The organism is Pantoea sp. EKM21T, assembly GCF_011800405.1.
In the GTDB taxonomy this organism is placed as follows: Bacteria; Pseudomonadota; Gammaproteobacteria; order Enterobacterales; family Enterobacteriaceae; genus Pantoea; species Pantoea agglomerans.
The window spans coordinates 1-57,671 of sequence record NZ_JAALFV010000014.1; the positions used below are offsets into that span (position 1 = coordinate 1).

The window sequence follows — 57,671 nt, forward strand, 5'->3', positions numbered from 1 at the left end:
TTTCCGGTTTGCCGTGTCAGTGGAGGCGCATTATAGGGAACGGCTCAGATAGCGCAAGTGCAAATTGAGACTTTTTTACTGACCGTTCATTTTGCACTCAAAAGGAGTATTAAATAAGCAAAAACCCCTCAAAAGGGCAAAAAAAACGGGCCAGAGGCCCGTTTTTCATTCCACACCCTTACTGATGTGCAGTAATGATGTTGTTCTCCACATCCATTTCGATGGTTTTGCCTGGCACCAGCGAACCGGCAAGGATTTGCTGAGCCAGCGGGTTCTCGATCTGCTGCTGTATCGCACGTTTCAGCGGACGTGCACCGTAGACCGGATCATACCCGTTCTCCGCCAGCAGTTTGATCGCATCATCAGAGATGTGCAGCTGATAACCCCGTTCATCCAGACGTTTGTACAGCCGCTGCAGCTGAATCTGCGCAATGGACGCAATATGTTTCTCAGCCAGCGGATGGAACACCACCACCTCATCAATACGGTTGACGAACTCAGGTCGGAAATGCTGTCCGACCACACCCATCACGATATCTTTCATTTCCGGGTAACTGAGATTGCCGAACCGCTCCTGGATTAAATCTGATCCCAGGTTAGAGGTCATAATCACCACGCTGTTACGGAAATCGACCGTCCGGCCCTGCCCATCCGTCAGACGCCCATCATCCAGCACCTGCAGCAGAATGTTAAAGACATCAGGATGCGCTTTCTCTACTTCATCCAGCAGGATGACCGAATAAGGCCGACGGCGCACAGCTTCGGTCAGATAACCGCCCTCTTCATAGCCGACGTAGCCCGGAGGTGCACCCACCAGCCGTGATACTGAGTGTTTTTCCATAAATTCAGACATGTCGATACGAACCATCGCATCGTCACTGTCGAACAGGAAATTAGCCAGCGCTTTACACAGTTCGGTCTTACCGACCCCGGTTGGCCCCAGGAACAGGAAGGAACCGATAGGCCGGTTTGGATCAGAAAGGCCTGCGCGACTACGGCGAATAGCATTCGATACCGCCTCAACCGCTTCATCCTGTCCGATAACCCGGCCATGTAAGTCCTGCTCCATGCGCAGTAACTTATCGCGCTCACCTTCCATCATTCGTGCGACAGGGATACCGGTCCAGCGTGCCAGCACATCGGCAATCTCCACATCGGTTACCCGGTTACGCAGTAACTTCATGGTCTTGCCTTCCGCCTGAGTCGCTGCGGCTAACTGTTTTTCCAGTGCCGGAATTTTACCGTACTGCAGCTCTGACATCTGAGCGAGGTCACCCTGGCGACGTGCCTGCTCTAAATTCAGACGCGCCTGCTCAAGTTCCGCTTTAATGTTCTGCGTGCCGGACAGCGAGGCTTTCTCTGTCTTCCACTCATCTTCCAGCTCGGCGTATTCGCGCTCTTTCTGGTTGAGCTCGGTTTCCAGCATCTCAAGACGCTTGATGCTGGCATCGTCCGCCTCTTTCTTCAGCGCCTGCTGCTCCAGCTTCAGCTGAATGATACGGCGCTCCAGGCGATCCAGTGACTCCGGCTTCGAGTCCATCTGCATACGAATGCTGGAAGCTGCTTCATCGATCAGGTCAATCGCTTTATCCGGCAGCTGCCGGTCAGCAATATAACGATGAGACAGGGTCGCCGCCGCGACAATCGCCGGGTCAGTGATTTGCACATGGTGATGCAGTTCATAACGCTCTTTCAGACCACGCAGAATGGCGATGGTATCTTCCACACTGGGCTCAGCCACAAAGACCTTCTGGAAACGACGCTCCAGCGCGGCATCTTTTTCAATGTACTGGCGATACTCATCAAGCGTAGTGGCACCCACACAGTGCAGTTCACCACGCGCCAGCGCAGGTTTAAGCATATTGCCGGCGTCCATCGCACCGTCCGCTTTACCGGCTCCCACCATGGTGTGCAGCTCGTCGATAAACAGAATGACGTTGCCTTCCTGTTTCGACAGGTCACTCAGTACGCCTTTCAGACGCTCTTCGAATTCACCGCGATATTTCGCCCCGGCCACCAGCGCACCCATATCCAGTGCCAGTACCCGACGTCCTTTCAGACCCTCAGGCACTTCACCATTGATGATGCGCTGCGCCAGCCCTTCGACAATCGCGGTTTTACCCACGCCAGGTTCACCAATCAGTACCGGGTTGTTTTTGGTACGGCGCTGCAGAACCTGGATGGTGCGGCGAATCTCTTCGTCACGACCGATGACCGGATCGAGTTTGCCCTTCTCTGCCCGCTCGGTCAGGTCGATAGTGTATTTTTTTAAAGCCTGGCGCTGATCTTCAGCCCCCTGATCGTTCACGTTGTCTCCTCCCCGCATCTGTTCAATCGCACTGGTGATTTTTTCACGCGTTGCGCCCGCTGCTTTGAGCAGATCGGCCATTGAGCCCCGCGATTCCAGCGCGGCCAGAACAAATAATTCGGATGAAATAAAGTTATCGTTGCGCTTCTGTGCCAGCTTGTCGCACAGGTTTAATACCCGGACGAGGTCAGATGAGGGTTGTACATCGCCTTCGCTGCCTTCAACTTGTGGCAGGCGATCAATAGCCTGCTCAACCTGAGCGCGAAATGGCGTAACGTCGACACCGGCCGAAGTCAGTAAAGGTGAAACCGATCCGCCTTCCTGTTTGAGCAATGCGCTCATCAGATGCAGAGGTTCGATGAATTGATTGTCGTGTCCCAGAGCGAGGGACTGCGCGTCGGCGAGAGCCAGCTGAAATTTATTAGTAAGACGATCCAGACGCATAATTCCTCCCATTACAGGTCAAAATGCTACTGGAGATTAAATGAGGTCATCCCTCAAAATTTCAAGGTTAATGACCTGAGATTTGAGTAAAAAATACGCTAACTGGACCGTCTTATGGCGTAAGGTTATAACAGCCAGATCAAAGTTGCCATACGCCCGGTGATCCCATCGCGGCGGAAAGAGAAGAAATCGTCGCGCTGCGTAAAGGTACAAAGGCTGCTGGCGCTGACTGAATTCACGCCCGCTGCCTGTAGTCGCATCTGCGCCAGCAGGCCGATGTCGGCGTAAAAGCGGTCACCTGATGGACGGAAAGCCTGCACAGCCCGGGGTTCCTGAGCCATAAAGGCCTGACGTACTTCGGCGCCGACCTCAAACGCATCGGGTCCGATTGCCGGTCCAAGCCAGGCATGAATCTGATCAGGCGGCGAACGAAACTGCGCCAGCGTATTTTCCAGTACACCCGCACAAAGTCCGCGCCAGCCTGCATGTGCCGCCGCCACTTCCGTCCCATCCTGTGAACAGAACAGGACCGGCAGACAGTCAGCGGTCATAATGGCACAGACGACGCCGGGCTGATCGGTAATACAGGCATCAGCACGTAATGGCGTACTTCCCCCTGCAGTCAGACGCACAACCTCAGTGCCATGAACCTGATCCAGCCACTGCGGCATGGCAGGTAAACCCGCCTCTTCCAACAGCAACTGCCGGTTACGCGCCACCGCATCCGGATTATCTCCCACATGCCCGCCGAGATTCAGTGCATCCCAGGGCGATGTGCTGATGCCGCCCTGTCGCTGCGTCGAGCAGGCCCGAACGCGTGACGGAGCGGGCCATTGAGGAGTCATCAGATTCATTACCAATTCAACTGGTCTTTAAATTCTTCAGTGTCTGCTTTTAACGCCGCGATGAGATCAACCATGTCCTGCGGAAGCGCAGCATGGAATTCCATTTCAATACCGCTGATGGGGTGATAGAGGCGCAACATCGTGGCGTGCAGTGCCTGACGATCGAAACCGCGCAGCGTAGTAATAAATGCTTCAGACGCGCCTTTTGGCGGACGCGGACGGCCACCGTAAAGCGGATCGCCCACCAGCGGATGGCTGATGTGAGACATATGCACACGGATCTGGTGAGTACGACCGGTTTCCAGACGCAGGCGCAGACGGGTATGGGCCCGGAAGTGCTCCATGATGCGGTAATGAGTGACCGCCGGTTTACCCATTGGGTGTACCGCCATGTGGGTGCGTTTGGTTGAGTGACGGCTGATAGGCTGCTCAACGGTGCCGCCCGCAGTCATATTGCCAATCGCAACCGCTTCATATTCACGGGTGATTTCGCGACGCTGCAGCGAGTCCACCAGATGCGTCTGAGCCGGAACGGTTTTCGCGACCACCATTAAACCGGTGGTGTCTTTATCCAGCCGGTGTACGATGCCCGCGCGCGGCACATCCATAATCGCCGGATAGTGATGAAGTAAGGCGTTTAACACCGTGCCATCCGGATTACCAGCGCCAGGGTGAACCACGAAGTCGCGTGGTTTGTTGATGACAATAATGTCTTCATCTTCATAAACGATGTCGAGTGGCAGATTCTGCGGTTCCCAGCGCTGCGCCTCCTCGATCTCAGCGTCAATCGCGACCAGCTCGCCGCCCAGCACTTTTTCTTTGGGTGTATCGACCATGACGCCGTTTACAGTAACGCGACGATCGAGGATCCACTCTTTTATGCGAGAACGTGAATAATCAGGGAACAATTCCGCCAAAGTCTGATCTAAGCGTTGTCCGAGTTGTGATTCGGATACCGTTGCGGTGAGTTGAACTTGTTGTGCCATATACAGCTTCTTCGTTAACGTTGGGTTTTCACGGCGATGCCGTTTAATATAATGTGCTATCGTACCTGGTCATTACCGGGAGCTATACGGACAGCTTCCGCCATAACATTTGAGGATAATCACTTCGTCATGACGCGTATGAAACATCTGGTGGCTGCTGCCACACTGAGCCTGGCACTTGTTGGTTGTTCCGGCTCAAATGACGCGGTACCGGACAGCCCGCCTTCTGAAATCTATGCTACAGCGCAGCAAAAGCTGCAGGACGGTAACTTTAAAGCTGCGATTAAGCAACTGGAAGCGCTGGATAATCGTTATCCGTTCGGTCCTTATTCGCAGCAGGTGCAGCTGGATTTAATCTACGCGTACTATAAAAATGCCGATCTGCCCCTGGCGCAGGCTGCCATTGCTCGCTTTATGCGTCTGAACCCCACGCATCCGAACATTGACTATGTCATCTATATGAAAGGTCTGACGGACATGGCGCTGGATGACTCCGCGCTGCAGGGCTTCTTTGGTATTGATCGTTCTGACCGCGATCCGACGCACGCTCGTGATGCTTTCCGCGACTTCTCTCAGCTGCTGCGGAGTTACCCGAACAGCCAGTATGCGGCTGATGCTCAGAAACGCCTGGTCTATCTGAAAGACCGTCTGGCTAAATATGAGCTGTCAGTGGCGCAATTCTATACTAAGCGTGAGGCTTATGTCGCGGTTGTTAACCGTGTCGAAGGTATGATGCGCGATTATCCGGATACGCAGGCAACACACGATGCCCTGCCGCTGATGGAGAATGCTTACCGCAATCTGCAGCTGAACGCTGAAGCCGATAAAGTGGCGAAAATCATTGCAGCTAACAAAAGCTGATCGTTCGAAGGATTTTCAGCCATAAAAAAAGCAGCCTCTCAGGGCTGCTTTTTTTTGCTCACAGAACAGTCAGATTTGGATCTGTTCTCAGCGAGCTAACTCATCAAGCATGCCGTGTTAATCGTTTCGCTTCAAGCCATTTCGGCCAGTTTCTCTGCCTTTCTCACAGAATGTTGTGACTGACAAAAAGTGACATTTTTTCGTGATCGAAATCCCACATTGAACGCTTTTTCGCGCTATGCTGAGAAGACCAAGACGGAAATGACAGAGAGGTAAGAACGATGATTCTGAACATTACCAGTAAACAAATGGACATCACTCCGGCAATCCGAAGCCATGTTGAAGACCGTCTCGCCAAGCTCGAAAAATGGCAAACCGACCTGATTAATCCACATATTGTCCTTTCCAAAGAGCCCAAAGAATTCGTGGCTGACGCCACTATTAACACACCTAACGGGACTCTGGTGGCCAGCGCCAAGCACGATGATATGTATACCGCTATCAACGATTTGATTGCCAAGCTCGAGCGTCAGCTGAATAAAGTTCAGCACAAGTCTGAAGCACGCCGCGCCAGTGCCAGCGTGAAAGACATCATTCCCGCCGACGAAGAGTCCTGATTTTCTTAACGCTGTTTCTTAACGCGCCTGCGGGCGCGTTTTTTATTGACAGCTTTTAAGCAGTACGGTTACTCTCAGGTCACTCTCTTTTCGGACATTACCATGAAACTTGATCTGTTTTTCTTCGCTTTCTTTTTTACCTTCCCCTGAACGGGAGGCCATTCGTCGTGTGAAAATGAAAGCGAAGACGAACACCGAAGCCTCCCAACCGGGAGGCTTTTTTTTGGATAGCATACAGGTGAGCCCTATGAATCCCGATAATCCATTGCTGGCGCTACGCGACAAAATCAGCGCCGTGGATAAAAAACTTCTGACGCTGCTGGCCGAGCGTCGTTTGCTGGCAGTGGAAGTTGCACAAGCGAAACTGGCGACGCATCGCCCGATTCGGGATGTGGAGCGCGAACGCGCGCTACTGGAGAATCTCATCGTGCTGGGAAAGGCACACAACCTGGATGCGCACTACATCACCCGTCTGTTCCAGCTGGTAATTGAAGATTCCGTGCTGACTCAGCAAGCGCTGCTGCAAAAAAACCTCAACCATCCCCATGCGCATGCCGCCCGTATCGCCTTCCTGGGCCCGAAAGGCTCTTATTCGCATCTTGCAGCACGCAACTACGCGTCGCGCCATTTCGATAGCATGGTGGAGTGTGGCTGCCTGAAGTTTCACGACATCATCAAACAGGTCGAAAATGGCGTAGCTGATTACGCCGTGATGCCGATTGAGAATACCAGTTCAGGCTCGATTAACGATGTCTACGATCTGCTGCAACAGACCAGCCTCTCAATCGTGGGCGAGCTGACATTGCCTATCGACCACTGCGTGCTGGTGAATGGCCCCACCGATCTTCAGCAGATTGAGACGGTTTACAGCCATCCTCAACCGTTCCAGCAGTGCAGCCAGTTTATTAATCGTTTCCCGCACTGGAAAATCGAATACACCGAGAGTACCGCGGCAGCGATGGAGAAAGTGGCTGCGCTCAACTCACCTAAGGTGGCGGCGCTGGGCAGTGAAGCCGGCGGCGAACTCTATCAGCTGCAGGTGCTGGAACGTAATCTGGCGAATCAGCAGCAGAATCACACCCGCTTTATCGTGCTGGCCCGCAAAGCAATCGAGGTTTCCGACCAGGTGCCAGCGAAAACCACGCTGATTATGGCAACCGGCCAGCAGGCGGGTGCGCTGGTCGACGCGCTGCTGGTGCTGCGTCAGCACAACCTGATTATGAGCAAGCTGGAGTCCCGCCCGATTAATGGTAATCCGTGGGAAGAGATGTTTTACATAGATGTGCAGGGCAACCTGCAATCAGAGCGGATGCAGCAGGCGCTGCAGGAATTACAGACCATGACCCGCTCTCTGAAGGTACTGGGCTGTTACCCCAGCGAAAATGTGGTTCCCGCTGAACCTGGCGAATAAAAAGAAGAAAAAAGGCATCCAACTGGATGCCTTTTTCATTGATGGATGGCTGTCATTTATGGGCGGCTGTCATTGGCCGATCGCAACAGGCTTCGGCTTTCGACCAGGAAGCGTTTTGCGTGATCGCCAAACCACTGTTCAACCCGGTTAAAGCTGGCGATAAACGCCTGCTTGTCGCCCTGCTCCAGCAGCGCAATCGCTTCACCAAACCGCTGGTAATAGCGTTTTATCAGCGCCAGATTACTCTCTGAAGACATGATGATATCCGCATAGAGTTGCGGATCCTGAGCGAACAACCGCCCCACCATCGCCAGTTCAAGCCGGTAAATGGGCGACGAGAGCGCCAGCAGCTGATCCAGATTGACGTTCTCTTCGGCTAAATGCAGACCATAAGCGAAGGTAGCAAAGTGACGCAGCGCCTGAATGAATGCCATGTTCTGGTCATGCTCAACAGCGCTGATACGATGCAGACGCGCACCCCAGACCTGAATCTGCTCCAGGAACCACTGATACGCTTCCGGTTGTCTTCCATCACACCAGACCACCACCTGTTTTGCCAGGCTGCCGCTGTCCGGGCCAAACATCGGATGCAGACCCAGCACAGGCCCGTTATGGGCAGCCAGCATTGCCTGCAGAGGCCGGTTTTTGACCGACGCCAGATCGACCAGAATACAATCTTCCGGCAGTGGTGGCAGTTGGGCAATAACCTGCTCGGTCAGGTGAATCGGCACGCTAATGATCACCATTCCGGCATCGCTGAGCAGAGTCTCAGCCTGAGGCCAGTCCTCTTTATCCAGCGTTTTAACCGTGTAGCCTGATAGCCCGAGCATTTTTTCAAACAGCCGGCCCATCTGGCCCTTACCACCGACAATCACCACCGGGCGCAGTTCAGGACAGAGGGTTTTAAAGCCTTTATCATTCTCGCTGGTATAGGATTCCCGCATCACGCGACGCAGCACATCCTCAATCAGATCCGGTGGTACGCCGAGCGCTTCGGCCTCTTTACGACGGGAAGCCAGCATCGTCGCTTCACGCTCAGGCACATAGATAGGCAGGCCGTTACGGCTCTTCACTTCACCTACTTCGGCCACCAGTTCCAGTCGCTTAGCCAGCAGATCCAGCAGCGCTTTATCAACACTGTCAATTTGATCGCGTAACGCGGTCAGTTCAGCCACCATTGCTCTTACACCTCTTGTGACAGACGCGCCGACAGCACTCCCTGCAGATCCTGATGCATTTCACGCAGCAACGTTTCGGTCACTTCCCAGTTGATGCATGCATCGGTTACGGAAACGCCATACTTCATTTCGCTGCGTGGCTGCTCAGAAGACTGGTTACCTTCATTGATATGGCTTTCCAGCATCAAACCAATGATTGAACGGTTCCCGTCTTTGATCTGCGCAATAGCGGATTCCGCTACGCCAGGCTGACGGCTGTAGTCTTTGTTCGAATTACCATGGCTGCAATCTATCATTAAGGCTGGACGCAGTCCCGCCTTGAGCATCTCTTTTTCACACTGCGCGACATCTTCAGGACCGTAGTTCGGCGCTTTGCCGCCACGCAGGATCACGTGACCATCCGGATTGCCCTGAGTCTGCAGCAGGCAGACCTGACCGGCCTGATTAATCCCGACAAAACGGTGTGGCATTGCGGCTGCACGCATGGCGTTGATTGCCGTTCCCAGACTGCCATCGGTGCCATTTTTAAAGCCTACCGGCATCGACAGGCCCGAGGCCATTTCACGGTGCGTCTGCGATTCAGTGGTACGGGCGCCAATGGCAGACCAGCTGAACAGGTCGCCCAGATATTGCGGACTATTGGGATCCAGCGCTTCAGTGGCCAGAGGCAAACCCATTTCAACCAGGTTCACCAGCAGCTGGCGCGCAATGTGCAGACCCGCTTCCATATCAAACGAGTTATCCATGAAAGGATCGTTGATTAGCCCTTTCCAGCCGACGGTGGTACGAGGTTTTTCAAAATAAACGCGCATCACGATAAAGAGCTGATCTTTCAGCTCTTCGGAAAGGGTTTGCAGACGACGAGCATAGTCCAGTGCCACTTCGGTATCGTGAATTGAGCAGGGTCCGCACACTACCAGCAGACGCGGATCGCGGCCGGCAATAATGTCAGAGATGGTCTGGCGCGACGCCGCGACCTGATCCTGCTGTTCAGTGGTCAGTGGAAACTTCGCTTTCAGCTCTTCAGGCGTGATTAATACCTGTTCACCGGCGATATGCACATTGTTCAGCGCGTCTTTTTGCATGATGGCGATCCTTTGGCTCGTATTGGCAGTCATGGACTCCTCACTGAGGAATGCAAATACTGTATCACAGGCAATACATAGCGCAATATTATATGTACACTTTTATTACCACGGATGAAGAAGGGTGCGAAATATACTTAAAATAAACAATAAAATCATGCATATAATAAAAACCTCAACCACAAAAAACCAAAGACAATTGTACAAATAAGTTTACAGTTAAGGTTATTGCCTTTCTTCTACCCACAGGCAGAATAAAAGAATCATTCTGTTCGCGCTGAGAGAGTTATGTACCCATCACCACAAAATATTTATCTGCGACCTTTTGAGCTCAGCGACGTATCTGCGTTTACCACTGCGGTTAATGCCTCGCTGGATAGCCTTATCCCATGGATGGTCTGGGCGCATCACGATTATCAGCCTCATGAAGCAGAAAGCTGGATCCGCTTTACCCACTGGCAACGGATGAAAGAGGAAGCGGAAGAGTTTGCCATCGTTGATCAGCATGACCAGCTGCTGGGGGGCGCAGGAATACGCTTTGCCCGTCATCCGGGTGACACCAGCGCAATTGGCTACTGGGTTCGCAGTGATGCACAGCGTCAGGGCATCGCCAGCCGCGCGGTGGCCGCGTTGCTGCCGCTGGGGTTTTCACGCCCAGAGACCCGGGTGATTGAGATTCTGGCAGCAGAGGATAACCTGGCCAGTCGGGGCGTGGCTGAGAAGTGCGGTGGTCAGTTCATTGGCTGTCGCTATGGCCTGATCGTATTAGAGGAAGGGCCGGTTAATACCGCGATTTATCATTTTCAGCGGCCGGACGACGGTTAACTGCAGGCAGTAAGGTTGACTGTGACATAAAAAAGGGGCTGGCAGATGCCAACCCCTTGTTTGCTATTAACTTTTAGATGTCGCGTTAGCGATACCTTAGTTAAGACGCTCTTTAATACGAGCAGACTTACCAGTACGCTCACGCAGGTAGTACAGTTTGGCTTTACGCACAGCGCCACGACGTTTAACAGCGATGCTGTCAATTACAGGTGAATGAGTCTGGAATACACGCTCAACGCCTTCGCCGTTAGAAATTTTGCGAACAGTGAATGCAGAGTGCAGACCGCGGTTACGGATAGCGATAACCACGCCCTCGAATGCCTGCAGACGTTTTTTAGAACCTTCAACGACCCATACTTTCACTTCCACGGAATCACCCGGGCGGAAGGAAGGTACGTCCTGTTTCATCTGCTCTTGTTCAATTTGCTTGATAATGTTGCTCATAATTAAATCTCATATCCTGGGTAAACTGATAGTCGGGGAAGAACTTACTCTTCCACATCATCGTTTTGTTGCTGCTGAGATTCCCGCTGGAACTCATTCAGCAACCTTGCTTGCTCTTCAGTCAGAGCCAGGTTTTCCAGAAGTTCAGGTCTTCTCAGCCAGGTACGGCCTAGCGACTGCTTCAGACGCCAGCGGCGGATATCAGCATGGTTGCCTGACAGTAATACTGCCGGGACCTCCACGCCGTCTAACACTTCAGGTCGGGTATAGTGCGGACAATCCAGCAAACCTTCCGAGAACGAATCCTCATCGGCTGACGCCTGCTTGCCGAGCACGCCAGGAATAAACCGGGCGACTGCGTCAATCATCGTCATCGCTGGCAGTTCCCCGCCGCTGAGAACGTAATCACCGATTGACCATTCTTCATCAATTTCGGTCTGGATTACGCGCTCATCAATCCCTTCATAACGGCCACAGACCAGAATTAACTTGTCCCGTGCCGCCAGTTCGCAAACGCCCTGTTGGTCCAGTTTGCGACCCTGAGGTGAAAGATATATCACCCTGGCCCCATCACCTGCCGCTGCTTTCGCTGCGGAGATGGCATCCCGTAAGGGTTGTACCATCATCAGCATTCCCGGTCCGCCGCCGTAAGGACGATCATCCACGGTACGGTGCCGGTCGTGCGTGAAGTCACGAGGACTCCAGCTCTGAATGCTGAGCAGACCGTTTTTTACAGCCCGGCCAGTTACCCCGTAATCGGTAATAGCGCGAAACATTTCTGGAAACAGGCTAATAACACCAATCCACATTGTATTCGCCGTTACGTTACCGTTCGATTCGGAGATCAAAAACCAGGATCCCAATCTACCTCAATGATGCCAGTAGAGAGATCGACTTTCCTGATAACCTGTTCATCAAGAAACGGAATTAACCGCTCCTGAGCACCGAATGCATCCTTCAGGTTTGCCTTAACGACGAGAACGTCGTTCGAGCCGGTTTCCATCATATCGATGACTTTACCCATCTCGTAGCCTTCAAGGTTAACTACCTGGCAGCCCATAAGGTCTTTCCAGTAGTAGTCGCCCTCTTCCAGCGATGGCAACTGCGTCGAGTCAACCTGAATTTCGCAATTGGTTAACTGAGCCGCCGCATCCCGATCTTCAATGCCTTTGACTTTGATGATCAGGTCCTGATTGTGGTGCTTCCAACCGTCCAGTTCGACCTGCTGCCATTTACCGGCGCGCTGGATGAACCAGGGTTGGTAGTTGAAGATGCTTTCAGCGTCTTCAGTGGAGGAAAACACTTTGAGCCAGCCGCGAATACCGTAGGCGGCTCCCATCTTACCCAATACAATCGGGTTAACAGGAGGCTGTGCGGCAATTTGTCTGCTCATGCTCACCACCGTGACAGATTAAGCTGCTTTCTTAGCTTCTTTGACCAGCGCGTTAACGCGATCAGAAAGCGTTGCGCCCTGGCCAACCCAGTGCTCGATACGATCCAGATCAAGACGCAGACCTTCAGCCTGACCAGATGCGATCGGGTTGAAGAAACCAACGCGCTCGATAAAACGACCGTTGCGTGCATTGCGGCTGTCAGTGACGACGACCTGATAGAACGGACGCTTTTTAGCGCCGTGACGTGCCAAACGAATTGTTACCATAACATCCTCTTCAGTTAATAAAACACCCGGCCCCCATCGAGGAACGGGGTCCGGGTGCTGTATAAAAAGCCCGAAAATTTTACTCATTTTGGCGAAAAAAGCAACCTAAACCGTGCCATTTCGGGCTTTTTTGTGGAACGCTTTAGCGGCCAGGAAAACCTGGCGGCATCATACCCTTCATGCCGCGCATCATTTTCGCCATACCGCCCTTCTTCATTTTCTTCATCATACGCTGCATATCGTCAAACTGCTTCAATAAGCGGTTAACGTCCTGCACCTGCATACCGGAGCCGGTCGCAATGCGGCGCTTGCGTGAGCCTTTGATGATCTCTGGTTTTTCACGCTCTTTGCGTGTCATCGAGTTGATGATCGCTTCCATGCGCACCAGCACTTTGTCATCCATCTGTGACTTCACATTGTCAGGCAACTGTCCCATACCGGGCAGTTTGCCCATCAGGCTGGCCATGCCGCCCATGTTGCGCATCTGCTTCAGCTGCTCAAGGAAGTCGTTGAGATCAAAACCGTCGCCGGTTTTCAGCTTCTTAGCCAGTTTCTCAGCCTGATCGCGGTCAACCTTGCTTTCGATATCTTCGATCAGTGACAGCACGTCACCCATGCCGAGGATACGCGAAGCAATACGCTCCGGATAGAACGGCTCAAGTGCATCGGTTTTTTCACCGACACCCATAAATTTAATCGGCTTACCGGTGATATGACGAATCGACAGCGCCGCACCGCCTCGTGCATCACCATCGACTTTGGTCAGGATAACACCGGTCAGCGGTAGTGCTTCATTAAAAGCTTTAGCCGTGTTTGCCGCATCCTGACCGGTCATGGCATCGACCACAAACAGCGTTTCTACCGGATTGATCGCGGCATGAACCTGTTTGATTTCGTCCATCATCGCTTCGTCAACGTGCAGACGACCGGCGGTATCCACCAGCAGTACATCGTAGAACTTCAGGCGAGCTTCACGCAGCGCATTGTTAACGATATCGACCGGCTTCTGGCTGAGATCGGATGGGCAGAAATCCACGCCCACCTGCTGTGCCAGCGTTTCCAGCTGTTTGATTGCCGCCGGACGATAGACGTCGGCAGAAACCACTAAGACTTTCTTTTTGTGCTTCTCGCGCAGGAATTTACCCAGCTTAGCGACGCTGGTTGTTTTACCGGCACCCTGCAGACCCGCCATCAGCACCACGGCTGGCGGCTGAGCAGCCAGGTCGAGTGCATTGTTCTCTGCACCCATCGCCGTAACCAGCTCGTTACGAACGATTTTGATAAACTCCTGACCTGGAGTCAGACTTTTATTCACATCATGGCCGACCGCGCTCTCTTTCACACGGTTGATGAAGTCACGCACTACCGGCAGCGCAACGTCAGCCTCAAGCAGTGCCATGCGCACTTCACGCAGGGTCTCTTTGATGTTCTCTTCAGTCAGCCTTCCGCGGCCGCTGATGTTTCGCAGGGTTTGCGACAAACGATCGGTTAAATTATCAAACATGGTCTCTCACTAAAAAAAAGATCGCGAGGCGCCTGATCGGCAGAATGCGGCGGATTATAACACGAAGCCTCAGCGATCTCTGCAATTGCCCCTCAGATCGTTTGGAGCCTGCTTCGGCTGGCGCTATACTGCCTTTTTCCTTATCTGACTGAACCTGAAAGGATCTATGTTCGTTTTCGCGATAGTGGCGCTATTCGCCTACTCCTTAAGTCTTGCCCTGATCATTCCCAGCCTGTTGAAACGTAACGGCGGCTGGCGGCGAATGGCGATGCTCTCTGCCTGTGTGGCGCTGGTGACACACGCGGTGGCCTTGCAGCAACGCATATTTGCTGTTGATAGCGGACAGAATTTAAGCCTGCTCAACATAGGCTCGCTGGTCAGCCTGTTGATTTGCGCCATCATGACCATTGTGGCGTCACGCAACCGTGGCTGGCTGCTGCTGCCGATTGTTTACAGCTTCGCGCTGATCAATCTGGCCTTCGCCACTTTTGTGCCCAATGCGTTCATCACCCATCTGGAAACCACGCCAGGCATGATGATTCATATCGGCCTGTCGCTGTTCGCCTACGCGACGCTGATTATTGCCGCGCTCTATGCACTGCAGCTGGCGTGGATCGATTACCAGTTAAAAAACAAGCGCCTGGCGTTCACACAGGATATGCCGCCGCTGCTGACCATTGAACGTAAAATGTTTCACATCACCCAGGTGGGCGTCGTCCTGTTGACGCTGGTGCTCTGCACCGGTCTGTTTTATATGCAGGATCTCTTCAGCGCAGAAAACGTCGATAAAGCCGTGCTCTCTATCATCGCGTGGTTTGTTTATATCGTTTTGCTCTGGGGGCACTATCATGAAGGCTGGCGTGGTCGCCGCGTCGTCTGGTTTAACTGCAGCGGTGCGGTGCTGTTAACCATGGCTTACTTCGGCAGTCGCATCCTGCAGCATCTGCTTGTCCCCACCTCTCGTTAAAAAGGAAGTTCTGCGTTGGAGAATGTTTCAACCACCACGCTGATTATTATTCTCTGCGTCATGGTACTGGTTTCCGCCTGGTTTGCCGGGTCGGAAACCGGAATGATGACGCTTAACCGCTATAAGCTGCGCCATCAGGCCAAAAACGGCAGCCGCCCCGCTCGCCGGGTGGAGAAGTTACTGCGTCGCCCCGACCGGTTGCTCAGCCTGGTATTAATCGGCAATAACCTGGTGAATATTCTGGCTTCCGCACTTGCCACCATTGTTGGCATGCGTATTCACGGTGACGAAGGGGTTGCGATCGCAACCGGTATCCTGACCTTTGTGGTGCTGGTATTTGCTGAAGTGCTGCCGAAAACAGTGGCGGCCCTCTATCCCGAACGCGTCGCCTTTCCCAGCAGCCTGCTGCTGGTCCCGCTGCAATACATCATGCTGCCGCTGGTCTGGCTACTCAACACCATTACCCGTCTGCTGATGAGGATGGCGGGTATCCGCGCTGACGGTGCCATTAACTCCGCGCTGAGCAAAGAGGAGTTGCGTACCATCGTCTATGAGTCACGTAGCCTGATGTCACGCCGTAATCAGGACATGCTGCTCTCCGTGCTCGACCTGGAGAAAGTCAGCGTTGATGACATCATGGTTCCGCGTAACGAGATCGTCGGCATTAATATCAACGATGACTGGAAGTCGGTGGTGCGCCAGTTGAGCCACTCGCCACACGGCCGCATTGTGCTGTTCCGGGACTCGCTGGATGACTGCGTCGGCATGCTGCGGGTGCGCGAAGCCTGGCGCATGATGACGGAGAAAAAAGAGTTCACCAAAGAGACGCTGCTGCGCGCCGCCGATGAGATCTACTACATCCCGGAAGGGACACCGCTGAACACCCAACTGGTGAAGTTCCAGCGCAACAAAGAGAAAGCGGGCGTGGTGGTGGATGAGTATGGCGACATCAAAGGGCTGGTGACGATAGAGGACATTCTGGAGGAGATCGTGGGTGACTTCACCACCTCCATGTCACCATCACTGGCAGAAGAAGTGATGCCGCAGAATGATGGGTCCGTGCTGATTGAAGGCAGCGCCAGTGTGCGTGAAATTAACAAGGCGTTTAACTGGCAGCTGCCAGAGCAGGAAGCGCGCACCATCAACGGCATGCTGCTGGAAGCGCTGGAAGAGATCCCTGCCATCGCCACCCGTGTTCAGATCGGCCACTATAACGTCGATATTCTGGACGTGCAGGACAACATGATTAAACAGGTGCGCATCACGCCGAAGACGCCATTGAAAAAATCGGTAGGTTCCTGAAGCGATAAAAAAACGCCGCAATCGACATGATGCGGCGTTTTTTTTAGCAGCAAAGCCCTGACTAGATGTGCAGTTCTTTCAGCTTTTCAGCAGGCAGTTTCAGATCTTCGTTGCGGTTAACGCCGATCTCATGCGCCAGCACATTGCGGGCGATCTGCTGCGCTTCATCCAGTGAGTGCAGCTTGTAGCTGCCGCACTGGTATTCATTCAGCTCAGGGATCTGGTTCTGATCTTTCACTTTCAGAACATCTTCCATCGCCCCTTTCCACGCTTTGGCAACGCGCTGCTCGTCTGGTGTACCAATCAGGCTCATGTAGAAGCCGGTGCGGCAACCCATTGGCGAGATATCGACGATTTCCACACCATCACCATTCAGGTGATCACGCATGAATCCGGCAAAGAGATGCTCCAGCGTATGAATGCCACGCTCAGTGAGAATATCAATGTTCGGGCGGCAAAAACGCAGGTCAAAAACGGTAATCGTATCGCCATGCGGAGTCTTCATGGTTTTCGCCACGCGAACTGCCGGTGCGCCCATGATGGTGTGATCAACGGTAAAACTGTCCAGTAGTGGCATACGTCACCTCCTGTTCTGAGAATTTTTTTTAAAACGATGAAACTTTTCTGTTCGCCCAACGTCTGAATATATGAAAGACGCGCATTTGTTATCATCATCCCTGACAACAGAGATGTTAATTTGGCCACATTGATGTGGCCTTTTTCTTTTCTACCCTTCCCGGCTCGCCAGATACGCTTCAAAATCCAGCTTATCATTCGCTTCCAGCTGCTGCTGTGCAGCTACAGACGCCTGCGCCTGACGCGTGAAATCTTCTTCTGTCAGCACTTCCAGCGGCTCTTCGCAGAGCAGATGGCGATACTGTTCAGCCAGCGCCACGCCGGTTCCGGTTACACCGTTGTCCTTCATTGCCTGAAGGATGCGCGCCGAGTAGGTTAGCTCAGGATCGTCGAACGATGCTACCAGTTGATCGCAAACCTGCTGATATTCCGTGCTGTCCTGATTATGACTGTCTAACACTTCAGCAACCCGACGCAGATCGGCAAACAGGGTTTTGCCCACTTCAACCAGCGAATGTTCCTCTTCTCCGCAGCCTACGGCAATTTTCTGGTCCGGTTTACGCCCTTCCAGCACAACCCGGTTCCAGTTTATACGGGTGCATTGCAACTCATCTGCACTCATTTCCGGCGCATCGGCCAGGGTACACCAGATCAGGAACAGGTCGAGGAAGCGAACCTGATTCTCATCTACGCCGATTGCAGAGAACGGATTGATATCCAGCGAACGCACTTCAATGTACTCAATACCACCACGCAGCAGCGCATCAGAGGGCGCTTCACCCGAGCGTGTCACACGCTTAGGCCGGATTGGCGCATAGAGCTCGTTTTCAATCTGCAGCACGTTGGTGTTGAGCTGCAGCCATTTACCGTCGGCATCTTTAGTGCCCATCGCTGCATACTCTTCTGACGGTGTCTTGATCGCTTTCTTCAGCGCAGTGACATAGCCTTCCAGCGAGTTAAACGTGATGCCCAGAGAGCTCTGTGATTTATTGGTGTAGCCTAAATCACTCAGACGCAGTGAGGTGGCATACGGCAGCCACATCGTGTCTTTGTCGTTGGTTTCGAACGGCAGCGCGCTCTCACGGCCCTGCAGGAAGCTGGAGCTGATAGCTGGCGATGCGCCAAACAGATAGGGGATCACCCAGCCGAAGCGATAATAGTTGCGGATCAGCCGCAGATAGCCCGCCGAGATGGTCTCTTTTCCGCTTTCCTTATCTTTCACGTCAGCCCACTCCTGCCAGAATGAGAGTGGCAGTGAGAAGTTATAGTGAATGCCGGAGATGGTCTGCATCAACGCGCCGTAGCGGTTTTTCAGCCCTTCGCGGTAGAGCGTCTTCATCTGACCAATATTGGATGTGCCATATTGCGCCAGCTCAATATTGTCCGCATCGTCAATCACGCACGGCATACTAAATGGCCACATGCGTTCATCACCCAGTTCACGGGCAACGTGACGATGAATATCGCGCAGGAATGCCAGCATATGATCAATGCTGTGATCCACTGGCGTAATAAATTCCAGCAACGTTTCGGCAAAGTCAGTGGTGATCCAGTCATGTTTCAGCGCCGACCCCAGAGATTCCGGGTGACCGCTTTTTGCCAGCTCGCCATTTGCCTGTACACGCAGCGTTTCACGCTCGATGCCACGGCCAATACCTTTAAGGGCATTGGGATGCGCTTCCAGCCAGGAGAGCGCTTTAGATACGTCCGGGATCACATTACCCCCCCGCTGTGATAATAATTTATTTTTGTTCAGCATAATGTTAACCGTAGCCTCGAGTCTGTGCGAATCAATGCCACCATTGCATACCCTGTAATGTGGCAGTCGCGATAACGATATAACGCAGTGTTTTGCCGACAGCGAGAAACAGCATCGCGGGTAGCCAGGCGAAACGTAACCAGCCTGCCAGAACGCAGAGCAGATCACCTATCACTGGCAGCCAGCTGAATAACAGTGCTGCAGGTCCCAGTCGGTGCAACCACGTCATTGCTGTGTCATGCCATCGCCCCTGACGTTTTAACGGCAGCAAGCGACCAATAAGAATGTTGGTTAAGCCGCCCAAGGTGTTTCCCAGTGATGCGGCCAAAAGCAACCCGTAAACTGATGTCTTTTTTGCTATCAATAGTGCTATCAGCAGTGCTTCAGAACTTCCCGGCAGGAGCGTTGCACTTAAAAAGCTGCTGCCGAACATCGAGGCATAGGTAAGAACGTCACTCACAGTAAACGGACATCCACCACAGCCATACCTGCCGCCTTCGCTGCCTGAATACCAAAGTCCGCATCCTCAAACACCACACAACGTGTCGGCGTCACACCCATCAGCTCAGCGCAGCGTAAGAAGGTTTCAGGCTCAGGTTTATGACGCTGTACGTCGTCAGCACCGACGACGGCCGAAAAGAGCTCACGTACGCCCAGCTGCGTCAGTAACGCCTCTGCCATGCTGTGTTCGCTTCCGGTACCGACCGCCATCGGACGACGCCCGTGATACGCTTTCACCACCTCCATTAAAGGCAGTGGCTTCACGTTTTCCAGCAGCATCGCTTTCACGGCAGCGGTTTTTTCTGCGGCAAGAAGATGAGGGTCGAGTGACGACTGATTGGATTCAATGATGAACTGCGACAGCCGCCAGGTTGGTGCGCCATTGAAGTCGATAATACGTGCTTCATCCAGCGTTAATCCATAACGCTGGAGCACCTGACGCCACGCTTTTCGATGTGTCGGCTCAGTATCAAGAATCGTGCCGTCCATATCGAAAATCAGGGCGTCATATTGATCGTACATTGTCACTCCGGACATTCATCAAATGAGACATTACTTTAGCCTAATGTGGACAGGTTGTCGCCAGGGGGGATGAACAGCAAATGCTTTGAAAGCATTAACAATTTTTGTTTTCAGATAAAGGTGATCGTGCACGACCAGCGATAAACGTACGAAATTCCAGCGTTTTTTTAACATTCTTCTGGCAGACAAGCGGCGGCGGACGGGCATGGGCAGCAAAACAGAAGGCGTTGATGCGGGAAACAGGCGTTTCGGATCGCTTAAGTCAGGATGATGAATCAATGGGGCAGATTAAACAGGAAAAGAGTGCGTGTGAAGCCAGAGGGAAACTGCAGAGGTTTTTCAGGATACTCACTCAGCGTTTGCTGTACGGGCGGTTACGGAAGTAACGCTATCGTGTTTAGTGAGGTCTTAGCGATCATCGCGCCATGATACTTTGAGGGATTTTGAGGCTAAAGAAGAAGATGGTGCATCCAGGAGGATGACTCAGCTTGCGCTTCGCCCTGCGGGCCGTTGCTGATGCAACGTTATCCCCCTTCGTGCGGCCGGAACGCTTATTGCGTCATGTCACACTGAGGAACTGCCAACATTCGAGAAGATGGTGCATCCAGGAGGATTCGAACCTCCGACCGCTCGGTTCGTAGCCGAGTACTCTATCCAGCTGAGCTATGGATGCATTGGGGTCTATCTTTTGAGGTACAACTTTTTATGGACTTACAGAAACCAAACTAAGGATGTTACAAAGAATGGTGCATCCAGGAGGATTACTCAGCTTGCGCTTCGCCCTATGGGCCGTTGCTGATGCAACGTTATCCTCCTTAGTGCGGCCTGAACGATAATCACGTCATGACACACTGAGGCACTGTCCATATTCGGGAAGAATATGGTGCATCCAGGAGGATTCGAACCTCCGACCGCTCGGTTCGTAGCCGAGTACTCTATCCAGCTGAGCTATGGATGCATAAAACAAATTCTTGTACAACGCAGGGTGCTAACTACTCACCATGAAAGGAATTGCTAATTCGCTTTGTTTCGATGGTGCATCCAGGAGGATTCGAACCTCCGACCGCTCGGTTCGTAGCCGAGTACTCTATCCAGCTGAGCTATGGATGCATCGAAAATGGCGGTGAGGGAGGGATTCGAACCCTCGATACAGCTTTTGACCGTATACTCCCTTAGCAGGGGAGCGCCTTCAGCCTCTCGGCCACCTCACCTTACGCTTTCTTTCGAACTGTGCGTCTGAACGTTGTTTCTGCTCATCGGCACTGCGTGGCGCACATATTACTTTCCCGGACTTTTAAGTCAAACAATTTTTCCGAAACTTTGTTTGATTGAGCAAATCACACACAATTGGGACAAAATGGCGACAAAAAGAGTGAATTATCAACAATCAAAGATGATGGCGTTAACAAAACAGAGGAGGAACAGGTAGAAAGAAAAGGCAGGATTTTTACAGAAAGCGGTAGCGCCTCGCACAGGTGCGAGACGCTGAATCCGTTAAACGCTGGTTTGTTGCGTTTTTTCAGCCTGGATGCGTTGATAGATCTCTTCGCGATGCACAGACACTTCTTTCGGCGCGTTAACACCGATACGAACCTGGTTACCCTTAACACCCAGCACCGTTACAGTTACCTCATCACCGATCATGAGGGTTTCACCAACTCGACGAGTTAGAATAAGCATTCTTTGCTCCTTGAAAGATTAAAAGAGTCGGGCTTGTACAGGCTCCCGGCATTATCCATCATTTAACGCTGCACAATGTGTATGAGAAATACACCAATGCACATCGATGCGCCAATACATTCTGCTGATAGTTAGTTTAGCCGAAATACACTACATCAACCTGACTTTGTCACTTGCTGCTTTAGCATCGTATTAAAAAGCGCCGGAACAACCGTTCTGACGCTTTTTACGATGCCTTGTTTTAATTCACTTACAGACGGCTGCTGACCCAGTCCTCAACCCCTGCTAATGCGCCTTTCAGAGCACCCGCATCGTTACCACCAGCTTGTGCCATATCAGGACGGCCACCGCCCTTCCCGCCAACCTGCTGAGCCAGACCGGCAATCAACTCACCCGCTTTAACACGGTCAGTCAGATCTTTGGTCACACCCGCAATCAGCGACACCTTACCTTCAGTAACCGTTGCCAGCACAATAATCGCCGAACCCAGCTGATTCTTAAGATCATCAACCATGGTACGCAACATTTTAGGTTCAACATTGTTGAGCTCACTGACCAGCAGTTTCACTCCCTTAATGTCGATAGCATTGCTGCTCAGTGAAGCGCTCTCCTGCGCGGCTTGCTGATCGCGCAGTTGCTGCAACTCTTTCTCCAGAGCCCGTACATGATCGACCAGACCACGTACTTTCTCATTCAGGTTGCTGCTGTTCGCTTTTACCAGCTGCGCAAGATCCTGCAGCTGGCTGCTCTGCGCATTGACCTGCGCCAGCGCGCCTTCACCCGTAATCGCTTCGATACGACGAATACCGGCTGCGGTACCTGACTCCGCCTGAATACGGAACAGCCCGATGTCACCCGTGCGCGCAGCATGGGTACCACCACACAGCTCAACAGAGAAATCACCCATGGTCAGAACGCGCACGCGCTGATCATATTTCTCGCCAAACAGTGCCATTGCCCCTTTAGACTTCGCCGCATCCAGATCCATCACTTCGGTTTCAACCGGCAGGTTGCGACGAATTTGCGCATTGACGATATCTTCGACCTGACGAATCTCCTGAGGTTTCATCGCTTCGAAATGCGAGAAATCGAAACGCAGGTACTTGTCGTTAACCAGCGAGCCTTTCTGCGCCACATGCTCACCTAAAACCTGACGCAAGGCGGCATGCAGTAAGTGAGTAGCAGAGTGGTTAAGACGGATGCGCGCACGGCGTGCCGCATCAACCTGTGCCTCAAGGCGATCACCGATACGCAACTGCCCTGCGGTCAGCTTACCGACATGACCGATTGCCTGACCATATTTTTGTGTATCCTGGACGCTAAATTCAGCATTCTTCCCTTTCAGCAGACCAGTATCGCCTACCTGGCCACCCGATTCGCCATAGAATGGCGTTTCATCCAGCACGACCACAGCATCCTGACCCGCGGTCACTTCATCAACCGCCTCGCCTGCAACATAGAGCGCTTTCACCGTGGCAGCTAAATCGAGCTGGTCGTAGCCTTTGAAGGATGAGGCGGCATCAATACGAATAACGTTGCTGTAGTCAGCGCCGAAGCCACTCGCTTCACGTGCGCGCTGACGCTGCTGCTCCATCGCCCGCTCAAAGCCGGCTTCGTCGATCTTCAGATTGCGTTCGCGACAGACGTCAGCCGTTAAATCAGCCGGGAAACCAAAGGTATCGTAGAGACGGAAGACGATTTCGCCATCCAGCGTGTCGCCCTGCAGTTTTTCCAGCTCTTCGTCCAGCAGCGCCAGTCCGCGCTCCAGGGTTCTGGCAAACTGATCTTCTTCGCTTTTCAGCACCTGCTCAACCTGAGCCTGCTGGCGCTGTAACTCTTCGCCTGCGGCACCCATGACCTCAACCAGTGGCGCAACCAGCTTATAGAAGAAGGCCTCTTTAGCGCCCAGCATGTTGCCATGACGCACGGCACGACGAATGATACGACGCAGCACGTAGCCACGGTTCTCATTAGACGGGATGACGCCATCGGCAATCAGGAAAGCACAGGAGCGAATGTGGTCGGCAATGACACGCAGCGATTTGTTACTGAGGTCAGTGGCACCGGTAACCTGCGCCACGGCCTGAATCAGTTTCTGGAACAGGTCGATTTCATAGTTGGAGTTGACGTGTTGCAGAACGGCAGAAATACGCTCAAGGCCCATTCCGGTATCAACCGACGGTTTTGGCAGCGGCAACATGGTGCCATCAGCCTGACGGTTGAACTGCATAAAGACGATGTTCCAGATCTCAATGTAACGGTCACCATCTTCTTCCGGGCTGCCCGGCGGGCCACCCCAGATGTGATCGCCATGATCGTAGAAAATCTCGCTGCACGGACCACAAGGACCGGTATCGCCCATCTGCCAGAAGTTATCTGACGCATACGCGCTGCCCTTGTTGTCGCCAATGCGAATAATGCGTTCACGTGGCACACCGATTTCGTTCGCCCAGATATCAAAGGCTTCATCGTCGGTTTCATAGATCGTCACCCACAGACGCTCTTTTGGCAGGCTGAACCACTGCTCGCTCGTCAGCAGTTCCCAGGCAAAACCAATCGCCTCTCTCTTGAAATAGTCACCAAAGCTGAAGTTACCCAGCATTTCAAAGAAGGTGTGGTGACGTGCGGTGTAACCGACGTTTTCAAGATCGTTGTGTTTGCCGCCTGCGCGTACGCAGCGCTGTGACGTGGTCGCACGTGTGTAGTCACGTTTGTCCTGACCGAGGAACACATCTTTAAACTGGTTCATCCCGGCGTTAGTAAACAACAACGTTGGATCGTTATTCGGTACGAGGGAGCTGCTGGTTACAACCTCATGTCCCTTGCTATGAAAAAAGTCGAGAAACGCTTGACGGATCTCAGCAGTGCTCTTGCTCATATATATCCTGGAATCACGCTAACGAACGTTCCCTCTGATCGGCGCGACCACATTCTGGTGGTGCCTGATTAGCGGAACAAAAAGTGGGAATAAGATAAATTTTCTTCAGTGGGAAGTAAAATTACATCGGCTTTTAGTCATCAAAATTTCTGAAAATGGACTGGATATCTTCGCTCATAAAACCCTTTGACTGCAGATAGCGTAGTACTTTCGCTTTCTCTTTCCACTCTGTGGGCAGCGGGTGTCCGAATTTTCGTTCAGCCAGCTGAGCCGCACACGCCGCCCAGTCTACCTCTGTCTCTTCCATTGCAAGATCAATGGCTTCACGGTCAATGCCTTTCTGGGCCAGTTCAAGGCGTACGCGCTGCGATCCAAAGCCCTTACGGCTCCGGCTCTGAATAAATCGTTCGGTGAAACGCTCGTCGTTTAACCAGCCGCTTTCCTGACACCAGTTAAGAACCTGTTCCAGCAACGCTTCGGTAACAATTTCGGGCTCTTTTTTCTGCGCCCACGCAGCACGCTGCGCTGATTGTTGCAGTTTACGCGCTAACTCTGCACGGCTGTGATCGCGCTGACCCAGAATACGCATCGCACGGTCAAGCAGACGAGAGTAAGAGACGACATTAGGTTGGGGCTGAGAGGGTTCAGTCATACTGCGCACCTTGTACAAACAGAGGGAGATTATGGCGACAGAACAGGACAGAGGGAAGGCAAGAAAGGCAATAGAGGGGGATAAAACTACGGGAGAGGCTTTCGCCCCTCCCGCATCAGAGATTAGAAGTCTTCGTTCGCTTCAGCCGCGTCTTCTTTCTCAGCAGCCTTGTCGGCTGCTGCGAGTTTTTCATCCGCGCCGTTGAGCAACATCTCACGTAACTTCAGATCAATCTCGTTTGCCACAGCAGCATTCTCTTTCAGGAAGTTGCCGGCATTCGATTTACCCTGACCAATCTTGTCGCCATTGTAGCTGTACCATGCACCCGCTTTTTCAATCAGCTTGTGCTTCACGCCCAGGTCGACCAGCTCACCAAAGGTATTGATACCTTCGCCGTACATGATCTGGAATTCAGCCTGTTTGAATGGCGCGGCGATTTTGTTTTTCACCACTTTAACGCGGGTCTCACTGCCGACCACGTTATCGCCCTCTTTGATTGCACCGATACGGCGGATATCAAGACGGACAGAGGCGTAGAACTTCAGCGCGTTACCACCAGTGGTGGTTTCCGGGTTACCAAACATCACACCAATTTTCATACGGATCTGGTTGATGAAAATCAGCAGGGTATTGGACTGCTTCAGGTTACCGGCCAGTTTACGCATCGCCTGGCTCATCATACGTGCCGCGAGGCCCATGTGTGAGTCACCGATTTCACCTTCGATTTCCGCTTTAGGCGTCAGCGCCGCGACGGAGTCGACGATGATCACGTCAACGGCACCAGAGCGCGCCAGCGCATCACAGATTTCCAGCGCCTGCTCACCAGTGTCTGGCTGAGAGCAGAGCAGGTTATCAATGTCTACGCCGAGTTTCTTGGCGTAAACCGGATCAAGCGCATGTTCTGCATCGATAAAGGCACAGGTTTTACCTTTACGCTGTGCAGATGCGATAACCTGCAAAGTCAGCGTGGTTTTACCTGAAGACTCAGGTCCATAGATCTCAACGATACGGCCCATTGGCAGACCGCCTGCGCCTAATGCGATATCCAGCGACAGCGAGCCGGTAGAGATAGTTTCCACATCCATTGAGCGGTCTTCACCCAAGCGCATGATGGAGCCTTTACCAAATTGCTTCTCAATCTGGCCAAGCGCGGCAGCTAAAGCCTTCTGTTTGTTTTCATCAATCGCCATTTCAACTCCTAATCAAGCCGGGTAAACACGCACTCAGGGTGCCTGTACTCTTTCTGTTGCCGACAATTATACTGTATAGTCATACAGTATCAAGTTTAATTTGTCAGAAATTCGCCATACAGTTTCTGCAGGGCCCATGCCACCGACTGGCGGCGTACGGCATCACGATCGCCGCTAAAATGCTGCTGAAAAGTCAATACGTTACCCTGCGGCCCGGCAAAGCCAAACCACACCGTGCCCACCGGTTTTTCTTCACTGCCGCCATCCGGACCGGCAATACCGCTGACGGAGATCGCGTAGTCAGCATGGGCCGCCCTGCGGGCACCCAGCGCCATCTCCCGCACCACCACATCACTTACCGCACCATACTGCAACAGCGAAGCAGCCTGAACACTGACCATCTGCTGTTTGGCCTGGTTACTGTAGGTCACAAAACCCCGCTCGAACCAGGCGGAGCTGCCGCTGATATCGGTAAAGACTTTGGCAATCCATCCCCCCGTGCAGGATTCCGCACAGGTTACGGTGGCATTGCGCTGCTTCAGCTTCTCACCTATCTGCGCACTAAGCGCCTGCAATTGCTGATCATCCATTGCGACTCTCCCTTTGGCTGTGGGTTGAAGGTGGTGCAGAAAAACCGCTTTTTCAAGGTCACTCACCATTATTACGCTGTTTTTGCGGCCAGCTTTCCACTGCGCTTACCGGTTTTTCACCGCAACCATAAAAAGACGCGGGAAGGCGAGCAACACCTGACCATCGGCCTGAGCCGGATAAGCCGCGAGCAAACGCTGATGATAATCGGTCAGAAACGCCGTCTGTTCGGTCTCATCCAGCGTTGCCAGGAAAGGCCGTAAACCGGTCGCCTGCAGCCAGCTGATAATCGCCTGCGCATCGGCCATCACGTGATAATAGGTGGTACGCCAGATATCCACCTCACAGCCGGCCTGCGTCAGCAGATCGTAATACTCGCCCGTGGAAAGCAGCTGTGTACGTTCAGCGGCATCGGCATTGATGCGTGAACGCCAGCGATCCGTTGCCGCCACCTCGCGCATCAGCCGGTGCGACGGCTCATTGAGGTTATCAGGCATCTGGATCGCCAGCACGCCACCGGGCGCCAGCTGGCTGACCAGATGGGGAAACAGCGTTGCGTGATTATCCAGCCATTGCAGAGACGCGTTGGCGTAGACCACCTGCTGCGGCACATCGGCCTGCCAGTTGCGGATGTCCGCCTGGATAAAACGACAGTGCGGCAGGCGTTCAGCGGCCTGAGTTAACATCGTGGCGGAACTGTCCAGCCCGGTAATCTGCGCCAGTGGCCAGGCATCAGCGAGCAGCTCGGTGCTGTTACCGGGCCCGCATCCCAGATCGGTCACCTGCTCAACCTGTTCCAGGCTGAGGCGCGCCAGAAGTTCGCGGGCTGGACGGGTTCGTTCTGCTTCAAACTTACGGTACAGCACAGGATCCCACTCTTTCATCATGACCTCTCGCTCAGTTATCAGATGCATCCGCTTACTGAGACGGATGAAAGAGGAAAAAGTGCGACCCGTTGCTCATTTTTGAATCATGCGCTGGCAGAGACCGGCCGGAGTCATTAAGTTAAAACACTGTTTCATTTTTTTAACATCCGATTCAGGAGTCATTTATGAGTGAAAAATCGCCCTTTGCCGGTGTCTGGTGCCCTTCAGTCACCCCGTTCAATGCGCAGGGTGCGGTCGATATTGATGCGCTCGGGCGACATTTCTCCCGCCTCAATGACTCCGGTATCGATACCTTACTGGTGATGGGCAGCATTGGCGAGTTCGCCTCACTGACGCAGCAGGAACGCTTACAACTGATTCAGGAAACCAGACCCTTGTCATCGCTGAAGATGGTCGCGAACGTCTCGGCAACCTGCATTCCTGACATGCTGGAGCTGGCTGAAGCCGCCTGGAAAAATGACTTTGACGCGGTGATGGTGCTGCCGCCCTACTATTATGGCCAGACGCAAAACCAGCTGATGCACTACTTCGAAGCACTGGACGCGCAGCTCGGTGGTAAATGGTTTGCCTACAACTTTCCGGCACGCACCGGCTGCGACCTGACGCCCGCGCTGATTGCTGCCCTGGCGGCAAAGCTGCCCAACTTCGCCGGCATTAAAGATACGGTGGATTGCCTGTCGCATAACCGGATGATGATTGAAGAGGCCCGCAAGGTGCGTAGCGATTTCGCCGTACTGTCGGGGTATGACGAGTACCTGCTCCCGAACCTGCTGGCGGGCGGTGCCGGCGTAATTTCAGGACTGAATAATATTGTGCCGGAGTACTTTGCGCAGATGATGACGGCATGGCGAAGTGGCAATCTGCCGGAGCTGACGCGCCTGCAGCAGCAGATCGGCCGTCTGATGGCGATTTACAGTATCGGAGATGATTTCGTAACGACAATTAAAACGGCCGTGGCACGGCGCTATGACTCGATGAGCAGCGGCTCACGAAACTACGGTGGCACGCTGAATGCGGAGCAGTGTGCCGCAATTGATAAGCTGTTCAGCTAAGCAGGAAAGCGGGCGCATCTCTGCGCCCCCGATCTCAGTTCTTTTTCACAAACTCAGATTTTAATTTCATCGGGCCAAAACCGTCGATTTTACAATCGATGTTGTGGTCCCCTTCAACCAGACGAATGCTTTTCACTTTAGTGCCGATCTTCAGCGATGAAGAACTGCCCTTCACCTTGAGATCTTTGATCACCGTGACGCTGTCGCCATCTGCCAGCAGATTGCCGTTGGCATCACGCACTTCCAGTGATGCGTTGCTGCTGTCACCTTCTCCCTCGGTCCAGATGTGACCGCAGGAGGGGCAGTTAAGGTTATCGCCATCTTGCCAGGTGTAATCGGCGTGACAAGCCGGGCAGGCAGGTAAAGACATAATGACTCCAGAAATATCAGTGGCTGTGTGGCCTGAAAAAGGGCGTCATCATATAACCTTACAGTTAACAAGGATAGCCTTTATAACAGGCCGCCCTGGCGCGCCTTGCTCACCGCCTCACCCAGCTGCCACACCGCCATCGCATAATGGGTACTGTGGTTGTAGCGGGTAATGACATAGAAATTGGGTAAGCCGTACCAGTACTGGTAGCTGGTGCCCAAATCCAGGCGTAGCAGACTGACCTGATCGTTACCGTCCAGCGAGCCCTGTGGTGACAATCCTGACGCCGCCAGCATGCTCACGCTGTAACGGGTTTTGAAGCCATCTTCCAGCATCGGTGCCTGACCGCTGGCCGGTACCGCCACGTTTTCGCCGCTACGCCAGCCATGCTTCTGAAAATAGTGCGCCACGCTGCCGATAGCATCCTCCGGATCCCACAGGTTTGCATGACCGTCGCCGTTGAAATCAACCGCATAATCATTGTAAGAGGAGGGCATAAACTGACCATAGCCCATCGCCCCGGCAAAGGAGCCTTTCAGCGCCAGCGGGTCATCCTGCTCTTTGCGCGACATCAACAGAAAGGTTTCCAGCTCGCTGCTGAAGTACTCTGCGCGGCGCGGATAGTTAAAGGATAAGGTCGCAAGCGCATCCAGAATCCGCGTTTTCCCCATCACACGACCCCAGCGGGTTTCCACGCCAATGATGCCCACGATAATTTCCGGTGGCACGCCATAAACCTGCTGTGCGCGTTGCAGGGCATCCTGATACTGATTCCAGAACGCCACCCCATTTTGCACGTTATCGGGCGTAATGAACTTGTTGCGATAGCGGATCCAGGCGCCATTAGGCCCTGGCGCTGGCGTATAGCTTGGTGCCTGACGGTCCATCAGTCGCAGCACATAATCCAGTCGTTTGGCCTGACCGATGATGTTGTGCAGTTGCTGACGGTCAAAGTCATGCTTCTCTACCATCTTATCGATAAATTGCTCTGCTGCCGGGTTACCGGCAAAGTCGCCAAACATCGCCTGTCCGCTGTGCGACGGCTGCAGTAAAAAACCGCCCTGTGGCGCAGCCAGCATCTTCTGCTGGGACGGGACTTCAGGTTTGCTGCTGCAGGAGGCCAGAAGCGGGATGAACGCAAGGAAGGCTAACTTGAGGCGCATCGGTTATCCATAAACGAGGGGTAATTTCAGATGCGGTAATAGTAGACGTTCAGCGCAATGACATACAGGGCAAAATCTTAAAAAAACGTCAAGGCAGCCGTGGGCTAAAATGGCTGCGGGACTCTCTCTGCCCCGCAGCCATCATGCGCTTAGCGGCGGTTTCTCACCAGCTGATAGCGACGGGTCAGATACTCAACCGGCGCGCTCCAGATATGCACCAGCCGGCAGAACGGGAACAGCAGGAACAGCGTCATTCCCAGCACCATGTGCACGCGGTAGATAAACGCCACGCCGTCGAGATGCTGCGAAGCGCCACCGTGGAAGGTCACCACCGCCTGCGCCCAGCCCACCAGCTTCATCATTTCACTGCCGTCCATATGCTGGGCGGAGAAGGGAATGGTCAGCAGGCCCAGCGTCGCCTGAGCCACCAGCAGGGTCATGATCAGAATATCACCGACGCTACTGGTCGCCCGCACCCGTGGATTGGTCAGACGGCGCTTCAGCAGCAGTCCACCGCCCACCAGTGTCATCGCCCCGAACAGGCCACCGGCAATCATCGCCAGTTTCTGCTTTACGTCGATCGGCAGGAAGGATTCATACATCCAGTGCGGCGTCAGCATCCCGACGATATGACCGAAGAAAATACCGATGATGCCGATGTGAAACAGGTTGGAGGCGAGACGCATCCCTTTTTTGTCCAGCATCTGACTGGAACCGGCACGCCAGCTGTATTGCCCGTAGTCATAGCGCAGCCAGCTTCCCACCAGGAAGACCGTTCCGGCGAGGTAGGGGTAAATATCGAAGAAGAAAGTGTTAATAAAATTCATGCTGATTCTCCTGTGGTACGCGCCGTCGCCGCGGCGATGTCCAGATACTGCGGCGCGACCGCATCGGCGAAGCGACGCTGATGCATCGCCTGCTGCGCCGAGGCGCAGCCCTGTTCGCCGAGAAATTTAATCTGCTCCTCTTCCCAGACAGCATCCAGTGCTGCCGGCGTATCGTCGCGCGCTTCCTGCGCCACCTGTGGCTTGAGGGCCGCAGGATCAACTGCGCTACCGGACAGCGTCAGTAACACTGTGAAGAGATCGGCGTAGGGGCTCTGACGCTCTTCAAGCCGCGCCGCCAGCAAGGCCAGGATAGGCACGATGTCGTCCAGTCCCTGACGCGCGGCCTCATCGCTTTTACAGGCGAGATACTCCAGGTAGAGCGGCAGGAAATCGGGCAGCTCTTTGCTGTCCAGCTCCAGACCATCGGCACGATACTGTTCCAGCAGATCAACCATCGCCTGACCGCGATCGCGTGACTCACCGTGCACGTGTTCAAACAGCAGCAGCGAGGTGGCGCGGCCACGATCAAACAGTTCGCAGTAGTCAGCCTGTACGTCGAGCAGTGGCCGGGCACAGAGCTGATTGATAAACCGCACCAGCCGTGCGCTCTGCTGCAGGTTGAGTTCAGAGGCGTCATCCAGCGCCGCGATCAGGTCGGAAGAGTGGGTAAACAGCGCCTCGTCCGGGTAGTCCAGCAGCCGCGAAAGAATCCGTAACGTCATCATGAGGCATCCTCCGGACGGATGGTTTTCTTACTGATGTCGATGGCATCAATACGGCGGCTGTTGAACAGGTTGAATTTGCTGTCGCTGCCGTGACAGCCATCGCCAAAGCTAAAGCCGCAGCCTTTGCTTTCCGGGAAGGCTTCACGCGCCAGTTCGCGATGGCTGGAGGGCACCACAAAGCGATCTTCATAGTTCGCGATCGCCAGATAGCGGTACATCTCCTGCGCCTGCGCTTCGGTCAGGCCGACCTGCTCCAGCGCCCGGATATCATGCTCACCGTCCACGCTTTCTGCGCGTTTGTAATGACGCATAGCCAGCATCCGCTTCAGTGCCAGCAGCACCGGTGCGGTGTCGCCTGCGGTCAGCAGGTTCGCCAGATACTCAACCGGAATGCGCAGGCTTTCCACATCCGGCAGCACGCCGGTGTGCGCCAGCGCCCCGCCATCCACCGCCGACTGAATCGGTGACAGTGGTGGCACATACCAGACCATCGGCAGCGTGCGGTATTCAGGGTGAAGTGGCAGCGCCAGCTTCCACTCCATCGCCATTTTATAGACCGGTGAACGCTGTGCTGCGTCGATTACACTCTGCGCAACGCCATCTTTCAGCGCCTGCGCAATCACCGCCGGATCGTTGGGATCAAGGAAGATATCCAGCTGGCTCTGATAGAGATCTTTCTCGTTTTCCGCTGCGGCCGCCTGTTCAATGCGGTCAGCGTCATAGAGCAACACGCCGAGATAGCGGATACGGCCGACACAGGTTTCTGAACAGACGGTGGGCTGGCCCGCTTCAATGCGCGGATAACAGAAAATGCATTTTTCTGATTTGCCGCTTTTCCAGTTGAAGTAGATCTTCTTGTACGGACAGCCGGTGAGGCACATCCGCCAGCCGCGACATTTATCCTGGTCGATCAGTACGATGCCATCTTCGCCGCGTTTGTAGATCGCGCCGCTTGGGCAGGTCGCCACACACGCCGGGTTGAGGCAGTGCTCACACAGGCGCGGCAGGTACATCATGAAGGTGTGCTCAAACTGACCGTAAATCTCCTTCTGGATGTTATCGAAGTTCTTATCCTGCGAACGTTTGGCAAACTCGCCGCCGAGGATCTCTTCCCAGTTCGGGCCGTTTTCGATCTTTTTCATCCGCTGACCGGTGATCAGCGAGCGCGGACGCGCAATCGGCTGATGCTTACCGGCGGGCGCATTGTGCAGATGCTGATAATCAAAATCGAACGGTTCGTAGTAATCATCCAGCGCCGGCACATCCGGGTTGGCGAAGATCTTCGACAGCAGACCGATGCGACTCCCCATGCGCGGCTCCAGCTTACCGTTGATCTTACGGATCCAGCCGCCCTTCCACTTCTGCTGATCTTCCCAGGCGTGCGGATAGCCGACACCAGGCTTGCTTTCGACGTTGTTAAACCAGGCGTACTCCATGCCCTCGCGGCTGGTCCAGACGTTTTTACAGGTCACCGAGCAGGTGTGGCAGCCGATACATTTGTCGAGGTTCAGCACCATGCCGACCTGTGAACGAATTTTCATGGTTTTACCTCCTGCTGGCTGCCCTGGCAGGCATCGTTGCCTTCCCCATCTAACCAGTTAACGTTGTTCATTTTTCTCACTACCACGAACTCATCGCGGTTCGAGCCGACGGTGCCGTAGTAGTTAAAGCCCCAGGAGAGCTGCGCATAACCGCCGATCATATGGGTCGGTTTCGGGCAGGTCCGCGTCACCGAGTTATGGATCCCGCCGCGCTGGCTGGTGATCTCCGAGCCAGGGATATTCACGATACGTTCCTGCGCGTGGTACATCATGGTCATACCCGCCGGGATGCGCTGACTCACTACTGCACGTGCGGTCAGCGCACCGTTGGCATTGAACGCCTCGATCCAGTCGTTATCCACGATACCCAGCTCACGAGCGTCATCTTCACTCATCCAGACAATCGGTCCGCCGCGCGACAGTGTCAGCATCAGCAGGTTATCGCTGTAGGTGGAGTGAATGCCCCACTTCTGGTGTGGCGTCAGGAAGTTCAACGCCTTCTCCGGGTTACCGTTGGGTTTGCTGTTCAGCAACGGCTTCGCCGCGCGGGTATCGATTGGCGGACGATAGACCATCAGGCTCTCGCCAAAGGCGCGCATCCACTCATGATCCTGATAGAGCTGCTGACGGCCGCTCAGGGTTCGCCACGGGATCAGCTCATGAACGTTGGTGTAGCAGGCGTTGTAAGAGACATGTTCATCTTCCAGCCCTGACCAGGTCGGGCTGGAGATAATTTTGCGCGGCTGCGCCTGGATATCGCGGAAGCGAATCTTCTCATCTTCTTTATTGAGCGCCAGGTGGGTGTGGTCACGACCGGTAATCACGCCAAGTGCCTGCCAGGCTTTCACCGCCACCTGACCATTGGTTTCCGGTGCCAGCGCCAGGATCACTTCTGCCGCATCGATCGCCGTGTCGATATTCGGCCGCCCCGCTGCCGGGCCATCCGCTTTGACGTAGTTCAGCTGCTTGAGGAAATCGACCTCTTTGCTGGTGTTCCAGCTGATACCTTTGCCGCCGTTACCCAGGGTCTCCAGCAACGGTCCCAGCGAGGTAAAGCGCTCCCAGGTCGCCGGATAGTCGCGCTCCACCACCATAATGTGTGGCGCGGTTTTACCCGGAATCAGATCGCATTCGCCTTTTTTCCAGTCTTTCGCCTCAAAAGGCTGCGCCAGTTCCGCGGGTGAGTCATGCAACACCGGCAGAGTAACGACGTCCGTTTCAACGCCTAAATGACCCGGGCAGAGATCGGAGAAGGCTTTGGCGATACCTTTGTAGATCTCCCAGTCACTTTTTGAGTCCCAGGCAGGATCGACGGCCGCCGAAAGCGGATGAATAAACGGATGCATATCCGAGGTATTCATATCGTCTTTTTCATACCAGGTCGCCGTTGGCAGCACGACATCGGAGTAGAGACAGGTGCTCGACATGCGGAAGTCGAGTGTGACCACCAGATCCAGTTTGCCTTCGGCGCCCTGATCCAGCCACTCCACCTCTTCCGGCTTAACGCGGCCCTGCTGGCCTAAATCTTTGCCCTGAATGCCGTTTTCCGTGCCCAGCAGATACTTCAGCATGTACTCATGCCCTTTACCGGATGAGCCGAGCAGGTTGGAGCGCCAGACAAACAGGTTACGTGGGAAGTTCTGCGGATCGTCCGGCTGTTCAGCGGCAAACCGCATGGTGCCCTGCTTCAGGCTTTCCACGGTGTAATCCAGCGGCGACTGACCGGCGGCTTTCGCCTGCGCCGCGATGTGCAGCGGGTTGACGTTAAGCTGCGGCGCTGAAGGCAGCCAGCCCATACGTTCGGAACGGACGTTAAGGTCAATCAGGCTGCCGCTGTAGCGACTTTTATCCGCCAGCGGGGAGAGCAATTCGCTGGTGGCCAGGGTTTCATAGCGCCACTGACTGGAGTGGTTGTAGAAGAAGGAGGTGCTGTTCATCTGGCGTGGCGGACGCTGCCAGTCCAGGCCAAAGGCCAGCGGGGTCCAGCCGGTCTGCGGACGGAGTTTCTCCTGGCCGACATAGTGCGCCCAGCCACCGCCGCTCTGACCAACGCAGCCGCAGAAAATCAGCATGTTCATCAGGCCACGATAGTTCATGTCCATGTGATACCAGTGGTTCATACCGGCACCGACGATGATCATCGAACGACCGCGGGTTTTCTCGGCGTTTTCGGCAAATTCACGGGCAATGCGAATGATGTTCTGACGGGAGACACCCGTAATCTGCTCCGCCCAGGCCGGGCTGTACGCTTTGATGTCGTCGTAGGTTTGCGCGCAGTTGGCATCATCCAGACCGCGATCCAGACCATAATTCGCCAGCGTCAGATCGTAGACGCTGGTGACCAGCGCTTCACTGCCATCCGCCAGTTGCAGGCGTTTCACCGGCAGCTTATGCAGCAGGATTTCGTCCAGCGCAACGCTGTTGAAATGCTCGCTGGTAATGCCACCGAAGTAAGGGAAACCGACCTCGACCACCTCATCGTGGCTGCCGAGCAGGCTGAGCTGCAGTTCAACTTCCTGATGTGACGCCCCATCACGCTGCTCGAGGTTCCATTTGCCTTTTTCGCCCCAGCGGAAGCCGATAGATCCCTGCGGCGCGGTCAGTTCCCCGGTCGCCTCGTTGATCGCGACGGTTTTCCACTCCGGGTTATTCTCCTGACCGAGCCCATCCACCAGATCGCTGGCGCGCAGCTGACGGCCGGCGGCGTAAAAACCGCCCTCACGGGGTTCCAGCAGTACCAGCATCGGCATATCGGTGTAACGGCGCACATAGTCGCGGAAATAGCCAACTTCGCGATCAAGATGAAACTCTTTCAGCATCACGTGGCCCATCGCCAGCGCCATCGCGCTGTCGGTGCCCTGCTTCGGACTCAGCCACTGGTCACACAGCTTCGCGACCTCAGCATAGTCCGGCGTGATCGCCACGGTTTTCGTCCCTTTATAGCGGACTTCCGTAAAGAAGTGCGCATCCGGGGTACGGGTCTGCGGCACGTTAGAGCCCCAGGCAATAATGTAGGAGGAGTTGTACCAGTCAGCCGATTCCGGCACGTCGGTCTGCTCGCCCCAGGTCATCGGTGAGGCCGGCGGCAGATCGCAGTACCAGTCGTAGAAGCTCAGACAGGTTCCGCCAATCAGTGACAGGTAACGTGCGCCCGCAGCGTAAGAGACCATCGACATCGCCGGAATCGGTGAGAATCCCATAATGCGGTCAGGGCCGTAGGTCTTCGCGGTGCAGATGTTCGCGGCGGCGATCATCTCGTTGACTTCCTGCCAGCTGGAGCGGACAAAGCCGCCGCGTCCACGCGCCTGTTTGTAGCTTCTGGCCTTTTCAGGATTACTGATGATGGATGCCCAGGCGTCCACCGGGTCGCTGTGCTGCGCTTTCGCGTCGCGCCAGAGCTGAATCAGCTTCTTGCGCATTAACGGATATTTCAGGCGGTTAGCGCTGTAGAGATACCACGAGTAGCTGGCACCGCGTGGGCAGCCACGCGGCTCATGGTTTGGCAGATCGGGACGGGTACGCGGATAGTCAGTCTGCTGGGTCTCCCAGGTGACCAGTCCATTTTTGACGTAGATTTTCCAGCTGCATGAGCCGGTACAGTTAACGCCGTGCGTGGAGCGCACGATTTTATCGTGCTGCCAGCGACTGCGATAGCCATCTTCCCAGTCGCGGTTGCTGTTTAACGTCTGGCCATGCTGGCCAGAAAAGGGTTCGGCCAGCTGTTTGAAATAGCGAAACCGATCAAGAAACTTGCTCATCCGGAATACTCCTGAAGGCTTAATGTGACATTGCTGACTCTGCATCTGTCCCGACACAGAAAGTGAAATTGTGCCGGTGCGCCACACCGGCTTTGTCGTTATCAGGCGCGTGATTTTCGGCCGTAAACCAGCCAGGTCACCGCGATGCAGCAGAGATAAAAGACCAGGAAGATTTTCATCGCGCCGGCGGGTGAACCGGTCATGGCGAGCGACAGGCCAAAAGTCTGCGGAATAAAGAAACCGCCCAGCGCGCCAATGGCGGAGATAAAGCCGAGCGCAGCAGAGGTTTCTGTTGCCGCTTCGCGCTGTGCCAGCGCATCGTCGCCGCCCTCAGCTTTGATACGTTCCAGCGTCAGCTTACGGAAGATCACCGCAATCATCTGGTAGGTGGAGCCGCTGCCCAGCCCGGACGTCAGGAACAGGCCCATAAACACGGCGAAGAAGGCCACGAACGAGCCATCATGTCCGGCACCCGGCAGGGTAAGGAACAGCAGCGCAGCAAACAGCGCCATCAGCACGTAGTTGATCAGCGTGACGCGGGTACCGCCGAAGCGGTCAGAAATGATGCCGCCTGCTGAACGGGCCAGCGCGCCAATAAAGGGGCCGAAAAAGGCGTAATGCATGATCACGACATCAGGAAATTGCGTCTTCGTCAGCATGGCAAAACCGGCAGAGAAACCGATAAATGAGCCAAAGGTGGCCAGATAGAGCAGCGCCATAACCCACAGGTGGGGACGTTTCAGCACCGGTAACTGCTCACGCAGCGAGGATTTCGCCGCCGCCAGGTCGTTCATGCCGAACCAGGCCGCCAGCGTGCCTATCGCCAGGAACGGCACCCAGATCCAGGCGGCATTTTCCAGCCAGATGCTGTCGCCGGTGACGGTGGTCTGACCCACATCGGCAAAACCAAAAATGGCACAGGAGATCGCCAGCGGGGCGACAAACTGCATTACGCTGACGCCAAGGTTACCGAGGCCGCCGTTGATACCCAGCGCGCCGCCCTGACGGGCTTTGGGAAAGAAGAAGCTGATATTGCCCATGCTCGACGCGAAGTTAGCGCCACCAAAACCGCACAGCAGGGAAATCACCATAAAAGTGGTGAATGAGGTCTGGCTGTCCTGTACGGCAAAGCCGAGCCAAAGGCAGGGAATGATCAGGATGCCGGTGCTGAAGGCGGTCCAGCGACGTCCTCCAAAGATGGGAATAACAAAAGAGTAAGGCACACGCAGCAACGCGCCAGAAACCGACGGCAGTGCGGTCAGTAAAAAGAGCTGCTCAGTGCTGAAGGTAAAGCCAACTTTATTCAGGTTAACCGCAACGGTGCTGAACAGCATCCAGACGCAGAAGCCCAGCAGCAGACAGAAGACAGAAATCCACAGGTTACGGCTGGCGATACGTTTACCACGCGCCTGCCAGAACGCGTCGTTTTCCGGTTGCCAGTCCTGAATTAACGCGCCGCGCGTCGGGGTTTGCAAAGAGGTGGATTGGGTCATAAATCTCTCATCAGCAGAATAATAATTGTGCGTATCCTGCGCATCCGGCGTGGTGTCGGGCTTGATACAAATCAACGGCAATGCAGGTTACAGAGGCACGCCGCCCTCTCTTCACCCCGGTTAAGTAGTTGACTGAATTCAGATAAACCTTATAAATCATAGGGTTTAAACACGGCCGCCCATGCCTTCTGTAAAAGGGTGTCCGACTGGAAATAAAGGAGTAGTCCATTGGGGGTATATAGCGACCCCGCTTCACCGGTAAGATAGGCTCTCCGCCCGCTCAGGGCTGGCGTATGTGACAGGAACAGGAGTCATTGTGACGGCAGAGAAATTTACGCTTTTATTGATCGACGACCATCCCATGCTGCGCAATGGCCTGAAGCAGCTGATTGCGCTGGATGAAAGACTGCAGGTGGTTGCCGAAGCGGGTAATGGCATTGATGGCCTGGCGCTGGCACAGCAGCATGATCCCGACCTGATCCTGCTTGATCTTAATATGCCAGGTCTGAACGGACTGGATACCCTGACCCAGCTGCGTGAGATAGCCCTTTCCGGCCGGGTGGTGGTGTTCAGCGTTTCAGATAATGAAGAGGATGTGGTCAGCGCGCTGAAGCGCGGCGCTGATGGTTATCTGCTGAAAGATATGGAACCAGAAGCCTTACTGAAAGCGCTGCATCAGGCTGCTGCCGGTCAGATCGTGCTGAGCGAGGCGTTAACCCCGATTCTGGTCGCCCGGTTGCGTGAAGCGCAGCCTGCTCAGACGCGCGATATCAATCAGCTGACCCGGCGCGAACGCGATATTCTGCAACTGATCAGCGACGGGATGACCAATAAAGCGATTGCCCGCAAGCTGGTCATCAGTGAAAGCACGGTCAAGGTTCACGTTAAATATCTGCTGAAGAAGATGAACCTTAAATCCCGACTTGAAGCCGCCGTCTGGGCGCTGCAGAACGGGCTGCACTGACTTTTCCCCCTTCCCGATGCGGCGCAGTGCCGTCCTGCCGGCCATAAACTGCCGCAGAAATCGCGAGCCGCCTCGCAGCCCCGCATCAGCGTCATGAGAACAGGCACTTTTTTGTCGCCAGCCGCCGCCACATTTGCCAGGATGCCTGTCAGGTTACACCCGGTCAGGATCGCGGCTGTGCATCACGCTGGCATATGCCCTGCCCTATTCGTTATCATCTGATTATCCTGCGCGCCTGGAATCCCTTTCGGTTTCATGGGCGTTGACCGCCAGAAATTTACCGCATTAAAAATGAGCTAAAACCTTATGCAAGAGCCAACCGAAAAGGACTTTCCTTCCCACACGCCGATGATGCAGCAGTACCTGCGTCTCAAGGCGGAGCATCCTGACATTCTGCTGTTTTACCGTATGGGTGACTTCTACGAGCTGTTTTATGACGACGCAAAACGTGCCTCGCAGCTGCTGGAGATTTCACTCACCAAGCGCGGTGCGTCAGCGGGCGAACCGATCCCGATGGCGGGTGTGCCCTATCATGCGGTTGAAGGTTACCTGGCTAAACTGGTGCAGCTGGGCGAATCCGTTGCCATCTGCGAGCAGATAGGCGATCCGGCGCTGAGCAAAGGCCCGGTCGAACGCAAAGTGGTGCGCATCGTTACCCCGGGCACCATCAGTGATGAGGCGCTGTTGCAGGAGCGGCACGACAATCTGCTGGCGGCGATCGTGCAAAGCCCGCGCGGTTTTGGCTACGCCACGCTGGATATCAGCTCAGGCCGTTTTCGCCTCAGCGAACCTGCCGATGCTGAAACCATGGCGGCAGAACTGCAGCGCACCAATCCGGCGGAGCTGCTCTACCCCGAAGATTTCCAGGCGATGTCGCTGATCGATCAGCGACGCGGCCTGCGACGCCGTCCGCTGTGGGAGTTTGAGATCGACACCGCACGCCAGCAGCTGAACCTGCAGTTCGGCACCCGCGATCTCAATGGCTTCGGCGTGGAGAATGCGCACCTCGGACTGAGCGCGGCGGGCTGCCTGCTGCAGTATGTTAAAGATACCCAGCGCACCACGCTGCCCCACATCCGCTCGCTGAGCATGGAGCGGCAGCAGGACAGCATCATCATGGATGCGGCCACCCGCCGTAATCTGGAGATCACCCAGAACCTGGCAGGCGGCACTGACAACACCTTAGCGGCGGTGCTGGATAAAACGGTCACCCCGATGGGTAGCCGGATGCTGAAACGCTGGCTGCATATGCCGCTGCGCGATGTGCGCATCATTAACCAGCGTCAGGAGTCGATTGCTGAGCTGCAAAATCTCAGCGACGTGCTGCAACCGGTGCTGCGTCAGGTCGGCGATCTGGAGCGAATCCTGGCTCGCCTGGCCCTGCGCACCGCACGTCCGCGCGATCTGGCTCGCATGCGTCATGCGTTTCAGCAACTGCCGGAACTTAACCAGTTGCTGGCCGATGTTGAGGCACCGCAGTTGCAAAAGCTGCGCACGCAGATGGGCGAGTTCACTGCGTTACGTGAGCTGCTGGAACAGGCGGTGATTGAGTCCCCGCCTGTGCTGATCCGCGATGGCGGAGTGATTGCGCCCGGCTACAACGCGGAGCTGGATGAGTGGCGTGCACTGGCAGATGGCGCAACCGACTATCTTGACCGGCTGGAGATCCGCGAACGCGAGAAGCTGGGACTGGATACCCTGAAGGTCGGCTTTAACGGCGTGCATGGTTATTACATTCAGGTGAGCCGCGGACAGAGCCATCAGGTACCGATGCACTATGTCCGTCGTCAGACCCTGAAAAATGCTGAACGCTATATCATTCCGGAGCTGAAAGAGTACGAAGACAAAGTACTCACCTCCAAGGGTAAAGCGCTTTCGCTGGAAAAAAGCCTGTATGAGGCGCTGTTCGATCAGTTGCTGCCGCATCTTGAAGCGCTGCAGCTGAGTGCCGCCGCGCTGGCAGAGCTGGATGTGTTAAGCAACCTGGCAGAACGTGCCTGGTCCCTGAACTATTGCCGCCCGGTATTGCAGGATAAAGCCGGGATTAAAATCAGCGGCGGACGCCATCCGGTGGTGGAACAGGTTCTGAAAGAGCCGTTTATTGCCAACCCACTGTCACTGGCACCCCAGCGCAGAATGCTGATTATTACCGGCCCCAACATGGGCGGTAAAAGTACCTATATGCGCCAGGCAGCACTGATTGCGCTGATGGCATGGATTGGCAGTTTTGTTCCTGCCGATGAGACGCTGATTGGCCCGCTGGATCGCATCTTTACCCGTGTCGGTGCCGCTGACGATCTCGCCTCCGGGCGCTCGACCTTTATGGTTGAGATGACCGAAACCGCTAACATCCTGCACAATGCCACCGAAAATAGCCTGGTGCTGATGGATGAGATTGGACGCGGAACATCCACCTACGACGGTTTATCGCTCGCCTGGGCCTGCGCCGAAAACCTGGCGAACCGTATCAAGGCGATGACGCTGTTTGCCACCCATTACTTCGAGCTGACAACCCTGCCGGAAAAAATGGAAGGCGTGGTTAACGTTCATCTGGATGCCGTTGAGCATGGCGACACAATCGCCTTTATGCACAGCGTCCAGGAGGGTGCGGCAAGTAAGAGCTATGGTCTGGCGGTGGCGGCGCTGGCCGGCGTACCCAAAGAGGTAATTAAGCGGGCACGCAATAAGCTGAAGGAACTTGAGACCGTTTCAAACCACTCCGCGTCATCGACGGTCGATGGCTCTCAGCTGCCGCTGCTGGTTGAAGAGACCTCGCCTGCCATGGAGGCGCTTGAGGCGCTGGATCCGGATACGCTGACACCGCGTCAGGCACTCGACTGGATTTATCGCCTTAAATCGCTGGTCTGATATTACATCCCGTACATCGCACCGCGTTAATGCGCGGTGCGATGCTTGCTTGCCCGCAAATCACTTTTCTGCAGACATAAAAAAAGCGATGGTTTTCACCATCGCTTTTCGCATTCAAACTCAGATTTACTGTTAACAATTATTCACGAAACAGTGCTTCAATGCTGAGGCCCTGCGCCTGCAGGATTTCACGCAGACGGCGTAAACCTTCAACCTGAATCTGGCGTACACGCTCGCGGGTTAAGCCGATTTCACGACCCACATCCTCAAGTGTTGCCGCTTCATAGCCCAACAGGCCGAAACGACGTGCCAGCACTTCACGCTGCTTGGCGTTCAGTTCGAACAGCCATTTAACGATGCTTTGTTTCATATCATCGTCCTGCGTGGTGTCTTCCGGGCCGTTGTCTTTCTCATCGGCCAGAATATCCAGCAGCGCTTTTTCAGAATCACCGCCTAATGGCGTATCAACCGAGGTAATGCGTTCGTTGAGACGTAACATGCGGCTTACGTCATCAACCGGTTTATCAAGCTGCTCTGCGATCTCTTCCGCACTCGGCTCATGGTCGAGCTTGTGGGAAAGTTCACGCGCAGTACGCAGATAAACATTCAGTTCTTTCACAATGTGAATCGGCAGACGGATGGTACGGGTTTGATTCATGATCGCCCGTTCAATAGTCTGACGAATCCACCAGGTGGCGTACGTTGAGAAACGGAACCCGCGCTCCGGGTCAAATTTCTCTACGGCGCGAATCAGGCCGAGGTTACCTTCTTCAATCAGGTCCAGCAGAGCTAAACCACGATTGCTGTAACGACGAGCGATTTTCACCACCAGGCGTAAGTTACTTTCGATCATACGGCGACGGGAAGGGATATCACCCCGCAATGCACGGCGAGCGAAGAAGACTTCTTCCTCTGCCGTTAACAACGGAGAATAGCCAATCTCCCCGAGATAGAGCTGCGTCGCATCTAACACACGTTGCGTCGCACCCTGTGATAGCAACTCTTCTTCCGCTACGTCGCTATCACTGGCTTCATTTTCAACGAGTGCCTTCTCGTCAAAAATTTCAGCTCCGTTCTCATCGAATTCCGCGTTCTCATGTAACTCGTTTACTTTCAGCGTATTCTGGCTCATAAGCGGCTCCTACCCGTGATTCCAGGGCAGAACATAAACCTGTTTTGTTCTGCCGGATTATCGCTGCGGTAAATAACGCAACGGGTTTACGGATTTCCCCTTGTAACGAATTTCAAAGTGTAATCTGACTGAACTGGTTCCGGTGCTACCCATGGTAGCGATCTTTTGCCCCGCCTTAACTTCCTGTTGTTCCCGGACCAGCATTGTATCGTTGTGGGCGTAGGCGCTCAGGTAATCATCGTTGTGTTTAATGATGATTAAATTACCGTAACCCCGGAGTGCGTTACCTGCGTAAACCACTCGTCCTGAAGCAGTGGCGACCACAGATTGTCCGCGCGTCCCGGCGATATCAATACCTTTATTGCCACCTTCGGCGGCAGAGAAGTTATCGATGATCTTCCCGTCAGTCGGCCAGCGCCAGCTTCCGACCGGCGTTGAACTGTTGGTTGTACTGCTAACCGTTGGGGGTGCGGTAACGACTGGAGCTGTTGTCGTTGCAACATTTGCTCCATTCGAAGGCAACATTTTGCTGCCACCCGAATTACCTGAATCATCAGAATACGTAATAACAGGTTGCTGTGCAACAGCAGGCGATTTAATTTGTGGCGCCGCCGGAACGCCGCCCTGCGTTGCATCAGCAACGGTAATGGGATTGCCGCCAGTAATCGGCTGACCCGACCCATTGCCAATCTGCAAAGTTTGTCCGACATTCAGGCCATATGGCGCCGGAACATTGTTGCGCTGGGCTAAATCACGGAAATCGTTGCCGGTAATCCAGGCGATGTAAAACAATGTGTCGCCACGCTTAACGGTATAAGTTTCACCGGAGTAGCTACCCTTAGGAATGTTCTGATAACTGCGATTGTAAACAATCCGGCCATTCTGCGTCTCAACATTGCTGTTGGTACTAATCATTCCACCACTAGCGGGGGCAGATGCTGAATTTTTGCTTAACATTTGTCCCTGGGCTGGCGTGGCAGGAACGCCGCCTGAACTCATGTCTGCTCCAGACTGGTTAGTGTTCATGCCACCATTGTCGCCAACGCGACTGATGGGTGCCTGTGAGTTGTCGCTGGAGCTACAGCCTGCCAGCCAAAAACCTACCAGTGAAAGCGCCGCCAGACGGCGTAACTGAAAAAGTGTGCTTCCCGTGCTCATTAATCCCCCGTGATGGCAACTCTGATCTATCTGTTTCACTGTATCTGCCAGCAGGATACTCTGCGCGGCGCGATAAAATCTGCGTTTTCGATGAATAAACTGGATAGTAACAACATCAGGTACGTGGTGCTATGAAACAGTTGTGAAGAAATACGAAGAGGGTCAGGCCAGATCGCCCTGCACCAGCGGGACAAAACGCACTGGTTCGATGGTCTCTTCCATCACCTCTTCGCCCTGACGACGCAGGCGCTTCAGTACCTGCTGATCTTCACCAACCGGCAGCACCATGATGCCGCCTTCTGCCAGTTGTGCTATCAGCGCAATCGGAATTTCAGGCGGTGCAGCCGTGACGATGATGGCATCGAAGGGGCCACGTGAAGGCCAGCCCTGCCAGCCATCACCATGACGGGTTGAGACATTATGCAGATCCAGCTGTTTCAGACGGCGCTTGGCCTGCCACTGCAGCCCTTTAATGCGTTCCACTGAATAAACATGGTCCACCAGATGGGCAAGAATCGCCGTCTGATAACCTGAACCCGTACCAATCTCCAGCACACGCGAATGCGGATTAAGTCCGAGCAGCGCGGTCATCCGCGCGACCATGTAGGGCTGTGATATCGTCTGACCGGAGCCGATGGGCAAGGCAACATTGTCCCAGGCTTTATGCTCGAACGCTTCGTCGATAAAACGTTCGCGCGGCACCTCACTGATGGCTTTCAGCAGGTTTTCATCATCGATGCCCTGCTGACGCAGTTGTGACAGCAACGTCTCAATACGCCGATTCACCATGCCAGGTTCACCTCAGCTTTAGCCAGCCAGTCACTGAGCACGTTCTGCGCGCTGTGCGCCGTTAAATCGACATGCAGTGCCGTGACAGAGACGTAGCCCTGATCCACGGCGGCGAAGTCCGTATCCGGGCCCGCATCCAGTTTTTCGCCTGGCGGACCAATCCAGTAGAGTGTATTGCCACGCGGATCCTGCTGCGCAATCACCTGATCCGCCGGATGGCGACTGCCACAGCGCGTCACGCGGATGCCTTTGAGTTCTGACAACGGCAGATCGGGAACGTTGATGTTGAGAATGCGGCCGGTGCGCAGCGGTTCATGCGTCAGCGCCCTGAGCAGAGCGCAGGTCACGGCCGCTGCGGTGGCGTAGTGCTGATGGCCGTTGAGCGAAACCGCGATAGCCGGCAAGCCAAGATGTCGCCCTTCCATCGCTGCCGCCACCGTGCCGGAGTAGATCACATCATCGCCCAGATTGGGGCCGGCATTGATGCCCGACACCACAATGTCGGGACGCGGCTGCATCAGCGCATTCACCCCCAGATAGACGCAGTCGGTCGGCGTCCCCATCTGGACGGCGATATCACCGTTTTCATGGGTGAAGGTGCGCAGAGGCGTTTCCAGCGTTAATGAGTTCGAGGCACCGCTTCGGTTACGATCGGGGGCAACAACCTGCACGTCAGCAATCTGCCGCAGGGCTTTCGCCAGAGTCTGAATGCCTGGCGCATGAATGCCGTCATCGTTACTGAGCAATATCCGCATTTCGTTCTGACCTTTTTTTATTCGACTGGTCGCCGTGACGGAACCTGTTTTAACGGCATGGCAACAGGTGAGGAATGGACGGCGATTTTTGCATTCTAGCGAGGCGCGCAAGGAAGTGGTAGGCGTAAATCACACGACGGTGGGGGTTTGCCGCAACATTACCCACACTGCGGGTCAGGTTGCGGCGAAGATTACTCATCAATCTGATCGGGCGAGTCCGCGTGGGTCAGCAGCTCCCGGACCACGCTGGTGGCAAAGCTGCCCGCTGGCAGCCAGAATGCCAGTTCCAGCGTGACATCATCCCACCAGCTCCACTGCATATCGCGCGGCACCATCAACATAGCACGGCGTGCAGCATCGACCTTTTCACGTTCAATCAGTCCCAGCAGCAGCGTCTCATCAGCCAGCGCCTGCTGTTCAAAGGCCAGCGCGTCAGCCTGCGGGCCAGGCTCGCCCCGTCCCGGCAGCGGCGCGGTGATGCGCAGCTCATGCTGCTCAACCCGGCGCTGTGACTCTGCCAGTTCATCAGGCTGGGCGACAAACCAGCTGCCTCGTCCGGTCAGCTGCAACGCATCGCCGTTGAGCACCTGAGTCAGCCCACCCTGCTGTTGCAGACGCGCACTGGTCACCTGATTAAACAGCGCACTGCGCGCGGCAGAGAGCATCAGGCTGCGCTTGTTGCGGTCGCGAATAATGATCTCATTGCGCGCCCACTTTTCTGCCATCACGAGGTTATTGCCGCCGCGACCAAAACGCTGTTCACCAAAATAGTTCGGCACGCCCGCATCGCGAATCTGCGCCAGACGCATTTCAACCGCATCACGGTCACTGATCTGGCGGATGATCAGCCGGAACGCGTTCCCCGCCAGTGCGCCGATGCGCAGCTTACGTTTGTGGCGCACCGCCTGCAGAATCTCGACCCCTTCCAGCTCAAAACCGCGCAGATCGGGCATCGCATTACCCGGCAGGCGAAAACAGAGAGTCTGTTCCGTCACCGCATGGCGATCTTTCATTCCGGCATAACTCATGTCGCGCTGATGAATACCGAGATACTTCGCCAGTGCCTCAGCCACAAAGCGGGTATTGGCCCCCACTTTACGGATACGCACCAGCAGGTGCTCACCTTCACCATCCGCGCCATAACCGAGATCCTCAACCACCACGAAATCTTCCGGATTGGCTTTGATCACGCCGGAGGCCACGGGTGTGCCGTGCAGGTAATTCAGCATCATTGGCTGTCAGCTTTCAGGACTAACGCCACCGCTTCACAGGCGATGCCTTCGCCGCGCCCGGTAAAGCCCAGCTTTTCGGTGGTGGTCGCTTTGACGTTGACCGCATCCATATGGCAGCCCAGATCTTCTGCAATATTGATCCGCATCTGTGGCACGTGCGGCAGCATTTTCGGTGCCTGAGCAATAATCGTGACGTCGACATTACCGATGCGATAGCCTTTGGCTTCGATACGGCGCCAGGCCTCACGCAGCAGGCCGCGGCTGTCCGCCCCTTTAAAGGCCGGATCGGTGTCAGGAAACAGCTTGCCGATATCGCCCATCGCCACTGCGCCCAGCAGCGCGTCAGTCAGCGCATGCAGTGCCACATCGCCATCCGAATGGGCGATAAAACCCTGCTCAAACGGGATCCGCACACCGCCAATCACTAACGGACCCTCTCCGCCAAAGGCGTGAACGTCAAAACCGTGACCGATACGCATCATGCGCTCTCCTTTAATTGAATCTGACTCAGATAAAAAGCCGCCAGCGCCAGATCTTCTGGCCGGGTGACTTTGATGTTATCACTGCGTCCGCTGACTAACAGCGGGTGGTAGCCGCAATACTCCAGCGCCGAGGCTTCATCGGTGATGGTCGCGCCTTCTGCCAGCGCCCGCGTCAGGCAGGCGGTGAGCAGCGCATGAGGGAAAAATTGCGGCGTTAAGGCGTGCCAGAGATCGTCGCGCTCTACGGTATGGGCCACCGCGGCTTTGCCCGGCTCGCCCCGTTTCATGGTGTCACGCACTGGCGCGGCCAGAATCCCGCCAACGTGGCTCTGTTCACGCACGTTGAGCAGTTGCTGGAGATCGTCGGGATGCAGACAGGGACGCGCGGCATCATGGACCAGCACCCAGGCGGAACCCTGTGCGGCCTGCAATCCGGCCAGCACCGATTCGGCGCGGGTCTCTCCGCCTGTCACCCTGAGCACGCGCGGATCGCGTGCCAGCGGCAGTGAAGCGAAGTGCTGGTCATCAGGACTGAGGGCGACAATCACCTGTTTGATAGCGGGATGGGAAAACAGACGCGCAATGCTGTGTTCCAGAAGGGTGTGCTGACCAATCGTCAGATACTGCTTCGGACAGGTTGCCTGCATGCGGCTGCCGATCCCGGCAGCGGGCACCACGGCAATCACATCCGCAAGGGAGGCCAGAGTGTTCATGTTTTATCGTTGTTGGTTAAGCGCTGCTTGTTGCGCGTTGCGTTTGTTCTGGTCAGGCACCAGACGATAGAAAGTCTCACCGGGCTTAATCATGCCCAGTTCATTGCGTGCACGCTCCTCGATCGCTTCCGAGCCGCCATTGAGATCGTCAATTTCGGCAAACAGCTGATCGTTTCGCGATTTCAGTTTGGCATTGTTTGCCTGTTGCACCGCGACATCATCATTGACGCGCGTATAGTCATGGATGCCATTTTTCCCCAGCCACAACGAATATTGCAGCCAGCCAAGCAGCACCAATAACAGTAACGTCAGTTTTCCCATCCCGCCCCCTAAAAACGGCCCAATCATCCCATAACTTTGCACAGGACTCCACACCAGCGGAGAAAATGGCGCGCTTTGCTGCGCGTCTGCGCAAAATATGAATCAGTACCGATTCAGACGGGAAAAGATTTGTAACCTGCCGATGCGTTTGCACATCAGCGCGGGCGCACTGAGGGCTTACCAGCCAGAGAGAAAAGAGAACATTAACCAGAAGAGCGTGACCACCATGATCACCGTGGCGAGCGCGGCCCACAGCCACTGTCCACTCAGCAGCGTATTCAGCGCGATACCCGTGACCACCGCAACCGGCAGCAGCGCCAGAAAGAATGGCCAGGTATAAAGAAAGAAGAACAGCGTGTTAGAGCCGAACAGCAGGAAAGGAATCGCCAGCGCGCACCAGTAAGCGAGAAAGCCGATAACGCCGCCCGGCAGCAATGAGCGCGGCTCATCCGGGGAGGAGTCATCTTTTCGGGCGAGCATTGGGGTAATGTTCTGCATAGGCATCCTGTTGGCGCGAGGGCGGCAAATCAGAAACGATTTGCCGCTGTCTCTTCAGGATTTGATGATATCGCGGTCACGCAGCAGGTCTAACAATTGGGCGGCCAGTTTTGTAACCAATTGTTCGCCATCCAGCTGGATTTCCGGGCTATCGGGCGCCTCATAGACGCTGTCGATGCCGGTAAAATTACGCAGTTCACCGGCGCGCGCTTTGCGATACAACCCTTTCGGATCACGCGCTTCACACACGGCTAACGGCGTATCGACAAATACCTCGATAAACTGTCCCGGCTCCAGCAGATCGCGCACCATCTGACGCTCGGCACGATGCGGCGAAATAAAGGCAGTGAGCACCACGAGTCCGGCATCCACCATCAGTTTCGCCACTTCACCGACGCGACGGATATTCTCTTTACGGTCATCATCGCTGAAACCGAGGTCACGACAGAGGCCGTGACGCACATTGTCACCATCCAGCAGATAGGTGCTGACGCCGATGCGGTGCAGCGCCTGCTCCAGCGCACCGGCAACGGTGGATTTCCCCGAGCCCGAAAGGCCGGTGAACCACAGCACCACGCCCTGATGGCCATGCTGCTGTTCGCGTGAGGCGCGTGTCACCGGATGATCATGCCACACCACGTTATCGTCGTGCTGCGCCATTACTGACCGCCCAGCAGGTCGCGCGCATTCCAGTGTGGGAAGTGGCGGCGCACCAGCGCATTCAGTTCCAGCTCAAACGCGCTGAACTCACCGGTATTAACCGGGGCATCATGGTTTGGCTGATGGATCATGCCGGCACCCACGGTGACGTTGCTCAGGCGATCGATAAAGATCATGCCGCCGGTTACCGGGTTCTGCTGATAGCTGTCGAGCACCATCGGTTCGTCAAAGGTGATCTCAATGCGACCGATACCGTTCAGCGGCAGCGTATCGACCTGACGCGTCTCCAGCGAGTTGATCTCGACCTGATGCAGCACCTTCTCTACCCGGCCACGGGTTTTCTTACCGGCGATTTTCAGGTCATAACTCTGACCGGCCTGCAGCGGCTGTTCTGCCATCCAGACCACGTCAACGCTGGCAGACTGAACCGCTGCCAGCTCTTCACTGGCATCCACCAGCAGATCGCCACGGCTGATATCAATCTCATCCTGCAGCACCAGGGTAATCGCTTCGCCTGCACCCGCTTCCTGCAGATCGCCATCGAAGGTCACAATGCGGGCAATGGTCGACTCCACGCCAGAAGGCAGCACTTTAACGCGCTGGCCTACCTGCACGCTGCCCGACGCCAGGGTGCCGGCATAGCCACGAAAATCGAGGTTCGGACGGTTGACATACTGCACCGGGAAACGCATCGGCTGATGATCGACGACGCGCTTCAGCTCCACGGTCTCCAGCACATCCAGCAGCGTCGGGCCGCTATACCACGGCATGGTCTGACTGGCAGAGGCGACGTTATCCCCTTCCAGCGCCGACATCGGCACAAAGCGGATATCGAGGTCTTCCGGCAGCTGCGCAGCAAAGTCGAGGTAATCCTGTTTGATCTGCTCGAAGCGCTCCTGGTTGTACTCCACCAGATCCATCTTATTGATTGCCACCACCAGGTGTTTGATCCCCAGCAGCGTCGAGATAAAGCTGTGGCGGCGGGTCTGATCCAGTACGCCTTTACGCGCATCGATCAGCAGGATCGCCAGATCGCAGGTTGACGCGCCGGTCGCCATGTTACGGGTGTACTGCTCATGTCCCGGCGTGTCGGCGATAATAAATTTACGCTTTTCGGTCGAGAAGTAGCGGTAGGCCACATCAATGGTAATGCCCTGCTCACGCTCAGCCTGCAGACCATCCACCAGCAGCGCCAGATCGAGCTTCTCGCCCTGGGTGCCGTGACGTTTACTGTCGTTGTGCAGCGATGAGAGCTGATCTTCATAGATCTGACGGGTGTCGTGTAGCAGACGCCCAATCAGGGTACTTTTTCCGTCGTCAACGCTGCCGCAGGTCAGAAAACGCAGCAGGCTCTTGTGTTGTTGCGTGGTCAGCCAGGCTTCAACGCCGCCCTGGTCGGCAATCTGTTGTGCAATTACGGTATTCATCTGGCGTCTCCTTAGAAATAACCCTGACGTTTTTTCAGTTCCATCGAACCGGACTGATCGCGATCGATCATGCGGCCCTGACGCTCGCTGGTGGTGGAAACCAGCATCTCTTCGATGATCTCCGGCAGCGTCTGCGCTTCAGACTCTACCGCGCCGGTCAGCGGCCAGCAGCCGAGCGTACGGAAACGGACCATCCGTTCGGTGATCTCTTCACCCGGCTGCAGGTTGATGCGATCGTCATCGATCATCATCAGCATGCCATCACGCTCCAGCACCGGACGCGGTGCGGCGAGATAGAGCGGCACGATCTCGATGTTTTCCAGGAAGATGTACTGCCAGATATCCAGTTCGGTCCAGTTCGACAGCGGGAAGACGCGGATGCTTTCACCCTTGTTGATCTGACCGTTGTAGTTGTGCCACAGCTCAGGGCGCTGGTTTTTCGGATCCCAGCGATGGAAGCGGTCACGGAATGAGTAGATACGCTCTTTGGCGCGTGACTTCTCTTCATCACGACGTGCGCCGCCAAAGGCTGCATCAAAACCATATTTGTTCAGCGCCTGCTTCAGCCCTTCGGTTTTCATGATGTCAGTGTGTTTGGCACTGCCGTGAACAAAGGGGTTGATGCCCATCGCCACGCCTTCCGGGTTGCGGTGAACCAGCAACTCTGCGCCCATCGCTTTCACGGTGCGGTCGCGAAATTCGTACATTTCACGGAATTTCCAGCCGGTATCCACATGCAGCAACGGGAACGGCAACGTGCCTGGGTAGAAGGCTTTACGCGCCAGATGGAGCATGACCGAGGAGTCTTTGCCGATGGAGTACATCATCACCGGATTGCTAAACTCCGCCGCCACTTCGCGAATGATGTGGATACTCTCCGCCTCCAGCTGACGCAGATGAGTGAGTCGTTTTTGGTCCATGATTTTCCCTCAAGCCAGATTGACAACGGCGGACTCGCGAGCCCCCTGCTGTGCTGAATGTTTAAACCAGGCGAGTTGCCCGTGCAGATTAACCACCTCTCCGATCACCAGCAGCGCCGGAGTGGGTGCCGAGGCGGCCAGCGCCTCAAGTTGTTCTAAGGTGCCGGTCAGCACCTGTTGATCCTGACGGGTGCCGCGACTGATCACCGCCACCGGCGTTGATGGCGCGCGACCGTGCTGAATCAGCGCCTCGCTGATGGCAGCGGCTTTAACGGTTCCCATGTAGATCGCCAGCGTCTGACGCGCACGCGCCAGCGAAGGCCAGTCAATGTCATCCCCATCGGGACGGCAGTGACCGGTAATAAACATCACGCTCTGCGCGTAGTCGCGGTGGGTCAGCGGAATACCGGCATAGGCCGTCGCACCGGCTGCCGCGGTGACGCCCGGCACCACCTGGAACGGCACACCCGCCTGCTGAGCCGCCTGCAGCTCTTCGCCGCCGCGGCCAAAGATAAAGGGATCGCCGCCCTTGAGGCGCACGACGCGCTTGCCTTTCAGCGCCAGTGAAACCAGCATCTGATTGATCTCTTCCTGCGGCAACGTGTGGGCGCTGGCCCGTTTGCCGACGCAGATGCGATCGGCATCGCGGCGCACCAGATCCAGCACCTCTTCGCTGACCAGATGGTCGTAAAGCACCACATCGGCTAACTGCATCACCTGCAGGCCACGCAGCGTCAGCAGACCGCTGTCGCCCGGCCCGGCACCCACCAGAAAGATCTCACCCTGACGGGTCGGCTCTTCCAGCAGTTCGCGGTCCAGCGTGCGTTTCGCCTCTTCGACGTTACCGGCAGACATCTCACTGGCGAACCGGCCGTCGAAAGCGCGTTCCCAGAAGCGCCGACGGTCAGACATGCGGCTGAAGCGCTGTTTGACTTTATCGCGCCAGAGTCCGGCCACTTCAGCCATCTGACCCAGACTGGCAGGCAGCAGCGTTTCGATTTTTTCGCGCAGCATGCGTGCCAGCACCGGTGCGGTGCCGCTGGAGGAGATCGCCACCACCAGCGGTGAGCGGTCAACAATCGAGGGGAAGATAAAGGTGCATTTTGGCTGGTCATCCACCACGTTAACCAGCTTATGCCGCGCATTGGCGGCTTCAAACACCTGACTGTTGAGATGGTTGTCGTCGGTGGCGGCAATCACCAGGAAAACGCCATCCAGCTGGGCCGGGTCAAATTCGGTCGCCAGCCACTCCAGCTCCTGCTTATCCAGCAGTGCCTGCAGTTCAGGGCAGAGTTCACGAGATGCGATCAGAACGCGCGCGCGTGCACGGCGCAGCAGTTCAATTTTTCGCGCCGCAATATCTCCCCCGCCGACAACCAGAACCGGGCGGCCAGAAAGATCGGCAAAAAGAGGCAAATAGTCCACGTTAACCCTGATGTTTTAACTTTGTATTAACGCGACTATACGTCGCTGGGTTTATCCAGATGAAATTACGAATTGGAATGAGTAGTTACCGAATGGAATAACGACGCCGCAAAGCACAGAACAATTTGGTCTTAACAGATGAAATTTAATGGCTTTTTCGTGAACAGGCTCACATATTGAAAGCCACACCTGCGGCAGCAAAAGCAGATAAGTTCCAGCGATAATGGTCCGTTACGCCTTTCGGTAGTGACAGCGCCCGATTCCACTAACAAAGTCACGGGACAAAAAGGATATAATGCGCGCGGCATGGCTGGCCCTGGCCCCCATGCGGAACGGCTCCCGAATAATGAAAAAGGATGCACTATGTTTTATTCCCTCCGCTTGAGGGTAGCGACAATTTTATTTGGCGCACTCATTTCTCCGCTGGCTCTGGCCACTCCGCCTGGCCAGTTTGCCGAACAGCAGGTCCGGCACATCGCCACCTTGTTTCCTGGCCGGATGAGCGGCAGCCCGGCTGAGCTGATGGCAGCCGACTACCTGCAACAGCAATTTACCGCGCTGGGGTATAAGACCAATACCCGCCAGTTCAGGACCGGCTATAAGTGGCAGGAAGAGGACGGCACGCAGCGCTGGCATAAGCTCACGGCAACCTCGGTGATTGCCGCGCGTGCAGGCAGCGTGCCGCAGGAGATTCTGATCGTGGCACATCTGGATACCTGGACGCCGCAAAATAGCAGCCAGGCCCAGCACAACCTGGGCGGCTTACGCCTGCAGGGCGTCGATGATAATGCATCGGGTCTTGGCGTGATGCTGGAGCTGGCGCAGCAGCTGAGCCGCAAACCGCTGCACTACGGCATACGCTTTGTGGCGCTGAGCGCCGGAGAGGCAGATCTGCACGGCATGGATGATTATGTTGAGCGGATGAGCACGCGTGAGAAGAAGAATACCCTGCTGGTCATCGATCTGAATAGCCTGATCACCGGCGATCATCTCTATTTTAACAGCGGCATGAATACACCCCGGGCGGTGCGCAAGCAGACCAGCGAACGAGCCCTGTTACTGGCACGCCAGCAGGGCATTCCCGCCGCCAGTCATCAGCTGAACCGTAAAGACTTTGACGCTCTTAATGCCTTCGACAAGGCGGGCTTTCCGCTGCTGGATGTGACCGCCAGCAACTGGACGCTGGGTAATAAAGATGGTGCGCTGCAGCGTCATCGTAGTCCCCACTTTCCTGATGGCGTTACCCGCCATCAGACTGACCTGGATAATCTGAGCTATCTCGACCGCTGGCTGCCGGGGCAGATAACCTTGCGAACCCGCGACAGCGTTCGCGTGCTGCTGCCGCTGCTCAGTGAACTGACCAATCCCAAAGTGTAAGGATCTGACATGTACGTGGTCTTTCTGAATTACGTTCGTCCGGTAGAAGAAGTTGAAGCGCTGCTGGCAGCCCATATCGAATGGCTGGATCGCTATTTTGACGCGGGCTTTTTTATTGCAGCGGGACGTAAAGATCCGCGCACGGGCGGCATGTTACTGGTCAGGGAGATGGAACGAGAAGAGCTGGATGCAATTTTAGCGGAAGATCCGTTTGTCACGGTGGCAGAGTATGAGGTGACGAAAGTGAATGTGACCCGTGCAGCAGAGGCGTTTGCCGCATTAAAAGGCGCTTAGCTTTCCGCCTGACTGCAGCCAAAAACTTCTCTCCCTGTGTGCGGGGAGAGAAGTCCTGCGTCAGCCTTCGTGCAGACCACACTCGCGCTTGAGGCCGAAGAAGCGCGTCTCTTCTTCTGCCATACCCGGCTCCCACTTGCGGGTGGTATGGGTATCGCCCACCGAGAGATAGCCTTCATCCCACAGCGGATGGTACTTCAGCTTATGCTGCTCCAGATACTGATGAATCTGGCGGTTATCCCAGTCGATAATCGGCAGCAGCTTAAAGACGCCACGCTGGACGCCTAGCACCGGCAGATTCGCCCGGCTGCCCGACTGGTCGCGGCGCAATCCGGCAAACCAGGTCTGTGCGCCCAGGGTTTCAATGGCGCGATTCATCGGCTCAACTTTGTTGATCTCGTTATATTTCTCAATCCCCTCGACGCCCTGCTCCCACAGTTTGCCGTAGCGCGCTTCCTGCCAGGCCGGAGAGGTTTCGGCGCGGAACACTTTAAGGTTGAGATTGAGCTGGTCCGCCAGCTCATCAATAAAACGATAGGTCTCCGGGAACAGATAGCCGGTGTCGGTCAGGATCACCGGAATATCGGGCTGCTGACGCGTCACCAGATGCAGCGACACCGCGGCCTGAATACCGAAACTGGAGGAGAGCACGTAGGCACCCGGCAGATTCTCCAGTGCCCAGCTGACCCGCTCTTCCGCAGATGACTTCTCCAGCTGCGCATTGGTCGCGGCCAGCGCCATAGCACGCTGGACTTTGGACATCTCATTCAGTGCTGCGAGGTCGGGGTGACTCATTTTGCTTCCTCCCAAAAGTCGCGTGCCGGGTCCAGCACCGGCGCAACAATGCCCGCGCGGATGGTGAAGTCACCAAAGCCTTCCGCGGCCTGGCGCTCAGTGGCCCAGCGTCCCACCAGCTCATCAATGGTGGCGAGAATTTCGCTTTCGTTAATGTTTTCACGGTACATGCGGGGAATACGCGTTCCGCTGCGGTTTCCACCCAGATGCAGGTTGTAGCGACCTGGCGCTTTACCCACCAGACCCAGCTCAGCCAGCATGGCACGGCCACAGCCGTTGGGACAACCGGTAACGCGTAACACTATGTGCTCATCACCAACGCCATGCGCATGCATGATCCCTTCCACTTTGGTCACAAAGGCAGGCAGGAAGCGCTCGGCTTCTGCCATCGCCAGCGGACAGGTCGGGAACGCCACGCAGGCCATCGAGTTTTCGCGCTGTGCCGTAACGTGATCCATCAGACCATGTTCGCGCGCGATTGCTTCGATCTGCGCTTTTTCGCTTTCCGGCACGCCCGCCACAATCAGGTTCTGGTTAGCGGTCAGGCGGAAATCGCCCTGATGGATTTTCGCAATTTCAGCGATGCCGCTTTTCAGCGGTCGGCCCGGATAGTCGAGCAGGCGACCATTTTCGATAAACAGCGTCAGGTGCCATTTGTTGTCGATGCCTTTAATCCAGCCAATGCGATCGCCACGGGTGGTGAACTCATAAGGACGGATCGGCTCAAACGTCACGCCTGCCCGTTTTTCAACTTCGGCTTTAAAGGTCTCGACGCCAACGCGTTCCAGCGTGTACTTGGTTTTGGCGTTTTTACGGTCGGTACGGTTACCCCAGTCGCGCTGCGTCGTGACCACCGCCTCGGCAACGTCGAGGATCTTCTCCACCGGGAAATAGCCAAACTCGCTGGCGGTGCGCGCATAGGTCGCTTTGTTACCGTGCTCAATCGACAGCCCGCCACCCACCAGCAGGTTAAAGCCCACCAGCTTGCCGTGCTCGGCGACAGCGACAAAGTTCAGATCGTTGGCGTGCAGATCCACGTCGTTATGCGGCGGGATCACCACGGTGGTTTTGAATTTACGCGGCAGATACGTTTCACCGAGGATCGGCTCTTCGTCGGTGGTGGCGACTTTTTCTTTATCCCACCAGATCTCCGCATAGGCACGGGTACGTGGCAGCAGATGCTCAGAGAGTTTCTTCGCCCACTCATACGCTTCCTGATGCAGTTCCGACTCAACCGGGTTCGACGTACAGAGCACGTTACG

General features: G+C 55.2%; 54 protein-coding genes, 4 tRNA genes and 1 other annotated feature (1 of these 59 running past the window's edge). Of the genes, 12 read left to right on the forward strand and 46 right to left on the reverse strand.

What is annotated here, in order from left to right:
* Positions 1-178: 178 nt before the first annotated feature.
* From clpB to rluD, 3 genes are all read right to left on the reverse strand, one after another.
* The gene (clpB, locus tag HFD87_RS21000) at positions 179-2,764 is read right to left on the reverse strand and encodes an ATP-dependent chaperone ClpB (protein ID WP_181955693.1); all 2,586 of its coding nucleotides are present in this window, start codon (positions 2,762-2,764) and stop codon (positions 179-181) included.
* 113 nt (positions 2,765-2,877) lie between these two features.
* Positions 2,878-3,606 (reverse strand): purine nucleoside phosphorylase YfiH, encoded by a 729-nt coding sequence (gene yfiH / locus HFD87_RS21005; RefSeq protein ID WP_167423907.1) that lies wholly within the window; start codon positions 3,604-3,606, stop codon positions 2,878-2,880.
* On the reverse strand, positions 3,606-4,583 hold the full coding sequence (gene rluD / locus HFD87_RS21010; RefSeq protein WP_010248442.1) for a 23S rRNA pseudouridine(1911/1915/1917) synthase RluD: 978 nt from the start codon (positions 4,581-4,583) through the stop codon (positions 3,606-3,608). The genes yfiH and rluD overlap by 1 nt, the downstream gene beginning before the upstream one ends.
* Before the next feature lie 129 nt (positions 4,584-4,712).
* Between rluD and bamD the strand changes: the two genes are divergently transcribed.
* From bamD to pheA, 4 genes are all read left to right on the forward strand, one after another.
* Positions 4,713-5,444: an outer membrane protein assembly factor BamD gene (bamD, locus tag HFD87_RS21015; RefSeq protein ID WP_010248444.1), complete on the forward strand. Its 732-nt coding sequence runs from the start codon at positions 4,713-4,715 to the stop codon at positions 5,442-5,444.
* 281 nt (positions 5,445-5,725) lie between these two features.
* The gene (raiA, locus tag HFD87_RS21020; RefSeq protein ID WP_003849030.1) at positions 5,726-6,061 is read left to right on the forward strand and encodes a ribosome-associated translation inhibitor RaiA; all 336 of its coding nucleotides are present in this window, start codon (positions 5,726-5,728) and stop codon (positions 6,059-6,061) included.
* A gap of 101 nt (positions 6,062-6,162) precedes the next feature.
* Positions 6,163-6,287, forward strand: a sequence feature (Phe leader region).
* Positions 6,164-6,211, forward strand: coding sequence for a pheA operon leader peptide PheL (pheL, locus tag HFD87_RS22845; protein ID WP_187507180.1), 48 nt, complete (start codon positions 6,164-6,166; stop codon positions 6,209-6,211). Its footprint overlaps the feature before it by 48 nt.
* 21 nt (positions 6,288-6,308) lie before the next feature.
* Positions 6,309-7,472, forward strand: a complete 1,164-nt coding sequence (pheA, locus tag HFD87_RS21025; RefSeq protein WP_010248448.1) for a bifunctional chorismate mutase/prephenate dehydratase — start codon at positions 6,309-6,311, stop codon at positions 7,470-7,472.
* Positions 7,473-7,528: 56 nt separating this feature from the next.
* Here pheA and tyrA read toward each other — a convergent pair whose 3' ends face one another.
* The gene (gene tyrA / locus HFD87_RS21030; RefSeq protein ID WP_167423908.1) at positions 7,529-8,650 is read right to left on the reverse strand and encodes a bifunctional chorismate mutase/prephenate dehydrogenase; all 1,122 of its coding nucleotides are present in this window, start codon (positions 8,648-8,650) and stop codon (positions 7,529-7,531) included.
* A gap of 5 nt (positions 8,651-8,655) precedes the next feature.
* A complete protein-coding gene (locus tag HFD87_RS21035) occupies positions 8,656-9,735 on the reverse strand; it encodes a 3-deoxy-7-phosphoheptulonate synthase (protein WP_010248468.1) in 1,080 nt (359 codons plus the stop codon).
* Between the two features lie 288 nt (positions 9,736-10,023).
* Here HFD87_RS21035 and HFD87_RS21040 point away from each other — a divergent pair, with 288 nt between their 5' ends.
* Positions 10,024-10,560 carry a GNAT family N-acetyltransferase gene (locus HFD87_RS21040; protein ID WP_010248470.1) on the forward strand — a complete coding sequence of 179 codons (537 nt, stop codon included), beginning with the start codon at positions 10,024-10,026 and terminating at the stop codon, positions 10,558-10,560.
* Positions 10,561-10,656: 96 nt separating this feature from the next.
* On the opposite strand, the gene rplS is transcribed toward HFD87_RS21040, so the two are convergent.
* The 5 genes from rplS to ffh form a co-directional block, all read right to left on the reverse strand.
* Complete coding sequence (gene rplS, locus HFD87_RS21045) at positions 10,657-11,004, reverse strand: 50S ribosomal protein L19 (protein ID WP_003849035.1); 348 nt, start codon at positions 11,002-11,004, stop codon at positions 10,657-10,659.
* A 44-nt stretch (positions 11,005-11,048) separates the two neighbouring features.
* Complete coding sequence (gene trmD / locus HFD87_RS21050) at positions 11,049-11,813, reverse strand: tRNA (guanosine(37)-N1)-methyltransferase TrmD (protein WP_010248477.1); 765 nt, start codon at positions 11,811-11,813, stop codon at positions 11,049-11,051.
* A gap of 35 nt (positions 11,814-11,848) precedes the next feature.
* Positions 11,849-12,397, reverse strand: coding sequence for a ribosome maturation factor RimM (gene rimM, locus HFD87_RS21055; RefSeq protein WP_010248480.1), 549 nt, complete (start codon positions 12,395-12,397; stop codon positions 11,849-11,851).
* An 18-nt stretch (positions 12,398-12,415) separates the two neighbouring features.
* Positions 12,416-12,664 (reverse strand): 30S ribosomal protein S16, encoded by a 249-nt coding sequence (rpsP, locus tag HFD87_RS21060; RefSeq protein ID WP_003849041.1) that lies wholly within the window; start codon positions 12,662-12,664, stop codon positions 12,416-12,418.
* 142 nt (positions 12,665-12,806) lie between these two features.
* Positions 12,807-14,168 (reverse strand): signal recognition particle protein, encoded by a 1,362-nt coding sequence (gene ffh, locus HFD87_RS21065; RefSeq protein WP_010248486.1) that lies wholly within the window; start codon positions 14,166-14,168, stop codon positions 12,807-12,809.
* Positions 14,169-14,334: 166 nt separating this feature from the next.
* On the opposite strand from ffh, the gene HFD87_RS21070 reads away from it, so the two are divergent.
* On the forward strand, positions 14,335-15,135 hold the full coding sequence (locus HFD87_RS21070; protein WP_010248489.1) for an inner membrane protein YpjD: 801 nt from the start codon (positions 14,335-14,337) through the stop codon (positions 15,133-15,135).
* Between the two features lie 15 nt (positions 15,136-15,150).
* Positions 15,151-16,437: an HlyC/CorC family transporter gene (locus HFD87_RS21075; RefSeq protein ID WP_022623780.1), complete on the forward strand. Its 1,287-nt coding sequence runs from the start codon at positions 15,151-15,153 to the stop codon at positions 16,435-16,437.
* Between the two features lie 61 nt (positions 16,438-16,498).
* Here the strand turns inward: HFD87_RS21075 and luxS are convergent, their stop codons facing one another.
* The 14 genes from luxS to tam form a co-directional block, all read right to left on the reverse strand.
* Positions 16,499-17,014 (reverse strand): S-ribosylhomocysteine lyase, encoded by a 516-nt coding sequence (luxS, locus tag HFD87_RS21080; protein ID WP_009086888.1) that lies wholly within the window; start codon positions 17,012-17,014, stop codon positions 16,499-16,501.
* 150 nt (positions 17,015-17,164) lie between these two features.
* Positions 17,165-18,772 (reverse strand): glutamate--cysteine ligase, encoded by a 1,608-nt coding sequence (gene gshA / locus HFD87_RS21085; protein ID WP_167423909.1) that lies wholly within the window; start codon positions 18,770-18,772, stop codon positions 17,165-17,167.
* 31 nt (positions 18,773-18,803) lie between these two features.
* On the reverse strand, positions 18,804-19,232 hold the full coding sequence (locus HFD87_RS21090) for a YqaA family protein (protein WP_010248498.1): 429 nt from the start codon (positions 19,230-19,232) through the stop codon (positions 18,804-18,806).
* Entirely contained in the window at positions 19,229-19,795 is a 567-nt protein-coding gene (gene yqaB / locus HFD87_RS21095) for a fructose-1-phosphate/6-phosphogluconate phosphatase (RefSeq protein WP_154210499.1), read from the reverse strand. Before yqaB ends, HFD87_RS21090 begins: the two co-directional genes overlap by 4 nt.
* A 596-nt stretch (positions 19,796-20,391) precedes the next feature.
* Positions 20,392-20,468: transfer RNA gene (locus HFD87_RS21100), tRNA-Arg, on the reverse strand.
* Between the two features lie 208 nt (positions 20,469-20,676).
* A tRNA-Arg gene (locus tag HFD87_RS21105) sits at positions 20,677-20,753 on the reverse strand.
* Between the two features lie 75 nt (positions 20,754-20,828).
* Positions 20,829-20,905 (reverse strand) — tRNA-Arg (locus tag HFD87_RS21110).
* 8 nt (positions 20,906-20,913) lie between these two features.
* Positions 20,914-21,006, reverse strand: a tRNA-Ser gene (locus tag HFD87_RS21115).
* A 283-nt stretch (positions 21,007-21,289) separates the two neighbouring features.
* Positions 21,290-21,475, reverse strand: coding sequence for a carbon storage regulator CsrA (gene csrA / locus HFD87_RS21120; RefSeq protein ID WP_008927091.1), 186 nt, complete (start codon positions 21,473-21,475; stop codon positions 21,290-21,292).
* A gap of 250 nt (positions 21,476-21,725) precedes the next feature.
* Positions 21,726-24,353, reverse strand: coding sequence for an alanine--tRNA ligase (gene alaS, locus HFD87_RS21125; RefSeq protein WP_010672120.1), 2,628 nt, complete (start codon positions 24,351-24,353; stop codon positions 21,726-21,728).
* 133 nt (positions 24,354-24,486) lie between these two features.
* Entirely contained in the window at positions 24,487-25,005 is a 519-nt protein-coding gene (locus HFD87_RS21130; protein ID WP_031594179.1) for a regulatory protein RecX, read from the reverse strand.
* Positions 25,006-25,127: 122 nt separating this feature from the next.
* Positions 25,128-26,195, reverse strand: a complete 1,068-nt coding sequence (gene recA / locus HFD87_RS21135; RefSeq protein WP_010248510.1) for a recombinase RecA — start codon at positions 26,193-26,195, stop codon at positions 25,128-25,130.
* A gap of 95 nt (positions 26,196-26,290) precedes the next feature.
* Positions 26,291-26,785, reverse strand: a complete 495-nt coding sequence (gene pncC, locus HFD87_RS21140; RefSeq protein ID WP_033770019.1) for a nicotinamide-nucleotide amidase — start codon at positions 26,783-26,785, stop codon at positions 26,291-26,293.
* 105 nt (positions 26,786-26,890) lie between these two features.
* A complete protein-coding gene (gene tam, locus HFD87_RS21145) occupies positions 26,891-27,667 on the reverse strand; it encodes a trans-aconitate 2-methyltransferase (RefSeq protein ID WP_033770048.1) in 777 nt (258 codons plus the stop codon).
* 167 nt (positions 27,668-27,834) lie between these two features.
* Here tam and HFD87_RS21150 point away from each other — a divergent pair, with 167 nt between their 5' ends.
* Positions 27,835-28,722 carry a dihydrodipicolinate synthase family protein gene (locus HFD87_RS21150; RefSeq protein ID WP_167423910.1) on the forward strand — a complete coding sequence of 296 codons (888 nt, stop codon included), beginning with the start codon at positions 27,835-27,837 and terminating at the stop codon, positions 28,720-28,722.
* A gap of 34 nt (positions 28,723-28,756) precedes the next feature.
* Here the strand turns inward: HFD87_RS21150 and HFD87_RS21155 are convergent, their stop codons facing one another.
* The 7 genes from HFD87_RS21155 to HFD87_RS21185 form a co-directional block, all read right to left on the reverse strand.
* A complete protein-coding gene (locus HFD87_RS21155; protein WP_033770017.1) occupies positions 28,757-29,092 on the reverse strand; it encodes a zinc ribbon domain-containing protein YjdM in 336 nt (111 codons plus the stop codon).
* Positions 29,093-29,172: 80 nt separating this feature from the next.
* On the reverse strand, positions 29,173-30,255 hold the full coding sequence (gene mltB / locus HFD87_RS21160) for a lytic murein transglycosylase B (RefSeq protein WP_031594452.1): 1,083 nt from the start codon (positions 30,253-30,255) through the stop codon (positions 29,173-29,175).
* A 149-nt stretch (positions 30,256-30,404) separates the two neighbouring features.
* Positions 30,405-31,082: a respiratory nitrate reductase subunit gamma gene (gene narI / locus HFD87_RS21165; RefSeq protein WP_022623789.1), complete on the reverse strand. Its 678-nt coding sequence runs from the start codon at positions 31,080-31,082 to the stop codon at positions 30,405-30,407.
* Positions 31,079-31,807, reverse strand: a complete 729-nt coding sequence (gene narJ / locus HFD87_RS21170; protein WP_010672124.1) for a nitrate reductase molybdenum cofactor assembly chaperone — start codon at positions 31,805-31,807, stop codon at positions 31,079-31,081. Before narJ ends, narI begins: the two co-directional genes overlap by 4 nt.
* The gene (gene narH, locus HFD87_RS21175; protein ID WP_060680820.1) at positions 31,804-33,348 is read right to left on the reverse strand and encodes a nitrate reductase subunit beta; all 1,545 of its coding nucleotides are present in this window, start codon (positions 33,346-33,348) and stop codon (positions 31,804-31,806) included. The genes narJ and narH overlap by 4 nt, the downstream gene beginning before the upstream one ends.
* Entirely contained in the window at positions 33,345-37,106 is a 3,762-nt protein-coding gene (locus HFD87_RS21180; protein ID WP_010248527.1) for a nitrate reductase subunit alpha, read from the reverse strand. The genes narH and HFD87_RS21180 overlap by 4 nt, the downstream gene beginning before the upstream one ends.
* Positions 37,107-37,207: 101 nt before the next feature.
* A complete protein-coding gene (locus HFD87_RS21185; RefSeq protein ID WP_167423911.1) occupies positions 37,208-38,599 on the reverse strand; it encodes a NarK family nitrate/nitrite MFS transporter in 1,392 nt (463 codons plus the stop codon).
* A 316-nt stretch (positions 38,600-38,915) separates the two neighbouring features.
* On the opposite strand from HFD87_RS21185, the gene narL reads away from it, so the two are divergent.
* Both narL and mutS read left to right on the forward strand, forming a co-directional pair.
* A complete protein-coding gene (gene narL, locus HFD87_RS21190) occupies positions 38,916-39,563 on the forward strand; it encodes a two-component system response regulator NarL (RefSeq protein WP_010672127.1) in 648 nt (215 codons plus the stop codon).
* Positions 39,564-39,869: 306 nt separating this feature from the next.
* Complete coding sequence (mutS, locus tag HFD87_RS21195; protein ID WP_033786727.1) at positions 39,870-42,431, forward strand: DNA mismatch repair protein MutS; 2,562 nt, start codon at positions 39,870-39,872, stop codon at positions 42,429-42,431.
* 139 nt (positions 42,432-42,570) lie between these two features.
* Here mutS and rpoS read toward each other — a convergent pair whose 3' ends face one another.
* The 13 genes from rpoS to cysG all read right to left on the reverse strand — a co-directional run bounded on the left by rpoS (position 42,571) and on the right by cysG (position 53,943).
* On the reverse strand, positions 42,571-43,563 hold the full coding sequence (gene rpoS / locus HFD87_RS21200) for an RNA polymerase sigma factor RpoS (protein WP_003849090.1): 993 nt from the start codon (positions 43,561-43,563) through the stop codon (positions 42,571-42,573).
* Positions 43,564-43,620: 57 nt separating this feature from the next.
* The gene (nlpD, locus tag HFD87_RS21205) at positions 43,621-44,721 is read right to left on the reverse strand and encodes a murein hydrolase activator NlpD (protein ID WP_010248535.1); all 1,101 of its coding nucleotides are present in this window, start codon (positions 44,719-44,721) and stop codon (positions 43,621-43,623) included.
* A gap of 162 nt (positions 44,722-44,883) precedes the next feature.
* Positions 44,884-45,510, reverse strand: coding sequence for a protein-L-isoaspartate(D-aspartate) O-methyltransferase (locus HFD87_RS21210; RefSeq protein WP_010248537.1), 627 nt, complete (start codon positions 45,508-45,510; stop codon positions 44,884-44,886).
* A complete protein-coding gene (gene surE, locus HFD87_RS21215; protein WP_003849099.1) occupies positions 45,504-46,265 on the reverse strand; it encodes a 5'/3'-nucleotidase SurE in 762 nt (253 codons plus the stop codon). The genes HFD87_RS21210 and surE overlap by 7 nt, the downstream gene beginning before the upstream one ends.
* 191 nt (positions 46,266-46,456) lie before the next feature.
* The gene (truD, locus tag HFD87_RS21220; protein ID WP_122889666.1) at positions 46,457-47,497 is read right to left on the reverse strand and encodes a tRNA pseudouridine(13) synthase TruD; all 1,041 of its coding nucleotides are present in this window, start codon (positions 47,495-47,497) and stop codon (positions 46,457-46,459) included.
* A complete protein-coding gene (gene ispF, locus HFD87_RS21225) occupies positions 47,494-47,976 on the reverse strand; it encodes a 2-C-methyl-D-erythritol 2,4-cyclodiphosphate synthase (protein ID WP_010248541.1) in 483 nt (160 codons plus the stop codon). Before ispF ends, truD begins: the two co-directional genes overlap by 4 nt.
* Positions 47,976-48,692 (reverse strand): 2-C-methyl-D-erythritol 4-phosphate cytidylyltransferase, encoded by a 717-nt coding sequence (ispD, locus tag HFD87_RS21230; protein WP_010248543.1) that lies wholly within the window; start codon positions 48,690-48,692, stop codon positions 47,976-47,978. The genes ispF and ispD overlap by 1 nt, the downstream gene beginning before the upstream one ends.
* Before the next feature lie 3 nt (positions 48,693-48,695).
* Positions 48,696-49,013: a cell division protein FtsB gene (gene ftsB, locus HFD87_RS21235; RefSeq protein WP_010248545.1), complete on the reverse strand. Its 318-nt coding sequence runs from the start codon at positions 49,011-49,013 to the stop codon at positions 48,696-48,698.
* A 177-nt stretch (positions 49,014-49,190) separates the two neighbouring features.
* The gene (locus HFD87_RS21240) at positions 49,191-49,511 is read right to left on the reverse strand and encodes a DUF3561 family protein (RefSeq protein ID WP_010248547.1); all 321 of its coding nucleotides are present in this window, start codon (positions 49,509-49,511) and stop codon (positions 49,191-49,193) included.
* Positions 49,512-49,565: 54 nt separating this feature from the next.
* Complete coding sequence (cysC, locus tag HFD87_RS21245; RefSeq protein ID WP_010672130.1) at positions 49,566-50,171, reverse strand: adenylyl-sulfate kinase; 606 nt, start codon at positions 50,169-50,171, stop codon at positions 49,566-49,568.
* Positions 50,171-51,598, reverse strand: a complete 1,428-nt coding sequence (gene cysN, locus HFD87_RS21250; protein WP_010248552.1) for a sulfate adenylyltransferase subunit CysN — start codon at positions 51,596-51,598, stop codon at positions 50,171-50,173. The genes cysC and cysN overlap by 1 nt, the downstream gene beginning before the upstream one ends.
* Before the next feature lie 11 nt (positions 51,599-51,609).
* On the reverse strand, positions 51,610-52,518 hold the full coding sequence (gene cysD, locus HFD87_RS21255; protein WP_010248554.1) for a sulfate adenylyltransferase subunit CysD: 909 nt from the start codon (positions 52,516-52,518) through the stop codon (positions 51,610-51,612).
* Positions 52,519-52,527: 9 nt separating this feature from the next.
* Positions 52,528-53,943 carry a siroheme synthase CysG gene (cysG, locus tag HFD87_RS21260; RefSeq protein ID WP_033758695.1) on the reverse strand — a complete coding sequence of 472 codons (1,416 nt, stop codon included), beginning with the start codon at positions 53,941-53,943 and terminating at the stop codon, positions 52,528-52,530.
* Positions 53,944-54,306: 363 nt separating this feature from the next.
* Here cysG and HFD87_RS21265 point away from each other — a divergent pair, with 363 nt between their 5' ends.
* Both HFD87_RS21265 and HFD87_RS21270 read left to right on the forward strand, forming a co-directional pair.
* Positions 54,307-55,320 (forward strand): aminopeptidase, encoded by a 1,014-nt coding sequence (locus HFD87_RS21265; RefSeq protein ID WP_010672132.1) that lies wholly within the window; start codon positions 54,307-54,309, stop codon positions 55,318-55,320.
* A 9-nt stretch (positions 55,321-55,329) separates the two neighbouring features.
* The gene (locus HFD87_RS21270) at positions 55,330-55,614 is read left to right on the forward strand and encodes a YciI family protein (protein ID WP_167423912.1); all 285 of its coding nucleotides are present in this window, start codon (positions 55,330-55,332) and stop codon (positions 55,612-55,614) included.
* Between the two features lie 60 nt (positions 55,615-55,674).
* On the opposite strand, the gene HFD87_RS21275 is transcribed toward HFD87_RS21270, so the two are convergent.
* The gene (locus HFD87_RS21275; protein WP_010248562.1) at positions 55,675-56,409 is read right to left on the reverse strand and encodes a phosphoadenylyl-sulfate reductase; all 735 of its coding nucleotides are present in this window, start codon (positions 56,407-56,409) and stop codon (positions 55,675-55,677) included.
* Positions 56,406-57,671, reverse strand: the 3' portion of a protein-coding gene (gene cysI / locus HFD87_RS21280; protein ID WP_022623798.1) for an assimilatory sulfite reductase (NADPH) hemoprotein subunit. 456 nt of this gene lie beyond the right edge of the window; only the last 1,266 of its 1,722 coding nucleotides appear in the window; its start codon lies off the right edge, out of view — the gene reads right to left on this strand; its stop codon occupies positions 56,406-56,408. The genes HFD87_RS21275 and cysI overlap by 4 nt, the downstream gene beginning before the upstream one ends.

Excerpts from the sequence above, each read along its gene's own strand:
- clpB (WP_181955693.1), bottom strand. The coding sequence starts at position 2,764 with ATGGGAGGAATTATGCGTCTGGATCGTCTTACTAATAAATTTCAGCTG.
- yfiH (WP_167423907.1), bottom strand. The coding sequence starts at position 3,606 with ATGAATCTGATGACTCCTCAATGGCCCGCTCCGTCACGCGTTCGGGCC.
- rluD (WP_010248442.1), bottom strand. The coding sequence starts at position 4,583 with ATGGCACAACAAGTTCAACTCACCGCAACGGTATCCGAATCACAACTC.
- bamD (WP_010248444.1), top strand. The coding sequence starts at position 4,713 with ATGACGCGTATGAAACATCTGGTGGCTGCTGCCACACTGAGCCTGGCA.
- raiA (WP_003849030.1), top strand. The coding sequence starts at position 5,726 with ATGATTCTGAACATTACCAGTAAACAAATGGACATCACTCCGGCAATC.
- pheA (WP_010248448.1), top strand. The coding sequence starts at position 6,309 with ATGAATCCCGATAATCCATTGCTGGCGCTACGCGACAAAATCAGCGCC.
- tyrA (WP_167423908.1), bottom strand. The coding sequence starts at position 8,650 with ATGGTGGCTGAACTGACCGCGTTACGCGATCAAATTGACAGTGTTGAT.
- HFD87_RS21035 (WP_010248468.1), bottom strand. The coding sequence starts at position 9,735 with ATGCAAAAAGACGCGCTGAACAATGTGCATATCGCCGGTGAACAGGTA.
- HFD87_RS21040 (WP_010248470.1), top strand. The coding sequence starts at position 10,024 with ATGTACCCATCACCACAAAATATTTATCTGCGACCTTTTGAGCTCAGC.
- rplS (WP_003849035.1), bottom strand. The coding sequence starts at position 11,004 with ATGAGCAACATTATCAAGCAAATTGAACAAGAGCAGATGAAACAGGAC.
- trmD (WP_010248477.1), bottom strand. The coding sequence starts at position 11,813 with ATGTGGATTGGTGTTATTAGCCTGTTTCCAGAAATGTTTCGCGCTATT.
- rimM (WP_010248480.1), bottom strand. The coding sequence starts at position 12,397 with ATGAGCAGACAAATTGCCGCACAGCCTCCTGTTAACCCGATTGTATTG.
- rpsP (WP_003849041.1), bottom strand. The coding sequence starts at position 12,664 with ATGGTAACAATTCGTTTGGCACGTCACGGCGCTAAAAAGCGTCCGTTC.
- ffh (WP_010248486.1), bottom strand. The coding sequence starts at position 14,168 with ATGTTTGATAATTTAACCGATCGTTTGTCGCAAACCCTGCGAAACATC.
- HFD87_RS21070 (WP_010248489.1), top strand. The coding sequence starts at position 14,335 with ATGTTCGTTTTCGCGATAGTGGCGCTATTCGCCTACTCCTTAAGTCTT.
- luxS (WP_009086888.1), bottom strand. The coding sequence starts at position 17,014 with ATGCCACTACTGGACAGTTTTACCGTTGATCACACCATCATGGGCGCA.
- gshA (WP_167423909.1), bottom strand. The coding sequence starts at position 18,772 with ATGCTGAACAAAAATAAATTATTATCACAGCGGGGGGGTAATGTGATC.
- yqaB (WP_154210499.1), bottom strand. The coding sequence starts at position 19,795 with ATGTACGATCAATATGACGCCCTGATTTTCGATATGGACGGCACGATT.
- csrA (WP_008927091.1), bottom strand. The coding sequence starts at position 21,475 with ATGCTTATTCTAACTCGTCGAGTTGGTGAAACCCTCATGATCGGTGAT.
- alaS (WP_010672120.1), bottom strand. The coding sequence starts at position 24,353 with ATGAGCAAGAGCACTGCTGAGATCCGTCAAGCGTTTCTCGACTTTTTT.
- HFD87_RS21130 (WP_031594179.1), bottom strand. The coding sequence starts at position 25,005 with ATGACTGAACCCTCTCAGCCCCAACCTAATGTCGTCTCTTACTCTCGT.
- recA (WP_010248510.1), bottom strand. The coding sequence starts at position 26,195 with ATGGCGATTGATGAAAACAAACAGAAGGCTTTAGCTGCCGCGCTTGGC.
- pncC (WP_033770019.1), bottom strand. The coding sequence starts at position 26,785 with ATGGATGATCAGCAATTGCAGGCGCTTAGTGCGCAGATAGGTGAGAAG.
- tam (WP_033770048.1), bottom strand. The coding sequence starts at position 27,667 with ATGAAAGAGTGGGATCCTGTGCTGTACCGTAAGTTTGAAGCAGAACGA.
- HFD87_RS21150 (WP_167423910.1), top strand. The coding sequence starts at position 27,835 with ATGAGTGAAAAATCGCCCTTTGCCGGTGTCTGGTGCCCTTCAGTCACC.
- HFD87_RS21155 (WP_033770017.1), bottom strand. The coding sequence starts at position 29,092 with ATGTCTTTACCTGCCTGCCCGGCTTGTCACGCCGATTACACCTGGCAA.
- mltB (WP_031594452.1), bottom strand. The coding sequence starts at position 30,255 with ATGCGCCTCAAGTTAGCCTTCCTTGCGTTCATCCCGCTTCTGGCCTCC.
- narI (WP_022623789.1), bottom strand. The coding sequence starts at position 31,082 with ATGAATTTTATTAACACTTTCTTCTTCGATATTTACCCCTACCTCGCC.
- narJ (WP_010672124.1), bottom strand. The coding sequence starts at position 31,807 with ATGATGACGTTACGGATTCTTTCGCGGCTGCTGGACTACCCGGACGAG.
- narH (WP_060680820.1), bottom strand. The coding sequence starts at position 33,348 with ATGAAAATTCGTTCACAGGTCGGCATGGTGCTGAACCTCGACAAATGT.
- HFD87_RS21180 (WP_010248527.1), bottom strand. The coding sequence starts at position 37,106 with ATGAGCAAGTTTCTTGATCGGTTTCGCTATTTCAAACAGCTGGCCGAA.
- HFD87_RS21185 (WP_167423911.1), bottom strand. The coding sequence starts at position 38,599 with ATGACCCAATCCACCTCTTTGCAAACCCCGACGCGCGGCGCGTTAATT.
- mutS (WP_033786727.1), top strand. The coding sequence starts at position 39,870 with ATGCAAGAGCCAACCGAAAAGGACTTTCCTTCCCACACGCCGATGATG.
- rpoS (WP_003849090.1), bottom strand. The coding sequence starts at position 43,563 with ATGAGCCAGAATACGCTGAAAGTAAACGAGTTACATGAGAACGCGGAA.
- nlpD (WP_010248535.1), bottom strand. The coding sequence starts at position 44,721 with ATGAGCACGGGAAGCACACTTTTTCAGTTACGCCGTCTGGCGGCGCTT.
- HFD87_RS21210 (WP_010248537.1), bottom strand. The coding sequence starts at position 45,510 with ATGGTGAATCGGCGTATTGAGACGTTGCTGTCACAACTGCGTCAGCAG.
- surE (WP_003849099.1), bottom strand. The coding sequence starts at position 46,265 with ATGCGGATATTGCTCAGTAACGATGACGGCATTCATGCGCCAGGCATT.
- truD (WP_122889666.1), bottom strand. The coding sequence starts at position 47,497 with ATGATGCTGAATTACCTGCACGGCACACCCGTGGCCTCCGGCGTGATC.
- ispF (WP_010248541.1), bottom strand. The coding sequence starts at position 47,976 with ATGCGTATCGGTCACGGTTTTGACGTTCACGCCTTTGGCGGAGAGGGT.
- ispD (WP_010248543.1), bottom strand. The coding sequence starts at position 48,692 with ATGAACACTCTGGCCTCCCTTGCGGATGTGATTGCCGTGGTGCCCGCT.
- ftsB (WP_010248545.1), bottom strand. The coding sequence starts at position 49,013 with ATGGGAAAACTGACGTTACTGTTATTGGTGCTGCTTGGCTGGCTGCAA.
- HFD87_RS21240 (WP_010248547.1), bottom strand. The coding sequence starts at position 49,511 with ATGCAGAACATTACCCCAATGCTCGCCCGAAAAGATGACTCCTCCCCG.
- cysC (WP_010672130.1), bottom strand. The coding sequence starts at position 50,171 with ATGGCGCAGCACGACGATAACGTGGTGTGGCATGATCATCCGGTGACA.
- cysN (WP_010248552.1), bottom strand. The coding sequence starts at position 51,598 with ATGAATACCGTAATTGCACAACAGATTGCCGACCAGGGCGGCGTTGAA.
- cysD (WP_010248554.1), bottom strand. The coding sequence starts at position 52,518 with ATGGACCAAAAACGACTCACTCATCTGCGTCAGCTGGAGGCGGAGAGT.
- HFD87_RS21265 (WP_010672132.1), top strand. The coding sequence starts at position 54,307 with ATGTTTTATTCCCTCCGCTTGAGGGTAGCGACAATTTTATTTGGCGCA.
- HFD87_RS21270 (WP_167423912.1), top strand. The coding sequence starts at position 55,330 with ATGTACGTGGTCTTTCTGAATTACGTTCGTCCGGTAGAAGAAGTTGAA.
- HFD87_RS21275 (WP_010248562.1), bottom strand. The coding sequence starts at position 56,409 with ATGAGTCACCCCGACCTCGCAGCACTGAATGAGATGTCCAAAGTCCAG.